General features: G+C 57.4%; 58 protein-coding genes and 3 pseudogenes (1 of these 61 cut by a window edge). 27 read left to right on the forward strand and 34 right to left on the reverse strand.

Annotated features, from left to right (window positions below):
- The 12 genes from DYL59_RS16660 to DYL59_RS16715 form a co-directional block, all read right to left on the reverse strand.
- On the reverse strand, positions 1–527 hold a 527-nt coding region (locus DYL59_RS16660; RefSeq protein ID WP_193557557.1), incomplete at its 3' end, for a cbb3-type cytochrome c oxidase subunit I.
- Entirely contained in the window at positions 524–1456 is a 933-nt protein-coding gene (gene coxB / locus DYL59_RS16665; protein WP_065946790.1) for a cytochrome c oxidase subunit II, read from the reverse strand. The genes DYL59_RS16660 and coxB, both read right to left, overlap by 4 nt.
- Complete coding sequence (locus tag DYL59_RS16670) at positions 1453–2253, reverse strand: SCO family protein (protein ID WP_135290140.1); 801 nt, start codon at positions 2251–2253, stop codon at positions 1453–1455. The genes coxB and DYL59_RS16670 overlap by 4 nt, the downstream gene beginning before the upstream one ends.
- On the reverse strand, positions 2243–2593 hold the full coding sequence (locus DYL59_RS16675; RefSeq protein WP_135290141.1) for a hypothetical protein: 351 nt from the start codon (positions 2591–2593) through the stop codon (positions 2243–2245). Before DYL59_RS16675 ends, DYL59_RS16670 begins: the two co-directional genes overlap by 11 nt.
- Positions 2583–3575 (reverse strand): hypothetical protein, encoded by a 993-nt coding sequence (locus DYL59_RS16680; RefSeq protein ID WP_135290142.1) that lies wholly within the window; start codon positions 3573–3575, stop codon positions 2583–2585. The genes DYL59_RS16675 and DYL59_RS16680 overlap by 11 nt, the downstream gene beginning before the upstream one ends.
- Complete coding sequence (locus tag DYL59_RS16685) at positions 3572–4105, reverse strand: c-type cytochrome (protein WP_135290143.1); 534 nt, start codon at positions 4103–4105, stop codon at positions 3572–3574. The genes DYL59_RS16680 and DYL59_RS16685 overlap by 4 nt, the downstream gene beginning before the upstream one ends.
- Positions 4102–4626: a DUF3341 domain-containing protein gene (locus DYL59_RS16690; RefSeq protein WP_033865883.1), complete on the reverse strand. Its 525-nt coding sequence runs from the start codon at positions 4624–4626 to the stop codon at positions 4102–4104. Before DYL59_RS16690 ends, DYL59_RS16685 begins: the two co-directional genes overlap by 4 nt.
- Entirely contained in the window at positions 4619–5983 is a 1365-nt protein-coding gene (nrfD, locus tag DYL59_RS16695) for an NrfD/PsrC family molybdoenzyme membrane anchor subunit (RefSeq protein WP_135290144.1), read from the reverse strand. The genes DYL59_RS16690 and nrfD overlap by 8 nt, the downstream gene beginning before the upstream one ends.
- The gene (locus DYL59_RS16700) at positions 5973–8846 is read right to left on the reverse strand and encodes a TAT-variant-translocated molybdopterin oxidoreductase (protein ID WP_135290145.1); all 2874 of its coding nucleotides are present in this window, start codon (positions 8844–8846) and stop codon (positions 5973–5975) included. The genes nrfD and DYL59_RS16700 overlap by 11 nt, the downstream gene beginning before the upstream one ends.
- Positions 8843–9499, reverse strand: a complete 657-nt coding sequence (locus DYL59_RS16705; RefSeq protein WP_135290146.1) for a cytochrome c3 family protein — start codon at positions 9497–9499, stop codon at positions 8843–8845. Before DYL59_RS16705 ends, DYL59_RS16700 begins: the two co-directional genes overlap by 4 nt.
- A 59-nt stretch (positions 9500–9558) precedes the next feature.
- Complete coding sequence (locus DYL59_RS16710) at positions 9559–11352, reverse strand: thiamine pyrophosphate-requiring protein (RefSeq protein WP_135290147.1); 1794 nt, start codon at positions 11350–11352, stop codon at positions 9559–9561.
- A gap of 17 nt (positions 11353–11369) precedes the next feature.
- Positions 11370–12227, reverse strand: coding sequence for an SDR family oxidoreductase (locus DYL59_RS16715; protein WP_135290148.1), 858 nt, complete (start codon positions 12225–12227; stop codon positions 11370–11372).
- 298 nt (positions 12228–12525) lie between these two features.
- Between DYL59_RS16715 and DYL59_RS16720 the strand changes: the two genes are divergently transcribed.
- From DYL59_RS16720 to DYL59_RS16755, 8 genes are all read left to right on the forward strand, one after another.
- On the forward strand, positions 12526–16671 hold the full coding sequence (locus tag DYL59_RS16720) for a CheR family methyltransferase (RefSeq protein WP_135290149.1): 4146 nt from the start codon (positions 12526–12528) through the stop codon (positions 16669–16671).
- Positions 16672–16862: 191 nt separating this feature from the next.
- Complete coding sequence (locus tag DYL59_RS16725; RefSeq protein WP_027616406.1) at positions 16863–17162, forward strand: hypothetical protein; 300 nt, start codon at positions 16863–16865, stop codon at positions 17160–17162.
- A complete protein-coding gene (locus DYL59_RS16730; RefSeq protein ID WP_034103399.1) occupies positions 17159–17401 on the forward strand; it encodes a hypothetical protein in 243 nt (80 codons plus the stop codon). The genes DYL59_RS16725 and DYL59_RS16730 overlap by 4 nt, the downstream gene beginning before the upstream one ends.
- A gap of 536 nt (positions 17402–17937) precedes the next feature.
- On the forward strand, positions 17938–18111 hold the full coding sequence (locus tag DYL59_RS16735) for a con-10 family general stress protein (protein ID WP_027616405.1): 174 nt from the start codon (positions 17938–17940) through the stop codon (positions 18109–18111).
- Between the two features lie 331 nt (positions 18112–18442).
- On the forward strand, positions 18443–18793 hold the full coding sequence (locus tag DYL59_RS16740) for a con-10 family general stress protein (RefSeq protein WP_027616404.1): 351 nt from the start codon (positions 18443–18445) through the stop codon (positions 18791–18793).
- 53 nt (positions 18794–18846) lie between these two features.
- The gene (locus tag DYL59_RS16745) at positions 18847–19398 is read left to right on the forward strand and encodes an ATP-dependent Clp protease proteolytic subunit (protein WP_027616403.1); all 552 of its coding nucleotides are present in this window, start codon (positions 18847–18849) and stop codon (positions 19396–19398) included.
- 29 nt (positions 19399–19427) lie between these two features.
- Positions 19428–19667, forward strand: coding sequence for a DUF2934 domain-containing protein (locus DYL59_RS16750; RefSeq protein WP_135290150.1), 240 nt, complete (start codon positions 19428–19430; stop codon positions 19665–19667).
- A gap of 196 nt (positions 19668–19863) precedes the next feature.
- The gene (locus DYL59_RS16755; protein ID WP_027616401.1) at positions 19864–20079 is read left to right on the forward strand and encodes a hypothetical protein; all 216 of its coding nucleotides are present in this window, start codon (positions 19864–19866) and stop codon (positions 20077–20079) included.
- 48 nt (positions 20080–20127) lie between these two features.
- On the opposite strand, the gene DYL59_RS31700 is transcribed toward DYL59_RS16755, so the two are convergent.
- The gene (locus DYL59_RS31700) at positions 20128–20397 is read right to left on the reverse strand and encodes a DUF6555 family protein (protein WP_073637676.1); all 270 of its coding nucleotides are present in this window, start codon (positions 20395–20397) and stop codon (positions 20128–20130) included.
- A gap of 508 nt (positions 20398–20905) precedes the next feature.
- Here DYL59_RS31700 and DYL59_RS16765 point away from each other — a divergent pair.
- Both DYL59_RS16765 and DYL59_RS16770 read left to right on the forward strand, forming a co-directional pair.
- On the forward strand, positions 20906–21679 hold the full coding sequence (locus DYL59_RS16765; RefSeq protein ID WP_238340700.1) for an SRPBCC family protein: 774 nt from the start codon (positions 20906–20908) through the stop codon (positions 21677–21679).
- Positions 21679–22848, forward strand: a complete 1170-nt coding sequence (locus tag DYL59_RS16770; protein ID WP_027616399.1) for a zinc-dependent alcohol dehydrogenase — start codon at positions 21679–21681, stop codon at positions 22846–22848. Before DYL59_RS16765 ends, DYL59_RS16770 begins: the two co-directional genes overlap by 1 nt.
- Before the next feature lie 90 nt (positions 22849–22938).
- Here DYL59_RS16770 and DYL59_RS16775 read toward each other — a convergent pair whose 3' ends face one another.
- Both DYL59_RS16775 and DYL59_RS16780 read right to left on the reverse strand, forming a co-directional pair.
- Positions 22939–24270 carry an APC family permease gene (locus DYL59_RS16775; RefSeq protein ID WP_027616398.1) on the reverse strand — a complete coding sequence of 444 codons (1332 nt, stop codon included), beginning with the start codon at positions 24268–24270 and terminating at the stop codon, positions 22939–22941.
- A gap of 133 nt (positions 24271–24403) precedes the next feature.
- Positions 24404–24718 carry a hypothetical protein gene (locus DYL59_RS16780; RefSeq protein WP_027616397.1) on the reverse strand — a complete coding sequence of 105 codons (315 nt, stop codon included), beginning with the start codon at positions 24716–24718 and terminating at the stop codon, positions 24404–24406.
- Positions 24719–25119: 401 nt separating this feature from the next.
- On the opposite strand from DYL59_RS16780, the gene cyoA reads away from it, so the two are divergent.
- From cyoA to cyoE, 5 genes are read left to right on the forward strand one after another with little or no spacing between them, the layout of a single operon-like run.
- Positions 25120–26043: a ubiquinol oxidase subunit II gene (cyoA, locus tag DYL59_RS16785; protein WP_135290151.1), complete on the forward strand. Its 924-nt coding sequence runs from the start codon at positions 25120–25122 to the stop codon at positions 26041–26043.
- Positions 26044–26045: 2 nt separating this feature from the next.
- A complete protein-coding gene (gene cyoB / locus DYL59_RS16790; RefSeq protein ID WP_034103402.1) occupies positions 26046–28019 on the forward strand; it encodes a cytochrome o ubiquinol oxidase subunit I in 1974 nt (657 codons plus the stop codon).
- A 3-nt stretch (positions 28020–28022) separates the two neighbouring features.
- Entirely contained in the window at positions 28023–28637 is a 615-nt protein-coding gene (cyoC, locus tag DYL59_RS16795; RefSeq protein WP_135290152.1) for a cytochrome o ubiquinol oxidase subunit III, read from the forward strand.
- A gap of 1 nt (position 28638) precedes the next feature.
- Positions 28639–28977 (forward strand): cytochrome o ubiquinol oxidase subunit IV, encoded by a 339-nt coding sequence (cyoD, locus tag DYL59_RS16800; RefSeq protein WP_045792174.1) that lies wholly within the window; start codon positions 28639–28641, stop codon positions 28975–28977.
- Entirely contained in the window at positions 28935–29954 is a 1020-nt protein-coding gene (cyoE, locus tag DYL59_RS16805) for a heme o synthase (RefSeq protein WP_337678422.1), read from the forward strand. The genes cyoD and cyoE overlap by 43 nt, the downstream gene beginning before the upstream one ends.
- Here the strand turns inward: cyoE and DYL59_RS16810 are convergent.
- The 3 genes and pseudogenes from DYL59_RS16810 to DYL59_RS16820 all read right to left on the reverse strand — a co-directional run.
- Positions 29887–31383, reverse strand: a pseudogene (locus tag DYL59_RS16810) (histidine kinase famiy protein); the annotation flags it as partial. The gene cyoE and the pseudogene DYL59_RS16810 overlap by 68 nt on opposite strands.
- 132 nt (positions 31384–31515) lie before the next feature.
- On the reverse strand, positions 31516–32025 hold the full coding sequence (locus DYL59_RS16815; protein ID WP_104993606.1) for a ferritin-like domain-containing protein: 510 nt from the start codon (positions 32023–32025) through the stop codon (positions 31516–31518).
- Between the two features lie 65 nt (positions 32026–32090).
- Positions 32091–32975, reverse strand: a complete 885-nt coding sequence (locus DYL59_RS16820; RefSeq protein ID WP_135290153.1) for a manganese catalase family protein — start codon at positions 32973–32975, stop codon at positions 32091–32093.
- A gap of 783 nt (positions 32976–33758) precedes the next feature.
- Here DYL59_RS16820 and DYL59_RS16830 point away from each other — a divergent pair.
- Both DYL59_RS16830 and DYL59_RS16835 read left to right on the forward strand, forming a co-directional pair.
- Positions 33759–33941 (forward strand): con-10 family general stress protein, encoded by a 183-nt coding sequence (locus tag DYL59_RS16830; protein WP_057428464.1) that lies wholly within the window; start codon positions 33759–33761, stop codon positions 33939–33941.
- 318 nt (positions 33942–34259) lie between these two features.
- Positions 34260–34514 carry a metallothionein family protein gene (locus DYL59_RS16835; RefSeq protein ID WP_078828208.1) on the forward strand — a complete coding sequence of 85 codons (255 nt, stop codon included), beginning with the start codon at positions 34260–34262 and terminating at the stop codon, positions 34512–34514.
- Positions 34515–34553: 39 nt separating this feature from the next.
- Here DYL59_RS16835 and DYL59_RS16840 read toward each other — a convergent pair whose 3' ends face one another.
- From DYL59_RS16840 to DYL59_RS16885, 10 genes are all read right to left on the reverse strand, one after another.
- Positions 34554–35672 carry a carboxylate-amine ligase gene (locus DYL59_RS16840; RefSeq protein WP_135290154.1) on the reverse strand — a complete coding sequence of 373 codons (1119 nt, stop codon included), beginning with the start codon at positions 35670–35672 and terminating at the stop codon, positions 34554–34556.
- A 6-nt stretch (positions 35673–35678) separates the two neighbouring features.
- Positions 35679–36656 carry a methyltransferase gene (locus tag DYL59_RS16845; protein WP_135290155.1) on the reverse strand — a complete coding sequence of 326 codons (978 nt, stop codon included), beginning with the start codon at positions 36654–36656 and terminating at the stop codon, positions 35679–35681.
- Between the two features lie 19 nt (positions 36657–36675).
- Positions 36676–38055 carry an iron-containing redox enzyme family protein gene (locus tag DYL59_RS16850; RefSeq protein ID WP_135290156.1) on the reverse strand — a complete coding sequence of 460 codons (1380 nt, stop codon included), beginning with the start codon at positions 38053–38055 and terminating at the stop codon, positions 36676–36678.
- Between the two features lie 944 nt (positions 38056–38999).
- A complete protein-coding gene (locus tag DYL59_RS16855) occupies positions 39000–40016 on the reverse strand; it encodes a zinc-binding metallopeptidase family protein (protein ID WP_238340704.1) in 1017 nt (338 codons plus the stop codon).
- A 157-nt stretch (positions 40017–40173) separates the two neighbouring features.
- Positions 40174–40674 (reverse strand): YciE/YciF ferroxidase family protein, encoded by a 501-nt coding sequence (locus DYL59_RS16860; RefSeq protein WP_135290158.1) that lies wholly within the window; start codon positions 40672–40674, stop codon positions 40174–40176.
- Between the two features lie 153 nt (positions 40675–40827).
- Entirely contained in the window at positions 40828–41757 is a 930-nt protein-coding gene (locus DYL59_RS16865; protein WP_135290159.1) for a ZIP family metal transporter, read from the reverse strand.
- A gap of 98 nt (positions 41758–41855) precedes the next feature.
- On the reverse strand, positions 41856–42083 hold the full coding sequence (locus DYL59_RS16870; RefSeq protein WP_027616381.1) for a PLD nuclease N-terminal domain-containing protein: 228 nt from the start codon (positions 42081–42083) through the stop codon (positions 41856–41858).
- Positions 42084–42178: 95 nt separating this feature from the next.
- Positions 42179–42625, reverse strand: coding sequence for a DUF421 domain-containing protein (locus DYL59_RS16875; protein WP_027616380.1), 447 nt, complete (start codon positions 42623–42625; stop codon positions 42179–42181).
- 7 nt (positions 42626–42632) lie between these two features.
- On the reverse strand, positions 42633–43151 hold the full coding sequence (locus tag DYL59_RS16880; protein ID WP_034103404.1) for a hypothetical protein: 519 nt from the start codon (positions 43149–43151) through the stop codon (positions 42633–42635).
- Complete coding sequence (locus tag DYL59_RS16885; RefSeq protein WP_135290160.1) at positions 43151–43657, reverse strand: CinA family protein; 507 nt, start codon at positions 43655–43657, stop codon at positions 43151–43153. Before DYL59_RS16885 ends, DYL59_RS16880 begins: the two co-directional genes overlap by 1 nt.
- Before the next feature lie 200 nt (positions 43658–43857).
- Between DYL59_RS16885 and DYL59_RS16890 the strand changes: the two genes are divergently transcribed.
- Together DYL59_RS16890 and DYL59_RS16895 are read left to right on the forward strand one after the other, a co-directional pair.
- Positions 43858–44283 (forward strand): low affinity iron permease family protein, encoded by a 426-nt coding sequence (locus tag DYL59_RS16890; protein WP_073637681.1) that lies wholly within the window; start codon positions 43858–43860, stop codon positions 44281–44283.
- 105 nt (positions 44284–44388) lie between these two features.
- A complete protein-coding gene (locus tag DYL59_RS16895) occupies positions 44389–45291 on the forward strand; it encodes a Gfo/Idh/MocA family protein (protein ID WP_238340701.1) in 903 nt (300 codons plus the stop codon).
- 284 nt (positions 45292–45575) lie between these two features.
- Here the strand turns inward: DYL59_RS16895 and DYL59_RS16900 are convergent, their stop codons facing one another.
- Positions 45576–46208 (reverse strand): LysE family translocator, encoded by a 633-nt coding sequence (locus DYL59_RS16900; RefSeq protein ID WP_135290161.1) that lies wholly within the window; start codon positions 46206–46208, stop codon positions 45576–45578.
- A gap of 232 nt (positions 46209–46440) precedes the next feature.
- Here DYL59_RS16900 and xth point away from each other — a divergent pair, with 232 nt between their 5' ends.
- From xth to DYL59_RS16935, 7 genes and pseudogenes are all read left to right on the forward strand, one after another.
- Positions 46441–47253 carry an exodeoxyribonuclease III gene (xth, locus tag DYL59_RS16905; protein WP_135290162.1) on the forward strand — a complete coding sequence of 271 codons (813 nt, stop codon included), beginning with the start codon at positions 46441–46443 and terminating at the stop codon, positions 47251–47253.
- Between the two features lie 24 nt (positions 47254–47277).
- A pseudogene (locus DYL59_RS16910) lies at positions 47278–47682 on the forward strand (DNA polymerase ligase N-terminal domain-containing protein); the annotation flags it as partial.
- 466 nt (positions 47683–48148) lie between these two features.
- Entirely contained in the window at positions 48149–48373 is a 225-nt protein-coding gene (locus tag DYL59_RS16915) for a hypothetical protein (protein WP_135290163.1), read from the forward strand.
- Positions 48374–48499: 126 nt separating this feature from the next.
- On the forward strand, positions 48500–48817 hold the full coding sequence (tnpA, locus tag DYL59_RS16920) for an IS66-like element accessory protein TnpA (protein ID WP_135290164.1): 318 nt from the start codon (positions 48500–48502) through the stop codon (positions 48815–48817).
- Positions 48814–49149 carry an IS66 family insertion sequence element accessory protein TnpB gene (tnpB, locus tag DYL59_RS31705; RefSeq protein ID WP_135290165.1) on the forward strand — a complete coding sequence of 112 codons (336 nt, stop codon included), beginning with the start codon at positions 48814–48816 and terminating at the stop codon, positions 49147–49149. Before tnpA ends, tnpB begins: the two co-directional genes overlap by 4 nt.
- A gap of 49 nt (positions 49150–49198) precedes the next feature.
- Positions 49199–50725 carry an IS66 family transposase gene (gene tnpC / locus DYL59_RS16930; protein ID WP_135290166.1) on the forward strand — a complete coding sequence of 509 codons (1527 nt, stop codon included), beginning with the start codon at positions 49199–49201 and terminating at the stop codon, positions 50723–50725.
- Positions 50710–51285, forward strand: a complete 576-nt coding sequence (locus DYL59_RS16935) for a bifunctional diaminohydroxyphosphoribosylaminopyrimidine deaminase/5-amino-6-(5-phosphoribosylamino)uracil reductase RibD (RefSeq protein WP_238340702.1) — start codon at positions 50710–50712, stop codon at positions 51283–51285. Before tnpC (DYL59_RS16930) ends, DYL59_RS16935 begins: the two co-directional genes overlap by 16 nt.
- A 39-nt stretch (positions 51286–51324) precedes the next feature.
- Here the strand turns inward: DYL59_RS16935 and DYL59_RS16940 are convergent, their stop codons facing one another.
- Both DYL59_RS16940 and tnpC (DYL59_RS16945) read right to left on the reverse strand, forming a co-directional pair.
- Positions 51325–51474, reverse strand: a complete 150-nt coding sequence (locus tag DYL59_RS16940; protein WP_135290167.1) for a DUF4304 domain-containing protein — start codon at positions 51472–51474, stop codon at positions 51325–51327.
- A 52-nt stretch (positions 51475–51526) separates the two neighbouring features.
- A pseudogene (gene tnpC, locus DYL59_RS16945) lies at positions 51527–52387 on the reverse strand (IS66 family transposase); the annotation flags it as partial.
- Between the two features lie 264 nt (positions 52388–52651).
- Here tnpC (DYL59_RS16945) and DYL59_RS16950 point away from each other — a divergent pair.
- Positions 52652–52930, forward strand: coding sequence for a hypothetical protein (locus DYL59_RS16950; protein WP_135290168.1), 279 nt, complete (start codon positions 52652–52654; stop codon positions 52928–52930).
- A gap of 323 nt (positions 52931–53253) precedes the next feature.
- Here DYL59_RS16950 and DYL59_RS16955 read toward each other — a convergent pair whose 3' ends face one another.
- From DYL59_RS16955 to DYL59_RS16965, 3 genes are all read right to left on the reverse strand, one after another.
- A complete protein-coding gene (locus DYL59_RS16955; RefSeq protein WP_135290169.1) occupies positions 53254–54252 on the reverse strand; it encodes a TniQ family protein in 999 nt (332 codons plus the stop codon).
- Entirely contained in the window at positions 54252–55043 is a 792-nt protein-coding gene (locus DYL59_RS16960; protein ID WP_238340703.1) for a TniB family NTP-binding protein, read from the reverse strand. The genes DYL59_RS16955 and DYL59_RS16960 overlap by 1 nt, the downstream gene beginning before the upstream one ends.
- Before the next feature lie 73 nt (positions 55044–55116).
- On the reverse strand, positions 55117–55762 hold the 3' end of the coding sequence (locus tag DYL59_RS16965; protein WP_135290171.1) for a Mu transposase C-terminal domain-containing protein. Its footprint extends 1163 nt past the window's final position; 646 of the gene's 1809 nt are visible here — the last part of the coding sequence; its start codon lies beyond the right edge, outside the window; the stop codon is at positions 55117–55119.

Raw genomic sequence — 55762 nt, forward strand, 5'->3', positions numbered from 1 at the left:
GTATGCACGGTGGCGATGATATTGACGCCGGTGAAGATCGACGAAAACCCCGCAATGAATACGCCGCAGATCACCGCCACCACATGGCCGTTGCTGAACATCGTCGACAACGGCGTGTAGAAGGTCCAGCCGGTGTCCACCCCGCCGAGCAGCAGCGCCAGCAAGGTGAACAGGCCGCCACCCAGCAGCAAGTACCAACTGAACAGGTTCAGGCGCGGAAAGGCCATGTCTTTGGCACCGATCATGATTGGCACCAGGAAATTACCGAACACGCTCGGAATCGACGGAATCAGGAAAAACCACACCATGATCACCCCGTGCAGGGTAAACGCGCGGTTGTAGCCATCGGCGGTGAGCAAATCCCCTTCCGGCGTGACCAGTTCAATGCGGATCAGGCTCGCCGCCAGCCCGCCGGTGAAGAAAAAGAAGGTCACGGTGAGCATGTACAGCACCGCAATACGTTTGTGATCGCGGGTCAGCAACCATGACCGCAGGCCCTGTGCATGCAAATAGCTGGGTTGGCTCATTGATGTTTCTCCGCAAGTTCGCGCAGGTAAGCGACAAGCCGCTGCACGGCCTCTTCATCCAACAGATTGCTGTAGGTCGGCATGATCGGCAGGTAGCCGGCTACCAACTGTTTTTGCGGCAACAGGATGCTGTCGCGCAGGTAGGCTTCATCCGCTTTTACCTGGCTGCCGTCGGCCAGTTGCACCGAACGGTTGAACACCCCGGCCAGCGGCGGCGCGTTGCCTGAGTCGTGGCAACTGGCGCAACCGTATTGGCGATACAGGGTCTCGCCCTGACGGGCAAGGTCGGCGCTGCTGCCGTTGTCTGCCAGCCAGTGCTCGTAATCGGCGGGGTTGAGCACCACCAGGCGCGCCAGCATTGCCGCGTGGTCGGTGCCGCAGTATTCGGCGCAATACACCTCGTAGGTGCCGCTGTGTTCGGCCTGGAACCACAACATGCTGTAGCGCCCCGGCAATACGTCTTGCTTGATACGCAGGCTGGGGAAAAACAGGCTGTGGATCACGTCTTCGGAAATCATGGTCAACTTCACCGGGCGCCGGGCCGGGACATGCAGGGTGTTGATCTCCCGCTGGCCGCCCTGGTGCTGGAATTTCCACATCCATTGGCGCGCGGTGACCTGCACTTCCAGCGCATCCTCCGGCGGCGTGCGGGCGATGAAAAACAGCCGCGCCGACAACAGGAAGACCACCAGCGAACCTATGAACGGCAAGATGATCCAGGCCAGCTCGATAGGCAGATTACTTTGCGGGCGATGGTCGCGGTCGGCGGGACGGCCGCGCCGATAGCGCCAGATAAACACCCACAGCGCGACGAACACCGGCACCACGAACAGCGCCATCATGGCGGTGAAGCCGATCACCAGCCAGTCGACCGATACCGCGTAATCCGAGGCTTGCGCCGGCCACAGGCGCAGAAAATGTTCGTTCATCGCGCCTCCCGACGTTCGCGCCGCACCGCCCGCAAAATCAGCAGGCCGAGCACCAGCACCGTCGACACACCTGCCACTTGCAGCAGCAAAATGATCCGGCTGCTGTAGGTGCCGCTCTGCGGGTCGTAGTGGTAGCACAGCAATAACAGTTGTTCCTTGATGGCCCCCAACTTGCCCTGCCCGGCCTCGGTCAATGCCAGGCGCAGGTCGCTGGGCTGATAGCCCAGGCCGTAGAGCCAGCGCGACAGGCGCCCGTCACCCGTTACCACCGCGACTGCCGAGCTGTGGGCGTATTGCTGCTGTTGCGGGTCGAAGCGATAGCCGAAGCCGATCGAGTCCGCCAAGGCCTGGCTGGCCGACGCATCGCCAGTCAGCAGGTGCACGCCAGGTTCGTCAGCCAGCGCTGGCCAATGCTGGCTGAGCTTGGCCAGCTCTTCCCGGGCGGCGCCCACGTCTTCGCGGGGGTCGAAACTGAAGGCGATCACCTGGAAGTCACGGCCCAGGCGATAAGGCTGGTTGGCCAGTTGGCTGAACAGGGTCGAGAGCGCCGCCCCGCAGACGTTCGGGCAACGGTAGTACAACGGCACCAGCAATGTGGGCTGGCCGTTGAGCAGCTCGCCCAGACGCACGGAGCGGCCCTGTTGGTCGGTGAAGCGACTGTCGAGCGCCAAGGAACGGCCGACGTGTGCCGTGTCGATTCCGGCGGCGGTAAAGGGGTCGAATGGCTGCGCGGCGCCCGCTTGCGGCAGCCAACAGCACACCAGTGCGACGACCAGCAGCAGGCGCTCAATGCTCATCAGGCCATCCTCGCTCCAGCAGCAATTGCCGGGCCTGTGCCAAGGGCAGGTGCACGATGTGATGCTCACGGTCGACCCAGCCATAACTGTCCAGGTGCAGACGCTGGCGGGCCAGTTGCCGCTCACCCTCCTGCCGGGGATCAGCTTGTAGACGCGGCTCAGGCGGCAATAGGCGCTGGCGTTCCAGTGTGCTCATCGGCGGTTGTTGCACCTGTTGACGGTATCCGCTCAACAACCAGGCCACGCCGCCCAGGCTCAGGGCTATGGCCACACCCAACAGCACCATTACCCGGGCGGCTTTTTTACCGTCAAAATCGTTGGCTTGGTATTCAGCGGTCATGACGCCTCCTTTGCCACTGCCGCCGCCACACGGCAAACAAGCCCGCGGCATACACCCCCTGGCACAGCACCGCGGTGAGGAGCATGCCAAGGGTCGCGTCGGGAAAAATCGACGGCAGGCTGATCCACATCGACTCGACAACCCCCAACAACAGGATCGCCCCACAGCCCCACGTCAACACATTCATTCGCCCGCCCCATGGCGACGCGAGCATCACCAGGCACACCAGTTGCCCGGCGATCACCAGCGCCGTCAGTGCGCCCCACGCACCCGTCTCGCGCACGCGGTACCAGGCTGTTTCATGTGCCAGGTTCACCGACCAGATAATCAGGTACTGCATGAACTGCACGTAGATCCAGAACGCCAAGGCGCTTACCAGCAGACCGCGCAACAGCACACACTGGCGTGCGGGCAGCAGCACCACGTTCCAGCACAAGACACACAACCCGGCAAAGGCCAGGCCGTCGAGCAGTTGCCGGGCGATCAACAACAGGCCGAACACGCTGGAGACAAACCCCGCCTGCAACGACATGAGCCAGTCCACGGCGGCCAGGCTCGCCACCAGAGCGTACAGGATCAGCCCCGCCGCACTGCGCTTGCCCACCCAGCCGTGCACCACCCAGGCAAGCCCGCCGTACACCAGAGTGCGTAGCACAAAAAACCACGGCGATAACCACAGGCCACGAAAGCCCGGGGCCGCCTGATCGAACCAGGGGTACACCCAGGGCATCGTGACGAGCACCGGCAACAGCATCGGGATGATCAGCAACACGGCGCTTGCACCCAAGCGACTGCCGGGATCCAGCAAAGGCTGCCAGCGACCGCTGACCAGAGGCGTCAGCAACGCAAGCAGCAGGCAACCCAGCGCGATATTGCTGCCATTGACCGCTGCCGCCAGGGTGCCCGCACCGACCCAGGCAGGCTGCCATACGCCGAGCACGGCAAGGCCGATGGCGGCAGCCAGCAACCACCACCGGCTCATTGGCCGGACTCCTCGAAGGCCTGGCGCACAGTCGGCGGCAGCGTTTGCAGGTCGGCGTGCTGGCTCAACTGCAGCACACGCAAGTGGGCGACAATCGCCCAGCGCTCATCGGGCTGAATGCGCGACGCGTAGCCGTACATCAAGCCTCGCCCGTCGGCAATCACCTGCATCAATTGGTCATCGGAGGCGTTCAGCAACCGCGGTTCGATAAACGACGGCGGCGCCGGAAAACCACGACCCACCACCAGCCCATCGCCGAGCCCGCCCAGGCCATGGCACGGCGTGCAGAATGTTTGATAGCCCGCCTCGCCACGTGCCAGCAAGTCCGCACTCAGGGCCGGCCGTTGGCGCGCCAGCGCTTCACGTTGCAGTTGCCCGCGCGCCACACTGCCGGCGGGAGGCTGGCGACTGCTGAGGCCATTGCCAAACAACGCGCCGGCGCGCTGTTCGAGTACCTTGGCCTGGCGTGACATGTCATCACAGCCGCTGCACAGCAGCACCAGGCTCAATGCCCATGGCCAGGCATTCATGGCGCCACTTGCTGCACGCTCTGCGCGCGTTCGGCCAGCCAGGCGTGGGTCTGGTGTGCGTCAAACAGCGGGTCGCGCGCATCGATAAACAAGAAGAACCCATCATCGCTGGCCCCTTCAAACCCCTCGACGCCGAACAACGGATGATGCAAGCGCGGCAGACGACTGCACAGCAACAACGTCAACACGGCTGCCATAGCTGCAAACACCACGGCAAACAGAAACGTCACCACGGCGAATGAAGGCAACGCCACCAAGGGTCGCCCGCCGATGTTCAAGGGATAGGCCCACACCGAACCGATCTGCATCACCAGCGCCAGGACGATGCCCAGTCCGGCGCCCAGGCAGGCCATGCGCCCTACTCGCCTGGCGTCGACCGCCAATACCGGCTCCAAGGCTTCCAGCGCAAACGGCGCGAAGGCATCCAGCCGCCGATAACCCAGGTCCCACGCGCACACGGCGGCATCCACCAGGGGCTGGGGCGCCGGGAACCGCGCGAGTAAACCCAGGCACTCAGCCATCGCCGCGCTCCTGATGCAGCGCCTGCTTGACCTCGAACGCGGAGACCATCGGCACATAGCGCAGAAACAGGCTATAGGGCACCAGAAACACCCCGAAGCTGCCGATAAACAGCGTCCAGTCCCACAGGGACGGCGTGAAATCGCCCCAGCTGGAAACCAGCAGATCACGCATCTGCGGCGGGATCAGCAGCATGAAACGCTCGGCCCACATCCCCACCAGTACGGCCAGCGCCACCAGTGCCAATCGCGGCGGGCTTTGGCGCACGTTTCGCCACCAGAGCGCCTGGAGCACCCCGACATTGCAGACGATCGCCAACCAGAAACTCCAGGCATGCGCGCCGCTGATGCGCGCAAGCAATACCTCGATTTCATGAGCGTCACCGCTGTAGAACGGCATGAACAGATCGGCCAGGTACCCATAGGTGGTCATCCAGCCGGTGGCCAGCAACAGGCGCCCGAGCATGTCCAGATGGCGTGGGGTGATCAGGCTTTGGATGCACAGCAACCAGCGCACGGCAATCGCCAGCAGCGCCACCAGGGCGAACCCGGAAAACACCGCCCCGGCCACAAAATAGGCGGGAAACAGGGTTGAATGCCAACCGCTCTGAGTGCCCATGGTCAGCAAAAACGAATAGCCGCTCGACACCGCAAACACCAGCGGTATCGCGAGGATCGCCAGCACCCGCGTGGTGCGCCGCCACAGCGCCCAATGCCGTTGCGACCCACGCCAGCCGAGCGCCAGCAAGCCATAGACCGTCTGGCGCAGCAGCGTGCTGGCCCGGTCACGGGCGCTAGCAAAATCCGGAATGGCGCCCACCATCAGGAACAGCACCGACACCGTGAGGTACGACAGGATCGCAAACATGTCCCAGGCCGTCGGGCTTTTGAATTGCGGCCATAAGCCCATTTCATTCGGGTAGGGCATGGTCCAGTAGAACAGCCAGGGACGGCCCAGGTGCAGGATCGGGTATAGCGCGGCGCAGATCACCGCCATCAGCGTCATCAGCTCCGCCAGCCGATTGAGGGTATGGCGCCAGGGCCGCTCGATCAGCAACAGCAAGGCCGAGATAAACGTGCCCGCGTGGCCGATCCCCAGCCACCAGATGTAGTTGAGGATGCCAAATCCCCAATGCACCGGCTGATTATTGCCCCACATGCCCACGCCATTGCCCAGCAGCACGACGACCGAGCCCAGGTACACCAGCAACAACACCAGGCCGACACCGAACATCCAGCGCCAGGCAACGCGCCGGGGGAACTGCTGCAATGGCCCGAACACCTGCCGCGACACCTGCTGGTCGCTCAAATCCTTTGGCAGGAAATGCCCGGTGGCGTGCAGCAGCGGCTCAGCCTTCATCGCCGGCGCCCTCCTCCTCGATGCGCGCCAGGTAACTGGTGCGCGGCCGGGTGCCGAGGGCTTCCAGCAAGCGGTAATGGCGGGGATCACGGCGTGCGAGGCTGACAGCGCTGGCGGGGGCGTTGATGTCGCCAAACTGGATGGCCTGGCTGGGGCAGGTTTGCTGGCAAGCGGTGATCACCGCAGAGGGGTCGAAATCGTCGCCGTGTTGCTTGTCGTCCGTGCGGGCGTTGCTGATGCGTTGGATGCAGTACGTGCATTTCTCCATCACGCCGCGGGAGCGTACCGTCACCTCGGGGTTGCGTTGGGCCTGAATCGACGGCGCGGCGTCGGCGCTCCAGTCCAGCCAATTGAAGCGTCGCACTTTGTACGGGCAGTAAGAGGCGCACGTGCGTGTGCCTATGCAGCGGTTGTAGACCATCTGGTTCAAGCCATCGCGGCTATGCACGGTGGCGTTGACCGGGCAGCCGGTTTCGCAGGGCGCCTGCTCGCAGTGCATGCAGGGCAATGGCTGGAAGCGCGAACGCGGGGCCTCCAACGGCCCCTGGTAATAATGGTCGATGCGCAGCCAGTGCATGCTGCGCCCCTGGCCGACCTGCTCGGCGCCGACCACAGCAATATTGTTCTCGGCCTGACAGGCCACCACACAGGCATTGCAGCCGGTGCACAGGTCCAGATCAATGACCATGCCCCACTGCGGGCCGCTGTCGGCCACCGGGCTGTAGAGCGACGCGGGAATGGCCTGGGTTGCGAGTTGTGGTTTGGCGCGTGAGACCACACGGATGGGCGGTTCCTGCGCTTCCGGCAACCGGTGATGTGACTGGGTGGCCGCCAAGAGAAAGTGCTCGCCGGTGCTTCGTAGGGAGGCACTGACGGAGAATTGCTCAGTGGGCCTCACCGCGTAACCCAGGCCATCACCGACGCGCCCGGCGTGGCTGCGACCGTAGCCGGTGTATAAGGCAATGACCTGGTCGGCCTGCCCGGGTTCAACCCAGGCCGGTCCGCGCACGGTCTGCTCCGCCAGTGTTACCTCTATACCGTCGCCGTTGCTCACGCCCAACTGTTCGGCCAGGTGTGGCGAAAGCCCGATCACATTGGTCCAAGTCAGGGTGCTGATGCGCTTGGGCAATTCCTGCAGCCAGCCGGAGTTGGCGAAACGCCCGTCCCACACGGTCGGGTCGGGGCGGATTACGGCCTCTAATCCTTCGCCGACGTCGGCCGCCGCGAGGGTAATTGGCGTCATTTCCTCCACCTTGACTGGCGCTGGGGCCGGTTCAATCCAGCCATTGGCCAATGCCTCGCGCCATTGTTGCTGCGCGATATGCGCCCAGGTTGCGCGCACCAGCGCCAAGGCATCGGCCTCGGTTGAGTGCATCAGCAACTCGAGGACCTGATGCAAGGTGCGCGTCGAATACATCGGTTCGATCAGCGGCTGGACGATGCAGACACTGCCGTCCGCCGCGCGGCCATCGCTCCAACCGTCCAGGGCGTGATTGAGCGGCAGGTGCCAATGGCACTGCGCGGCGCTTTCGTCGTAGTAGAGCCCTGCATGCAAGCGAAATGGCGCCTGGGGCAGCACATCTTGCATGTAGGCATTTAGCACTGGGTTGCAGTCGAGTATCAGCAAATGAGTCACTGCTTCCTGACTCAGTTGCGCAAGCGAACCCCACGATTGATTCGGCTCGTAACCCAATAACCACGGCACCTGCCAGTCCAACGCTCGGCCTGCGTGCCCCAAGCGCTGGTTAAGCTGCATGACCTGCGCCTGCAACGCCTCGGACGCCTGCTGGCTGATACCGATCAGGCCGCGCCCAGGGTGGGCCTTGAGCGCAGCGACGGCGTCCTGCACCCACTGCCGTTGCGCCGAGTTCAGGCGCGGCGTTCCGGGCAGGTCCTGGCCCAGCGCCTGGCCCAGCGCAAGCAGCAGGCCGGGCAACTGCGACGGCGCCGTGGGCAAGCGCGCGGTGGCGGCAGCGCCGGTGAGGCTCGGAACACTTTCAGCCACGAACACCAACGCGGCGCCCTCACCGTTCGCTGCCTGGCGGCGGCGTTCAGCCCAGCCGCGCTGGAGCACCGTCTGATACGGACCGCTGCCCAGCGGGTCATATTCCAGGCACACCAGAACCTCGGCCTGTTCCAGGTGAACCTGCGCGGCCAATGGCTGACCGAACGCGCGTTCGCTGGCTCGCAGGGCGGCCGTCTCGGCAAAGGCTTCGCCATGGTACAGGCGCGCCTCAGGCCAGCGTTGTTGCAACTGGTCGAGCTGGCGCTTGAGGGTCGGTGAACTGCTGGCCCCGCAGACGATGTGCAAGCCCTTGCCACGAGCGCTGTCCAACACCTGCTGCTCATGGGCCAACGCCGCGCGCACATCCGGCCAACTGGCTTCGCGGCCTTTGAAACGCGGCGCCTGGGAACGGTCCGGATCATAGAGTTGCAGGATCGCCGCTTGAGTAAAAGCATCGCAGGCGCCGCCCGAGACGGGATGGTCCGGGTTGCCTTCAAGCTTGATCGGTCTGCCTGCAACGGTCTTGCCCAACACGGGCTGGGCAACACCGCCAAACGGGATGGCGGTGGCGTACCAGGCCGGCACGCCTGGCGTCAGGTTGACCGGCTGACTGACCGCCGTCACCGCCTGTTCCGGGGTCTTGCCACAGGCGGCCAGCCCCGCCATGGCGATAGACGCCGCCATCAACTGCAGGAAACGCCGTCGATCCATCAGAGGCGCCACACCTGCAAATTCCGCTTCTATCAGTGCTTGAGCGTCAGGGGACTCGGCAAGCGCCTCAAGCCCGCGCCAATAAGCCTGCCCCTCAAGTCCGGCCAGTTGTTCACGCAAAACGGAGAAGTCCAGCGGCTTACTCATCGGTGGCACGTCCCGCAGTCGGTAAGGCCCCGGGTATCGATGTGCCGCGCGGTCATCAGGCGCTCACCCAACTGGCGACGGTCCTCGGAAGGCTTCCACTGCATATTGGTGACCTGCTCCAGGGGACGCAGATGGGGCGCCGGGTCACGGTGACAGGCCAGGCACTGGCCCATGTTCAGCGGTTGCGCCTTGAACATCAGTTGCATGCGGTCGACCTGACCGTGGCATTCACTGCAGCCGACGCCGGCGTTCACATGGACGCCGTGATGGAAATACACGTAGTCGGGCAGCTTGGCGACGCGTTGCCAATGCAGGGGCTCAAGTTCACGCAGGCTCTTGCGCAACGGCTCCAGCACATCGGTATGTGTCCATACCTGGGAATGACAACTCATGCAGGTTTCGGTGGGTTGCAGGCTGGCCATCGCGGAGGACTGCACCGCGCTGTGGCAATAACGGCAGTCGATCTTGAGTTCGCCCGCGTGGTGGGCATGGCTGAAGGGCAATGGCTGCTCGACCACCCAGTTACGGCCGGTGCGGTAGTCGGTGCTGTCCAGAGTCAACGCCACAAGCAAACCTCCCGAGAGCCCGGCGATCAGCAGCAACAGTCCTACGCGCATCCAGGTATCGGCGGAGCGCCTGAAGATCTGCGTCATTGCCGGATTCTCATGTCCATGTCCTTAACGCTTTGGCTGCGCGGGTGCGCAGGCGTTCGTTATTTTTTTGCGCCTCCTGGCAGAACGCTGGCCAGTACTTGCTTGGCGGTTTGCACAATCACCCCGGCTTCATCCGGGTCGCCTTTGAGCAACGTGGTGGCGAACTTTTTGGCCTGTTCCAGTTTGATATGCGGGGGAAGTGGCGGCACGTCGGGGTCGGTCTTGAACTCGATCAGCACCGGTACATCCGAGGCCAACGCCTGTCCCCAGGCCGCAGCCACATCCTCCTCGCGATCGACGAAAATCCCCTTCAGCCCCAGCGAAATAGCAAACAGGTGATACGGCACGTCAGGAATAGTTTGCGAAGCCTTAAACTTGGGGTCGCCTTCCATCACGCGCTGCTCCCAAGTGACCTGGTTCAGGTCTTCATTGTTGAACACCGCACAGATCCAGTTAGGGCTCTGCCACTGCCGCCAGTATTTGGCCACGGTGATAAGTTCGGCCATGTTGTTCATCTGCATCGCGCCGTCGCCCACCAGCGCGATCACGGTGTTCTGCGGCTGCGCAAACTTGGCGGCGATGGCGTACGGCACGGCAGCCCCCATGGACGCCAAGCCACCGGACAGGGAACATTGCATGCCACGGCGGATCTTCAAGTCGCGGGCATACCAGTTGGCACAGGACCCGGAATCGCTGGTGATGATGGCGTGGTCGGGCAGGCGTGGAGACAGCTCGTAGACCACGCGTTGCGGGTTGATCGGTTTGGCTTTTGCCAGGGCACGTTTCTCCAGGGTTTTCTCCCAGCTAGCACACCAACCCTCGACCTTTTTGCGCCATTTACGCTGAGTCTTGTGGGTGAGCAACGGCAACAACGCAGCCAGGGTCTCGGCGGCATCGCCCACCAGATTCACCTCCATGGGATAACGCAGGCTCAACATGTCGGGTTGCAGGTCAATCTGCACCCCACGGGCCTGGCCTTCCTTGGGCAGGAACTCTGAGTAAGGAAAACCCGAGCCGATCATCAACAAGGTGTCGCATTCGGTCATCAGCTTGTAGCTGGGCTCGGTGCCCAACAGGCCGATGCTGCCGGTAACCCAGGGCAAATCGTCAGGGACTGCAGCCTTGCCGAGTAACGCCTTGGCCACCCCGGCGCCAAGCGCTTCGGCGACGGCGATGACTTCATCGGTGGCCGCCAGCGCCCCTGCGCCGACGAGAATCGCAACTTTCTCACCGGCATTCAGCACGTCTGCGGCGCGCTGTAGATCCGCCTCATACGGCACCACTCGCGGTTTTGAATAACCCACCCCCGAGTGCACCGTGCCGTGGGCCCTGGCGGGCGGTTCGTAGGCCGCCTCCTGCAAATCGTTGGGCAGGATGATCGCCGTCACTCGGCGCTCACCGACCGCAGTGCGTACGGCCCGGTCCACCAAGTGACGCACCTGGGATGGCACCGTAGCCTGCTGCACAATTGCCCCTGCCACATCCTTGAACATCGACACCAGGTCCAGCTCCTGCTGGTAATGCCCCCCAAGCGCCGCCCGCGCCTGCTGCCCGACAATCGCCAGCACCGGCATATGGTCCATTCGCGCGTCATAGAGCCCGGTGATCAGGTGCGAGGCTCCTGGCCCTGAAGTCGCGATACAAACGCCCAGCTCTCCCGTAAATTTGGCGTGGGCCGACGCCATGAACGCGGCCATTTCCTCATGACGGGCCTGAATGAATTCGATCTTGGCCTGCGCCCGGCTTAACGCGCCGAATACGCCATTGATACCGTCACCCGGGTAACCGAAGATTCGGGTAACGCCCCATTGGCTGAGCCGGTCAACCAGAAAGTCGCCTACTGTCATCGTCATCGAATGCCTCGCTTCATTCAAAGAATGGGTTTGCCACCTGTTACGCCGTAGCGTTCACCGGAGATATAACTGCCCTCATCCGACGCCAACAGCACATAGATGGGCGAGACTTCGACTGGCTGGCCGGGGCGCCCGAGCGGTGTATTGCCACCAAAGTTCTTGACGGACTCCTCGGTCATCGTCGATACGATCAATGGCGTCCAGATTGGCCCGGGCGCCACACTGTTGACGCGAATACCGCGTTTGCCGAGCATCTGCGCCAGGCCCGCAGTGAAGTTGGCGATCGCGCCTTTGCTCGCCGCATAGGGCAACAGCGTGGGGTTGGGCGCATCGGAATTGACCGAGCTGGTGTTGATGATCGAACTGCCCTCGGCCATGTGCGGCAGCGCGGCCTTGCAGATGCGAAACATCGCGGTGACGTTAACGTTAAAGGTCTTTAGCCAATCCTCGTCGGGGATGTCTTCCAGGCTTTCGTAGGTCATCTGGAACGCCGCGTTGTTGACCAGCACATCGATGCGTCCGAACTTCTCCACGGTGTCAGCGACGATCGCCGTGCACTGATCCGCGTTGCCCAGGTCACCGGGTAGCAACAGGCATTGACGACCCGCCGCCTCGACCCACCGCGCGGTTTCCTTGGCGTCTTCATGCTCATCCAGATAGGAGACCGCCACGTCCGCGCCTTCGCGTGCGAAGGCGATGGCCACCGCACGCCCGATGCCGCTGTCGGCCCCGGTGATCAACGCTACTTTGTTGGCGAGGCGGCCCGAGCCTTTGTAGGTCTGCTCACCGCAATCGGGAATTGGATCCATCTTGCGCTGTTCACCGGGTACGGGCTGCTGTTGGGTCTTGAATGGCGGTTTTGGATAACTGTTCATGGGGCTCCCTCCTGGCTGTGATTACTTTTTGCGAGGGTCGGCCGGGAGGGTAAGTTCAGATGAATTTCGAAAAAATCAGATGACCGTTCAGGCGCGGCAGTGCCATTGGTCAGAATGAATAAACCTTCTGAAGGTGGCGTGCCTCAACCGCAAGGTAAGGTTTATAGGTTTAGCGATTCGAGGCATTCTTCTGAACCCAGGTTTTCCGCTATATTTCACTTTCGGTTCAAGCCTCGCCCTCGCTTAATTTTTTTTCCTCCACGCTCTTTGCGTGCGCAGTTAACCAAGGTTGGTACTTATGAAGTCTGCCCCCCTGCGGTCCCCTAACGTTCCGCAACGCAAGGATCTGATCCCCAGTGACTTGGACTTTCCGGTGGTTGGGATTGGCGCGTCCGCGGGCGGGCTGCAAGCAGTAAAAGCGTTTTTTGAGCATATGCCCAAAGACTGCGGCATGGCGTTCGTGGTGATTCTGCACCTGTCTCCTGATCATCAAAGCGTGGCGGACAAGATCATCCAGGAGTCGACCCGCTTACCGGTGTCACAGGTCAATAACACGACGCCCATCGAAAAAAATCAGGTGTACGTCATCTCGCCTGCTCACCATTTGAAGATGAATGATGGCTATTTAGCGGTATCCCCATCAACCCGCGAGGGCGGCTCGCACATAGCCATCGACCTGTTTTTTCGCGATTTGGCAGATGCGCATAAAGAACGGGCGTTTTGCGTGATCCTTTCAGGGACCGGAGCGGACGGCGCGGTCGGCCTGTCTCGGATCAAGGAGCAAGGCGGGATCACTTTGGTACAAAGCCCGGAAGATGCAGAGTTCGATGGTATGCCATTGGCTGCCATCGAAACGCAAATGGCCGATCTCGTGCTTCCCGTGGTGGAAATGCCCCAGAAGTTGCTGGAGCTGTGGCGCAACGCTCAGTCAATCATCCTGCCCACCGCCGACGATCCCGAAATCAAAACCACCCCGCCCGCAACCGAACGCGATGCAGCCGTGGCCGAGCAGTTACTGCTGGACATCCTGATTCAGCTACGCGCCATTACCGGGCACGACTTCAAGCATTACAAGCGTGCCACAGTGTTGCGCCGTATTGAGCGACGCTTGCAAGTAACCGCCCAGCCGGACCTCGCGGCCTATTATAATTTCCTCCAGGGGCATCCAGACGAAACCGAGGCCCTGCTCGGCGATATGCTGATCGGCGTGACCAACTTCTTCCGCGACCGCGAGGCTTTTGAAGCGCTTGAACGTGACGTGATACCCAACCTGGTGAAATCGCTAGAAGACAGCGTGCCGCACCGTGAACAAGTGCGCATCTGGTCGGCCGGCTGTTCCACCGGCGAAGAAGCCTACAGCCTCGCGATGCTGGTGGCCGAGCAACTGGCGCTGGATGCCAGCGGCGCCAAAATGCAGGTTTTTGCAACTGATATCGACGAGCGCGCAATCACCCACGGCCGCAACGGCGTGTACCCCGAGGCGATCATCACCGACGTACCGCCGCCGCGCTTGCGCCAGTATTTTGCTAAGGAAAAAAACCAGCACTATCGGGTACGTAAAGAAATCCGCGAGAAGGTTTTGTTCGCTAAACACAGCCTGCTGGCCGACCCGCCGTTCTCCCAGATCGACCTGATCGTGTGCCGCAACCTGTTGATCTATCTTGACCGCGAAGTGCAGCGCGACATCCTGCAGATGTTCCACTTTGCGCTGCGCCCCGGTGGCTATCTGTTCCTTGGATCCTCGGAGTCGGCCGACGGCTGCCTGGACCTGTTTGTGCCGGTCGACAAACGAAACCGCATTTTTCGGGTGCGTGCCGGATCCTCAGGCATTCGCCGCGCCCCGACCATTCCGCGAGGCGGCTACTTGCGCCCAAGCGCCCCGTCGATTGCGCTCGAAAATAAGGCCCCTAACAAAGTTTCATTCGCGGATATTCATCTGCGGGCTCTGGAGAAAGCCGCACCGCCAAGCGTTATAATCGACATCCACGCGCAGATCCTGCACATGAGCGAAGGTGCCGGGCGGTTCCTGCGTTATGTGGCTGGCGAGATAACGCATAACCTATTGGCATTGGTTCATCCCGACCTGCGCCTCGACATCCGCACCACACTCTTTCAGGTCCAGCAATCGAACATGCCTGTGACCTCCCGCAAGATCCGCGTTCAGCGCGAGCAGGCCCCCTTCATGGTGGACATTACCGCCCGCCCCTACCGCGATGACGCGACCGAAAGCGACTATGTGCTGGTGATCTTCCAGGAAAGCCCTTTCGACCCCCAACAGACCGATTCCACTGCCGTCAGCCATGCTGAAAACGCCATCATGGGCAACCTGGAGCAGGAGCTGCAACGCACCAAGCTGCACTTGCAGGACACCATCGAACAGTCGGAAGTCTCAAGCGAAGAACTCAAGGCCTCCAACGAAGAAATGCAGGCGGTCAACGAAGAATTGCGTTCGGCCACCGAAGAGCTGGAAACCAGCAAGGAAGAGCTGCAGTCGATCAATGAAGAGCTGTTGACCGTCAACTATGAACTTAAAACCAAGGTAGAAGAGACGGACAAGGTCAATGACTACCTGACCAACCTGATCGCCTCCACCGACATCGCCACCGTATTCGTCGACCGCAATATGCGCATCCGATGGTTCACGCCCCGCGCCACCGATATATTCAGCATGCTCCCGGTGGACACTGGACGCTCGTTGATGGACATCACCCACCGCCTGGATTACCCGGAAATCACCGAAGACGCTGCGACGGTGTTTGAATCGCTGAGTATGATCGAGCGGGAAATCAGCGGTAAGGACAACCGCTGGTACATCGCGCGGTTGTTGCCCTACCGCTCCAGCGAGGATCACATCGATGGTACGGTGCTGACCTTCATCGATATCACCAAGCGGCGCCAGGCCGAAGAGGAACTGCGCCTGGGCGAAGAGCGCATGCGACTGGTGGCCGAGAGTACCCATGACTTTGCAATCATCATCCTTGATGACCACGGCGCCATCACCGATTGGAACACGGGAGCAGAACTGATCTTCGGCTACACCAAGGACGAAGTCCTGGGCGCCTATTACGACTTGATATTTTCACCGGAGGACCGCTCCTCCGGTGTCCCGGAGAGCGAGCTGCGCGCGGCCCGCGAACATGGTCGCGGTGAAGATGAGCGCTGGCATGTGCGCAAGGATGGCAGTCGGTTCTACTGCAGCGGTGAGGTCACGCTGCTCAAGAGCGACAGCTTGCAGGGCTACGTCAAGATCGCCCGCGACCTCACCGGCCACAAACGCACCCAGGATGAGCAGAGCCAGCGCCTGATGGAGACCCAGACGAAGAGCCATCTCAAGGACGAGTTTTTCGCGGTGATGTCTCACGAACTCAAACATCCACTGAATCTGATCCAACTGAACGCGGAGTTACTGCGTCGCTTGCCCGCTACCAAGGCGGCGGGCTCGGCGATCAAAGCCGTGAATACGATCTGCGAGGCCGTGTCCAGCCAGGCGCGGATCATTGACGACCTGCTGGATGTCGCCCGGGTTCGCACGGGCAAGCTCAAGTTGAAAAAACAACAGGTTGATCTGATTCGTACCCTGCAGGATATCCATGGCGTAGTGCTCGCCGACGGGCATCGTCGTCAGGTGACGCTGCAAACGCCTTCGGATCATGCATCACTGATCGTTGATGTCGACCCGACGCGCATTGAGCAGGTGATCTGGAACCTGGTCAACAACGCGCTGAAATTCACCCCGGAGGGCGGTCAGGTGCAGTTGGTGCTGAGCCGCTCGGAGGGGCGCGCCCAGTTGGACGTAATCGACAGCGGCATCGGCCTGGCCGATGACAGCCTGGAGAAGATCTTTGACCTGTTCGGGCAGGCAGAAAACCAACATCTGACGCATCAGCGCGAGGGCCTGGGGATAGGCTTGTCCTTGGTACGCCAACTGGTTGAGGCTCACGAAGGCTCGGTCAGTGTCCATTCCAAGGGGCTGGGTTTTGGCTGCACCTTCTCGATATGGCTGCCGCTGTGCGAACAACAGGATCATCTGCCACTTTCTGACGCTGAACAGGACGCGGATGAACGCCTGCATGGCGTCAAGGTGTTGCTGGTGGATGACTCTGCCGAGGTGCTTGAAGTGCTGAATTTGCTGCTGGAGATGGAAGGCGCCCAGGTTAGCGCCTTCAATGACCCACAGACTGCGCTGGAAACGGCCCGCGATGCACAGTACGACTTGATCATTTCGGACATTGGCATGCCGAAAATGAATGGCCATGAGCTGATGCGCAAGCTGCGTACGATAGGTCATCTGCGTCAGGTTCCCGCGATCGCACTCACAGGCTATGGGGCCGGCAGTGATCAGAAAAAGGCGGCTGAGTCGGGCTTCACCAGTCATTTGAGCAAACCGGTCGTCCACGATTCGTTGATTGTTCTGATCGAAAAATTGTGTTGCTTACGTCGTTAGTTGAGACTTTCTCAGTAGAGATAAGACGGGCCCTTGGTGGTTAAACGCGTAGCTCCATCTAAAAAGACGATAATTTAAGGCAAACTGAATCGTTGAATTAATCGATATTTCAGAGAAAACCATTTTGATACACGGGCTTTGCAAGCGGGTCACACAGTTATACAGAGACCTGCTGATGAAGGATTCAAGCCATGCAACACAACGACATCGACGCAAAAATGATGGCCTGCCGCCAGTTGGCCATGGAGCAGAATCAGAAGCTTTTCAACGAGGCCAATGCCCTAAGCCGCAGCGCATTCGACCTGCTGGAACAGCCTGATTTTGATAGCGAAATGTTTGATGAATATCTGCGCCTTCGCGGCAAAGCCGAAGCGCTTTTCCGTGAAGCGATTGACCATCTTGGCGTGCTCAACAAGCATTTTCCATTGCCCACCGTAAGCGTGGTCGCCGACGGTGGAAAAGTTGCCAGGCGCGAAAAGGAGATTGCATGATGAAAAATTCTCAGCGCGCCTGGGACCTGGCGATGGTTCTGATTGCTAATGGTAAAATTCCTTTCGATCCCGCCAATTTGAGCGGATCGTTAAAAATACTTGCGCGGCATTTGGAGGCGCTGGAGACAGCACTTCGTGAAGAGGCGATTTTGGCCGAAACCTCGCTTGCCGAAAATCTGGGTCAGCGTTGCCTGCAAAAACAGGTAGGCCGCAGCCGTGCCTTGGTAGGTGCCGATTGACCATCGTCAAGGGACAGTATCGGGCCGCTGAAAAGAGCTCAACACGCGCTCGCGGAATGCTGCGCGTCGGCGGGTAGATGAGCTGACGGGGCGTTACTCTTTAATCAAATCCATTATTGGCGGTTCGAGGGGTTGGTGCGAGCTTCAGGTCATTTGCTAGCCTCCGCTTTCCTGGCCAGCCCCGCCCCACGATCAGTCTGTTTCATACCTATATATTTGGCATAAAGCGTCTAAACCTCCGTGATGTATTTTCGGTAGTCGACCCGTACAAGAGCCCTCAATTAAAAGCATTTTCGACACTAAGCGAAGCGGCAACCATTGCTATTAATTTAATATCACTCCCGCCCCACCTAAAGTAAAAACTTATACGAAGCGGCGCGAACATCGCGCATCTGTACAAGTTTCTCTCAATCAAAGACCGTTCATCGTCCTTTTTAAAAAATCTCGAAACATTTAGACGGTCGCCCTTATCGGAAACTATGTCCGTTGCAATAAACGGGCGTAAGCGAAACCTCAATTACAGTTGGAGTAGCATTATGACGACCAGTAATAAAAACCCAGGTAATTTCGCCAACGATCACGAAAAAGCCTCCGAGGCGGGAAAGAAAGGCGGCCAGGCATCTGGCGGCAACTTTGCCAATGACCGCGAAAAGGCTTCGGAAGCTGGCCGTAAAGGTGGCCAGAATAGCCATGGCGGCGGCCGCAAGTAGTAAGCGTGGTCACAAGGGGGCAGCAATGCTGCCCCTTCTGTTAATAGCAAAGGAGAACTAAGCATGCGTGCATTACCAGGCTATCAGCGAAGCGTTTTGCCTCACCAGCCGAGCACGCAAGTGCGAACTGACGCGGGGGAAAGCCAACGCGCGAACACATTGCCCTGTTACGAACATCAGCGCGTCGTGGAACTGGCTGAAGCGACTGTCGATGCGTCGCAAACACTACCGCTGTGCGAAAGGCATTTATAACCTGAGCGACCATCAGTATTTAGGTGCCTGTAGATCGAGATGAAATATATATCAACGACATAACGATGAGATTACTGAAATGACTACTAACGACAAGCAAAATCAAATGAGCGTCAACGAAGCCGGTAAAAAAGGCGGCGATGCAACTTCGGCTTCCCATGACAAAGAGTTCTATCAAGAGATCGGAAGCAAGGGTGGCCAAAACAGCGGCGGCAATTTCAAAAATGATCCCGAGCGCGCCGCCGAGGCCGGTAGCAAAGGCGGCCAGAACAGCGGGGGCAATTTCAAGAATGATCCCGAGCGCGCCGCCGAAGCAGGTAGCAAAGGCGGCCAGAACAGTGGCGGCAACTTTGCCAACGACCGTGAGAAAGCCGCGGAAGCTGGTCGTAAAGGCGGCCAGAACAGCCATGGTGGCGGACGCAATGGTTAATGTGCTTGATTCAGGGGAGCCGTGCTCCCCTGCCTTGATGGACGGAGGACACCATGCCTTTACACGTCATTAACTTTACCGGGCCGGTCACCGCCTCTACCTGCAGCCAACTTATCGAAAAAGCCTCGTTGGCCGTTCAGCAAGAGGCTTCGGGCCTGGTAGTGAACATCGCCACTATGGGCGGCGAATGCAGCTACGGTTTTACCATGTACAACTTCCTGCTGGCGCTGCCGATCGCGGTGCACACCCACAATCTGGGCACCGTGGAGTCGATGGGCAATATCATCTTTCTGGCCGGTGAGCGCAGGACGGCGTGCAAGCACAGTAAATTTCTGTTTCATCCGTTTCATTGGCATGTGCAAGGCGCCGTCGACCATTCGCGCATGTCCGAATACGCCATGAGCCTTGACTACGACTTGCAGTTGTATGCGCGCATCGTCGAAGAGCGTACCCGGGATGCAAGGGAAAAACTCGAAACAGAAAAGTACCTGATCGCGGCGCCGCGCATTCTCGACCCGCAACAAGCCATGACAGCCGGCTTGATCCATGGGATCGAACTACCGGTCATCAAGGCTGAGTTTGTAAGCAGCTTCATTCACTCCTAGCGTTTTTAAACTGGAACAGGAGCACCACGATGGACGAAGAAACGATTCGACTCACCGCCTACCGTATTTGGGAACAACAAGGTAAGCCTGACGGTCAGGATTTTTTGCATTGGCTGCAAGCCAGAGACGAACTGACGCCCGGGCAAATAGATAGCTCTTCGGGCACGATCGAAAGCAGTGTTACGCAGCCTGTACCGGTCCAATCAAAGCGCCAGGCGGCGCCCCCCTCCACAACGCGAAAAGCACGCAGCAAAAAGCTCGAAGCCTGAGCGGGCCAGATCAGGCGTGCGGACGCGTCTGTCGTAACACCTGCCGACAGTCATGCGCACGCCTTCCCTTTGAAACTCGAATATTGGCACTTTAATATCAATTAATCGCTTGTTTGAAACTCCTCCTTTTTTTTGTTGAAATCATTCACCTCATCATGGATCGTGAGTGAGCTTTTAATTCAGGGAGGAATCGAAGATGTCTGGTCTACAAGCGAACGGCCAGTGCGCCCAATGTAAACAGCCCTTCGAGCCGACGACGGACGAACCCTCCTATCTGGTGTCCACCGCCGCCGAGATGCTCTGCCCGCAATGCAGGCAACAGTATCTGGCGGACTTGATGATGGATGCACTTCAACGCAGCGCCCTCAAGTTATGCATGCTGCAGGAACGTCGAAAAAACAATAAGGCTTGACTCAAACCAACACCCTATTCAAATGTGCGTATTTGTTAAAAGTTACGCTCATTCAGGGGGTGGTGGTACATAGGGCTGCGCAATAAACGGAATACTTCCAGAAGGACGCCACCTGACGTTCTCCAGGCCGTAGCGTTCTGCAAGGGGTCTGCTGACCCGTTTGATCTTTTCATGGCGTGACCGAGGAATTATACCGATCCCAGCATCGCAAGATGCCCAATGCCACGCCTCTGCATTATTCATGACATCCGCTCTTATAATGAAAGATCTCGGCTTATGATGGTATTCGTACTCGATAATATATAAAGAATTTTTCATATGCCCTCCTTCTGATTTTTGTTATTGGAGCAGCGCGAAGGTTCAGATTTTCCCTCTTGATGTGTATTTTTAGTTGCGCCAACTTGCGGCACTATCGGGATATGACCATTCGTCGGCGCCTTCTGAAAAAAACCAAACCGTTATCGCTTTATCGCTTCTTACTATTGAGCCTGTTCCCTCCAGGCTCTGGTAAAACTCCTGTCTTGCCCGTACTCCGTGCGGGCTTTTTTTGAGCAGTTCATAGAGCCGTTACGCTGTTCGGCGAGCCGGTGACTAGTGCGCCGCACTTATATACACAACGTCGGCTTGTTTCGCCGCGCCCCAATGCGCTGCTATGAGTAACTTGAACTTCAAGGGCGCGAAACCTTTCATCTCTAATCGTGAAATGCGGTGGAACTCAAGCTGCGCAGGTTTTTCTATCGCAGAGACATCCATCGGAGGATTGACCATGACTGACCAGCCACTAATATCCACCCACACCCCTCCTGACGCGCACCGAAGCGGCACAATGACCAAGGCTGAGCGCACACTTTCGCTGGCCGCTGGCGCTGCCCTATTACTGCATGGCTGTCGCAAGGGTGGGTTGAGTGGTGCACTCCAGGTTGCGGCGGGCGCCTACGGTGTGATTCGCGGTGCAGCCGGGCACTGCGCACTGAAGCGGGTGTTGACACCAACCCCCTACGAAACACAATTCAGCCGCGAACATCAGTGGCCGATCAGCGAGGCAATCACGCGCAGTATCACGATCTTGCGCCCATCGGATGAGGTGTCTGCCTTCATCGCCAGGCCCGAGAACATCCGCCCGTTGCTGCGCTGGGTCGACAGTGTCGAGCAACTGACTCCGGACACCGCGCTCTGGAAGCTCCGCGCACCGGCCGGCCGGCGCCTGCAGTGCGCGCTTGTGCAGATCGATACACAGGATCGCCATGTACTGCATTGGAAAACACCAGGCGACGCGCGATGGGCTCACGACATTACCGTCTCGCTGAGCCCCGCCCCGGCCGGCCGTGGAACCCAGGTCAAGGCGGTGGTGGTGTGCAAGCCGGCAATGTCCAAGTTGGGCTATGGCTTGGCGCGTGCGATCAGCCTGTTCAGCGACAAAGCCTTGCTCAACGCCCTGCAGGCAGTGAAGCAGCAACTGGAGACCGGCGAGGTCAGCAACAACCGCTCCAGGCCGGAACAGGACGACGATTTTTTTTACGTACACGCCGGCGCTGACCAGGTCGCAACCGATCATCCGTCAGCCAAAACCGGCGTTGTTATCGAAGGAGGACCCCACTGATGCGCGCACTCACTTGGCAAGCACCTAATCTACTGCGAGTCGACCATGTCGCCGACCCTGCGATCCTCAACCCACGGGACGCGATCATTCGCGTCACCCTCTCCTCTGTCTGCGGTTCGGACCTGCACCTGCTCGGCGGCTACGTACCGGCCATGAAGCCCGGCGATATCATTGGCCACGAATTCATGGGCGAAGTGGTCGAGGTCGGCAAAGGCGTCACCGACCTGCGCAAGGGTGACAAAGTGATCACCATCTCAATCATCGGCTGCGGCAACTGCGAGCCGTGCCAGCGCAGCGATTTCTCCTGCTGCGACAACTCCAACCCAAACCCGTCGGCGACGGACCTGATGTATGGCCAGCCATGCTGCGGCATCATCGGCTACAGCCACGCTTTTGGCGGTTACCCGGGCAGTCACGCGACCTACGTGCGGGTGCCGTTCGCCGACGTCAACCTGTTCAAGGTGCCCGAAGGCGTGAGCGATGAGCAGGCGCTGTTTGTCTCGGATGCGGCGCCCACCGGTTACTTCGCGGCGGACAATGCCGATATCCAGCCCGGCGACACCGTGGCAGTGTGGGGCTGCGGCGGCGTTGGCCAGATGGCGATCTGCAGTGCTTACCTGTTGGGCGCCGAGCGGGTGATCGCGATTGATCGTTACCCCGACCGGCTGCGCCTTGCCGAAGAACGCGGCAAGGCGATCCCTATCAACTACGAGAAAACCAACGTGCACGAAGCCTTGCTGGAGTTGACTGGCGGACGCGGCCCGGATCGCTGCATTGATTGTGTGGGCATGGAGGCGCATGGCACCGAGATCGACTATGCCTATGACAAGGCCAAGCAGTTGCTCAGGCTGCACACCGAACGCGGCAGCGTGCTAAGGCAGGCCATACGTGCCTGCCGTAAAGGCGGCACGGTATCGGTGGTCGGCGTGTACGGTGGGTTGCTCGACAAGTTCCCGATGGGCGCGATCGTCAACAAGGCGTTGACGCTAAGATCCGGACAGCAACCGGGGCAGCGTTACGCACCGACCCTGTTCGAGCATATTCGCAAAGGCGAGCTTGACCCTGCCTACTTGCTGACCCATCCCATGAGCCTGGAAGACGGGGCGCAAGGCTACAAGCTGTTCAAGGAAAAAACCGATAATTGCCTGCGGGTGGTGTTTAAGCCCTGAGGGTCGTGCGTGTGGTTTCAATGCCTGGCACGCCGAACAGCGGGGGATGTGTGAGCCGTAGATGCCGATACCCATGCTCCGATGAGCGGTTTAGCCAGGCTCCGCGACCGGCGTCGCCAGGCGATTGCACGCGTACAGCGCACTACCCAGCAGCATCAACGCGCCGCCTCGCAACCAAGTGTCGAGGCCTTGCTGGCTGAGCAGGATCAGGCAGGAAACAATCGCCAGCACTGGCACCCAGGTCGGCACACGAAAATGGTGTTCTGCGACGAGGTCGCGGCGCAATACCAGCACCGCCAGGTTGGTGCTGAGGAACACGAAAAGCAGCAACAGCACGACCGTCTCGGCCAACGCTGCGAGCGTGCCGGTCAACGTCAAGGAGATGGCCACCAGGGTGCTGGCGATGATCGCGACCCAAGGCGTACGCCGCTTGGGCAGCACACGCGAAAGCGGCCCCGGCAACAGGCTCATGCGGGCCATGCCATAGGCCAGGCGGCTGGCCATGACCATGGTCAACAGCGCACCGTTGGCGACCGCCACCAGTGCAATGAAGGCGAAGAGCTGGGGCGGGATACTCAAGCCCGAGGCGCGTACCACCTCGAGCAACGGCGCCGAGGTGGCCGTCAGTTTGTCCATCGGCAGCACCACTGAAGCAGCGACACCGACCGCCGTATACACGATGCCGGCCGTCACCAACGCGGCAAACAGCGCACGCGGATACACCTTGCGCACCCCGCGTATTTCTTCGCCCAGGTTAGCCGACGTTTCAAAACCGACAAACGAATAGAACGCCAGCAATGCAGCGCCCAGCACCGCAGGCATAGGGTTGACGCCGGCCTTGAACTCCAGCGCGCGGCCGAGGTTGGCTTCGCCCGACTGGATGCACCAGGCCGCGGCCACCACCACCAATAGCAGCCCGGACAGTTCGATGCAGGTCATGACCATGTTGGCGCCCAACGACTCCTTGATACCGCGAGCATTGAGCAGCGCTATCACCATCAGGAATATCAGCGCGGCCAGGTGCGGTGATACGTCGACGAACGCCGCCAGGTAGTCGCCGGCAAATGCCAGGGACAGCCCGGCCGCGCTGGTGACGGCGGCCGCCAGCATGCAAAAGCCGACCAGGAACGAAATCAGCGGTGACTTGAATGCCTTCTCGGCGAACACCGAAGCAGCGCCGGCATAGGGGTACTTGGTCACCAGCTCCGCGTACGAACCTGCCGTGAGCATGGCGAAGAACAACGCCACCAGCAGCGGCACCCAGATCGCCCCACCCACCTCGCCAGCGATGGTGCCGGCCAGCGCGTACACGCCGGCACCGAGTACATCGCCGAGAATGAACAGAAACAACATCGGGCCCGTCACGGCGCGGCGCAAGGACGGTTTTGTGGGTGCGGCTTGGCTGAAGCTGAACTCGGACATGGGCGGCTCGGGCGGCGGGGTTGTTATCAGCAATCAGCGGGCGCGGGCCGGCTGACGCGGGGCTCTCTACAATGGAAAATCCACGCGCCGCCAAAGTTCCGTTTTCCGCTGCAACCCCGGCGCAGGCGCCCCGTCAATCGTCCTCGTGCAGGTGCGCGTCAGCGCAGGGCAAACGCCCCGATTCGCCGCCCGCAATCCGTTCCGCCTGATCAATGCCGCGCTTGAGCGCGTCGTGCACGGTCCATTCGGCGCCCGGCAACTGGCTGGTGCGTTCAATCACGCATTGCCCCATCGCGGTATAGACGCTGACCAGCACTTCGATATCGGCGTCTTCGCGCTCCCGGGCCCTGACTTCGATATGGCACCCGTTTTCCACTTCCTGAGTAAAGCACTCTTCTTCCAATGCCTTTTGGGCCCATGCCTTATAAGTATTACCACGAATAAACATAACTGTTCTCCCGGACCGTTAGTGGGTTGACCTTCAAGTAAGACCTGAATGCCTTAAGAGGGATTCCGTCTTTTTTACAAGGGAAATTGCATCATGCGCCTATAAAGCTCTAGTGCCGTTTCGCTTGTTAAGCCGTTCGTCAGGCGAAGTAACAAATTGTTAAACCAACCCCGTGACGTCTATTCAAAATATTCGGCAGCGCGGTGAAAAACGCACCGCAGAGCAGCAGCGAAAGCCAACAGATCCGGGCAGCTGATGGGTTTTATCCATTGATGGCGCCGTATTGCCTGGCGTCAGGAACTAACAAGCGCAGCGCCAGCGTTTCGCTTAAGTAATTTACGAACACTGTCGCCGGACTTTCGGCGCCGTAACAACGGACGTTTTCCATACAGGAGCAAGGCATGAAACGAGCGATTGGCTATTACCTGGCATATCTCGCCAGCGTCTTCTTGTTGAGCGGTTGCAACTTAGTGGTGTTCAACCCCAAGGGGCAGATTTCAACCGATGAGCGCGACCTGATTATCCTCGCCACGGGCCTGATGCTGTTGGTGGTGGTGCCGGTGATCGTGCTGACGTTTGTGTTTGCCTACCGCTACCGCGCCACCAATAAAAAGGCTCGTTACTCACCGCGCTGGGCCAGTTCCCACAAAATCGAAGCAGTAGTGTGGGGCGTGCCGCTGCTGATCATCATCGCCTTGGGCTGGGTGACGTGGAAAACCACCCACGCCCTCGACCCCTATCGCCCGCTCGACTCGGACACGCCACCGATCAACGTCCAAGTGGTGGCCATCGACTGGAAGTGGCTGTTCATCTACCCCGACCTGGGTATCGCCAGCGTCAACGAACTGGCCTTGCCGGTGCACACGCCTGTGAGTTTCACCATCACCTCCGACGCGGCCATGACGTCCTTCTTCATCCCGGCGCTGGGAGGGCAGATCTATGCGATGGCAGGCATGCAGACCAAGCTGCACCTGATCGCCAACGAAACCGGCGAGTTCAAGGGAATCGCCGCCAACTACAACGGCCCCGGTTTTTCCGACATGCATTTCACCACGCTGTCATTGAGCCCCACCGACTTCCAGACCTGGGCGAACAAGGTCAAGGGCGCCTCCACAGTCCTTGACCAAACGAGCTATGCGCACTTGGCCAAGCCCACCATCAAGCACCCCGTGACCTATTACTCGGCAGTGCAGGAGCGGCTGTTCCTGGACATCGTCGATAAATACGAAGGCATGAACAAGGCCAATAAAACCAGGCGAGCGCCATTGAGCGGTACTGAAAAGCGCGTCGATAAACACCCCAGTTTACTGGCCGAGGAGCAATAACAATGTTCGGAAAACTGTCATGGGATGCGATTCCAACCACTGAACCGATTGTGATGTACACGCTGGCCTTCATCGGGCTGATCGGCGCGGCGATGGTGGGCACCATTACCTGGAAACGCAAATGGGGCTATTTGTGGCGCGAGTGGTTCACGTCGGTGGACCACAAAAAGATCGGATGTATGTACATCATCGTCGCGCTGGTGATGCTGCTACGCGGTTTTTCCGACGCAATCATGATGCGCACCCAGCAAGCCATGGCCGCCAGTGGCGGGCCGGGTTATCTGCCGCCGGAACACTACGACCAGATCTTCACTGCCCATGGCGTGATCATGATTTTCTTCGTGGCCATGCCCTTCGTGGTCGGCCTGATGAACGTAGTGGTGCCGTTGCAGATAGGCGCACGCGACGTGGCCTACCCGTTTCTCAACGCGCTGAGCTTCTGGCTGTTCGTGGCCGGTGCCGCGCTGGTCAACGTCTCACTGGGGATCGGTGAGTTTGCGCGAACCGGTTGGGTCGCCTATCCGCCGTTATCCGGGTTGGCATACAGCCCCGGGGTCGGGGTGGACTACTACATATGGTCACTGCAGATATCCGGCGTCGGCACGTTACTGACGGGGCTGAATTTCTTCGTCACGATTTTGAAGATGCGCACCGAAGGCATGACGTTGTTCAAAATGCCGGTGTTCACCTGGAATGCGCTGTGCACCTCGGTGCTGATCCTGGCGTCGTTTCCAATTCTTACCGCCACCCTGCTGATGCTGTCCCTGGACCGTTACCTGGGCATGCATTTCTTTACCAACGAAGCCGGCGGCAACCCGATGATGTACGTGAACTTGATCTGGGCCTGGGGGCATCCGGAGGTGTACATCCTGATCCTGCCGGCGTTCGGAGTGTTTTCCGAGATTGCCGCGACCTTCAGCAGTAAGCGGCTCTTCGGTTACGTGTCGCTGGTATGGGCGACGATTGCGATTACCGTGTTGTCGTTCATCGTGTGGCTGCACCACTTCTTCACCATGGGCGCAGGGGGTAACGTCAACGCGTTCTTCGGCATCATGACCATGATTATCGCGGTGCCGACCGGGGTGAAAATCTTCACCTGGCTGTTCACCATGTACCGTGGCCGGGTGCGCTTCGAGACCCCCATGCTGTGGACCCTGGGCTTTATCGTGACCTTCAGCATCGGCGGGATGACCGGGGTATTGCTGGCAGTGCCGGGCGCTGACTTCATGCTGCACAACAGCCTGTTCCTGATCGCGCATTTTCACAACGTGATCATCGGCGGCGCGGTGTTCGGCTACATGGCCGGCCTGACCTACTGGTTCCCCAAGGCCTTTGGCTTCCGCTTGAACGACAAGCTGGGCCGCATCGCCTTCTGGTGCTGGCTGATCGGCTTTTATTTCGCGTTCATGCCGTCGTATGTACTGGGCTTTATGGGCATGACCCGGCGCCTCAACCATTTCGACAACCCGGAATGGCGGCCGTGGCTGCTGCTGGAAGTGCTGGGCGTGCTCATCATCCTCTGCGGCGTAATTTCCCAGGCTCTGCAGCTGTTCGTCAGCATCCGTAACCGCCACCAATACCGCGACCTTACTGGCGACCCGTGGGACGGGCGCACCCTGGAATGGGCCACCGCCTCTCCGCCACCGCTGTACAACTTCGCCGAGCAACCCAAGGTCAATGACCTGGACGCTTATTGGGGCATGAAGGAGCGCGGCGTGAGCACCCTCAGCCACACCGACTACCGAAGCATTCACATGCCGCGCAACACCGCCTCGGGCCTGGTGATCAGCCTGTTCGCGCTGATCTGCAGCTTCGCCCTGGTCTGGCACATCTGGTGGCTGGCGGCGTTCGGCCTGGTGGCTTCGGTGGTCGCGTTCGTGGTGCGCAGCTACGACGAAGACACTGATTACTTCGTGTCCGCGCAAGAGGTGGCGCGCATCGAAACGGCACGTCTCAAAGACCTGGCAGAGGCTTGATCCATGTCCAATATCGTGATTGAAAAAGACATCGCTCATACTCAGGAACACGGACATGAAGACGCGGGTTCGCTGAGCGTCTTCGGGTTCTGGATTTACCTGATGACCGACTGCATCCTGTTCGCGAGCTTGTTCGCCGGCTATGCGGTGTTGCGCGACAGCGTGGCCGGCGGTCCTTCGAGCGTGGATATTTTCGAACTGCCCTATGTGCTCGCTGAAACCATGCTGCTGCTGTTGAGCAGCATCACCTACGGCTACGCGATGCTGGCGATGAACCGTGGCCAGCAAAGCCAGGTGCTGCGTTGGCTGGGACTCACGTTCGTGCTCGGCGCCGGCTTCATTGCCATGGAAATCAACGAGTTCCGCCATTTGATCGCAGAAGGCTACGGACCGGACCGCAGCGCGTTTCTGACCGCTTTTTTCACTCTTGTCGGCACCCACGGCGCGCACGTGTTGACGGGGTTGATCTGGATGGCTGTGCTGATGGTGCAGATTCGCCAGAAAGGCCTGACCAAAACCACCGCCACCCGGCTCAGTTGCCTGAGCCTGTTCTGGCACTTCCTGGACGTGGTGTGGATCTGCGTGTTTACCGTGATCTATCTGTTGGGAGTGGTGTGACATGTACAAGCAAAGTTCGATTCACAGCAGCGCCGGTACCAGCCATGGCAGCAGCCGTTCCTACCTGGTCGGGTTCCTGCTGTCGGTGCTGCTGACCCTGATCCCTTTCGCCCTGGTGATGTTCCCTTCGCTGCCGCGCACCATCACCGCCTGGCTGGTGGTGGCGCTGGGGGTTATCCAGATCGTGGTCCACCTCAAGTTCTTCCTGCATCTGGATACGGCCGAGGAACAACGCTGGAACCTGATTGCACTGATTTTTTCGGCGGTCATCATTCTTTTGCTGGTAGGGCTCTCGCTATGGATCATGGACAGTATTCACAACAACATGCTGGCGCACTGAGGTACTGGCTGGGGCTGCTCAATGCAGGAATTCAACTGACCAAGCCAGGGATCATTTTTGGCAATCTCACGTCGGTGCTGGGGGGTTATTTCCTCGCTGGCGGCGGGCGCCTGGCAGACCCTGCGCACCTAGTTGCCACCCTGCTCGGCACTGCATTGGTTATCGGTTGCGGTTGTGTCATTAACAACTGCGCCGATCGAGACATTGATCGGCGCATGGTGCGAACCTGCCATCGCGCACTGGCGCTGCGAACCATCGCGGTGCCCACCGCCGCCAGCTATGCCATCGCACTGGGCGTCAGTGGTTTCGGCCTGCTCTGCGCGGGCAGCAACCTGCTGGCGTGCTGCCTGGCGCTGGTCGGGCTGGTGATCTATGCGGGGGTCTACACCTTCTGGCTCAAGCGCCGTTCCCACTGGGGCACCTTGGTCGGCGGCCTCTCCGGGGCAATGCCGCCGGTGATCGGCTATTGCGCGGTCACCGCAAGGTTCGACGCCACGGCGATGATGTTAGTGCTGGTGTTCTGCTGCTGGCAGATGCCCCATTCACACGCCATCACCGTGATGCGCCGCGAAGACTTCCGCGCAGCGCGCCTGCCGCTGCTGACCCTGTCCCAAGCCCACCGGCAAATACAGGCGTACACCCTGGCTTTCTTCGCCAGCACCCTGCTGCTGGGAGTGGTAGCCCAGATGGGCATGCTGTATTTCGCCGTGATCAGCGCCTTGGGCGGTTACTGGCTGGCGCTGGCCAACAGCAGCGTGCGCCGGGTCGATCCAGCGCGCTGGGCGCGCTCGATCTTCGGCTTCTCGATTCTGTTGGTGATGATCCTCAACCTGATGCTGGCGCTGTCCACGCTGTGTCGAGCAAGCTGCGAATCTTCCTGGGCAGATCAGCGGGCTGGTAGGGTTTGGCAATCAACTCGAATTCATGCACCTGTATATCCGCGCGCTCCAGCGAGTCTTTCGCATAGCCCGTCGTAAGCAGCACCCTGGTATGCGGATACAAGTGCGCTATCTCGCGCGCGAGTTCCGCGCCATTCATCTGGCCGGGCATGATCAAGTCACTGAACACCAGGTCATAGGTCGCGCCGGCGAGCCGATCCAGCGCCTCGGCGGCAGTGTGTGCAATGTCGGTGCTATAACCGTAGTCAGACAGAACCTCCTGCGCGAGCTCGGCCACTTCGGGCCGGTCCTCCACAATCAAGATGTGCTCGTCGCCTTGAAGCGAAGTAGTCGCGGGCGTTTGCTCGACCCAGAGCTGGCTGTCGTTCGCCGGAAAATACAGGCATACCGTCGTGCCAACGCCTGGGTAGGAATGGATGCGTGCAGTACCGCCCGATTGCTTGACGAAGCCATACACCATCGACAATCCCAGACCTGAACCCTTGCCCTCTTCCTTGGTGGTGAAGAACGGCTGCATGATTTTCTCCTGGACGCTCTCATCGATGCCGTTGCCGTTATCGCTGATCGAGAGGCCCACGTAGCGGCCTTCGGCCAACCCGTCGCGTTGCGCATTGGCATCGCCCGGAACCTGAACGTTGCACGTCTTGATTGTCACGGTCGGCTCGCCATGTCCTCCTAGCGCATCCTGGGCGTTGGATAACAAATGCTGCACCGCCAGCTCCGCCTGCGCAGGGTCAATACGACAGTTCCACAGGTCCTCAGCCAGATTCACATGCAGCTGGACATCCTGCAGTGTCTGCGCCAAAAAATCGGTGCGGCTCAGCAAGGTGTTCAGGTTGATTACGCGACTGTCGAGACGTTGCTTGCGCGAGAACGCGAGTAGCTGTTGGGTCAAGGTTTGAGCTTTTTCGGCGGCGGCCCTGGCGCGGCTGGCGCTGTTGAGAATGCGCTGCGGGTCGGTACCGGGGCGCTTGGCGCTCTGCTGGATCAGTTCGAGATAACCGACCATCACCTGCAGCAGGTTATTGAAGTCATGGGCGATGCCGCCGGTCAGTTGCCCTAGGGCCTCCAGGTCCTGAACGCGGCGCACGCGCAGTTCTGCGTCGTGGCGCCGGCTCACGTCAAGCTGAGAGGCAAAAAAGTACACCAATTGGCCGCTCTCATTGAACAACGGCGAAATGAACAGTTCATTCCAGAACGTCGAGCCGTCCTTGCGGTAGTTGATTACTTCCACACATACCTCATGGCGGCATGTCATCGCATGCTGCACTTGCCGCAACGCACGCTTATCGGTTTCAGGTCCTTGCAGAAGCCTGCAATTGCGCCCGATCACTTCATCCTGTTCATACCCCGTCAGCCTCAGGAACGCCTGATTGGCGAAGATGATCGGGTTGTCGGCTTGTGCCGGGTCGCAAACGATCATTGCGCTTTGGCTGGTTTCCATCGCCGCGAAAAACAGGTCTTTGCGGCTGGAAGAGAGCCGCGCCGGATCGATACGGTCGACCACGGGCTTTTTCTTGCTTGCCAAGGTTCACCTCCAGTTACGTGGTGCGTGTTCCATGGACCGTGAAAACGTCGCGCAGTGCCACCCTGCGCTGAACAGGCGCCCGCCGCAGGCGGTCGGGCGCCGCGCATTACGTCAGCGCTTGGCTGCTTTGTCGGGGTCGGCTGAGCGACGCAGGAACGCTTGCGTCAGTTCCGGTAAGTGCTCTAGCAGCCACTCGGCCATGGCGATTTCCTGCGGCAGGATCTTTTCGCAGGCCGCTAGAGTTTCCGAATCACCGGCCTCTTTCGCAGCGGCGATAAGCGCCGTGTAGCTGGCAATTTCCATGTTTTCGAAGACGTAACCGGCCATCGCGCCCTTGATGACTTCGTCACTCATCAGTGAGCCACCGACTGCCTGGCCGAACGCCATCAGCTTGCCCCCCATGTCTTTCAGGGTCGATGAGCTGCCGCCCAGACGCGCCAGGCACTGGTCAATAAGTTGCTGCTGGCCGAGAGTTTCCTCAATGTGCTGGTCGATCCGTGCCTTGAGCTGGGGGTAATGTTCCAGGCGCTCGGATTGCGCCTTGAGCATTTTTTCGGCCTGCTGCTCCATCGCATGGGCATCACGTAGCCAATCAAGCAGGTTTTCCTGTGGAGTCGCCATGTCGTTAGTCCTCTTGATAAAAAATGGCAGGCGCCGCACGCCCGAAAGCGTGCGGCTGCCAAGCTTCAAATTTCGGGTTTTGGTTGCATTCCCGAGCCCAGGTCAGCGCCGGTAACGGGGTCGCTCGTCGCGTCCGAGGCGGTGCGGATTTTCATCGCGCTCAATGTCGCTTCGTCATCGGCATTCAGTTGCACAGTGGCCAAGCCATCACCACCGTCGACCGCCGGTTGCGGGCTTTCCACGAACTCCCACTCTTCGCCCTGGTTCCACGGGCCACGCATACTTTCCGCGCCTTGGGACATGTTGTAATAAACCTGCGTGAATTCCTGCATGCCCGGCAGCTTGCCTTGAGGGAAGTTCGGCTGGATCGAATGCAGCGCCTTTTCAAAAGACAATTGATGCGCGATTTCCCGCGTCATCAAAAAGCCCAGCGCCTCTTTTACGCCCGGTTCATCCGTGACATTCATCAGCCGCTCGTAGACGATTTTGGCGCGGGCTTCGGCCGCGATATTGGAGCGCATGTCCGCGGTGGGCTCACCGATAGTGTCGATATAGGCCGCTGTCCAGGGCACTCCCGCGGAGTTGGTTAATGGAGCACCGGCACCGTACAGCAGGCTGGTGATGTGAGAGTCATTGCCGGCGCCGTTAAGGGAGCGATACAACTCGCCCTCCTCTTCCACACCTTCGGCTATTCGCCCCTTGGCGCCCTTGTTGAGCATCACGATGATGGACCCGACGATCTCCAGATGGCTGAGCTCTTCGGTGGCGATGTCCATCAGCAGATCCTTGCGGCCCGGATCGTCTTCAGCCAAGGCCTGGGTGAAGTAGCGGGACGCTGCCGCCAGCTCCCCTTGAGCGCCGCCAAACTGTTCCAGCAACAGGTTGGCCAGGCCCGGATTAGGCTCGGCCACACGTACGGTGTATTGAAGTCGCTTGTTATGTAGAAACATGAACAAATCTCCTCAGGCTTAAGAAGGGGCAGCGCCCGGTTGGAGCGCTGCCTACCTTTCTGTGAGGCGCCTCCCTGTTGATAAATTTCAAAATAAACCTTTGCTGCGCGACCAGCGGTCGAGTGCTGCGCATCAAGCGAAACCGTGGCCCAGAGCATTTGTAGGCTCACTTCCCGTCGTCGTTCTGCGGGCAAGGAACGGTGTCTATCCCAGGGGTGCCGTTGGGCGGAAGCGTGACACCCTGATTTTTTCCACCGTCTGGCTCCTCAGGCGCCCGTTCAGGTGATGTGTCATCGGGGTGGTCCCAGTCAGTTGTTGCGTTCGGATCTTCGTTGCGCCCGGCCGTTCCCAGGACGCAACCATCCTCATTCGGCTCAGGCGACTTTTCCGGCGGCAGGTCTTGACCATTGGATGAGTCATGGTTCATAGCAAGCTTCTCCTGTGTACACGTATGAAACCATTTGGTATCGCCCAGCAGTTTGCGGTGCCATGTAAAAGACGAACGGCCAGGTATTCCCGACGTGCCGACTTAAAAGTGCAAGCTTCAGCGAAAAGTATGGGTGAGGCCAACTAAGCGAAGCGGAGCGATCGGTGGCTGCCATCAAATTAATATCTAGCGCCCTCTCAGAATCGGCACTCTATGAGATACGTATTATTAACTACCGCCTGTCGCCTTCCGGTAAAATTCTTAAAACATTTTTTCGCCGAGCGACATCCCAGTAAATGCCCATTGCAGAAAATGGGAAACTAACGAAGCGCTACCTTAGTAAATGGAGAACTCTCATGACTACAGGCAACAAAAATCCAGGTAACTTTGCTAACGACCGCGAAAAAGCTTCCGAAGCCGGGAAAAAAGGCGGCCAATCATCGGGCGGAAACTTTGCCAATGACCGCGAGAAAGCGTCTGAAGCAGGACGCAAGGGCGGTCAACACAGCCATGGCGGCGGCCGAAAGTCGGGATCTTAGCGCTCAAACAGAGGGCGGCCTCGCCGCCCTTTGAGGCTCGTTTCGGCGTGCTCATAACCGCGGCGTAACCGGATATACCGGCGCCGTCGATAGCTCCTTATCGATCGCTTGACCGAAACAAACCGGGTGACTGTCGGCGAGAAGCAGCACTTCTGTACTATTCGGAGCACCGTTGCCCCCTGCTCGGCAGCCTATTTTGACGTAAACTCAAGGCCAATAATATAACCACGCCTACGGCCCCATCTTTATATTAAAACTTCCTTGGCGCTGATGAAAATCAGGCAACTTAAACCAGGAGATCGGCAGTAAGGAGATACCATGTCAAACACTACCCATCTCGGTCAATGCGCTTGCGCTACTTGTCAGTGCGACGCCTTGGCAGACCATCAACGGGACGGAAAGCGCTACTGCAGTCAAGCGTGTGCCAACCTGCACCCACACGGGCAACCTTGCCCGGCCGCTGACTGCCATTGCGAATCGAGCGTCACCCTCCATGAGCGTGCCATAAGCGACAGCCAGCTCGATGAAGCTATCGAAGAAACGTTCCCCGCCAGTGATCCTATTTCCCCTTAGCTTTTTTTAGCGCAGATTTCAATCTGCCGGACAGCACTTTCACGGGTTCTCCCGGCTTTCTTCCAACAACAGGTCAACCACTGCTTGCCCGCCTTGCAGTCCGGGCGAAGACTGTGCACTAAAGACGCGCAGTTGACGCTCGGCGCTGCTGCCGTCGCGCAGCATTTGCCGTGCGTGGTCGAACACGACGTCTTCTCCCAACACACGGGCGGTTTCGCCGAATTGCTGCTCAGCCAGAATCAGCCACTGTTCAAGTGATATTGCCTCGGTGTCCGGAGCCAGCGTGAAGCACCCATGATGTCCGCAACGACGAGCGCGAATGCGATTTTCCTTAAGCAGCCAAAGACGTTCAAGGCTGTATTGGCTGCCGGGTGCCGGCATCTGGCAGGCGTGTTTGATCATGATCCGGAACAGTCCCGCCAGGACCAACGCGTCGCTCAAACGCGGGCACGCGTCGGTCATGCGCAACTCGAGCGTCCGGTAGCTCAACGAGGGCCGGCAACCCCACCAGACATTTGCATCCTTTGCCAGCGCCCCGCTACGTTTCAATAAGCCCAGGTACTGCTCGAAGCTCTGCTCATCCGATAGAAACTCAGGGATACCCATGCGCGGCCACTCATCGCAGACTACTTGCCGATAACTGCAATACCCACTGGGCTGACCCTGCCACAACGGCGATGAAACGCTAAGAGCCAGCAGCATCGGCAACCAGGGCAACACCTCGTTCAGCACTGCGATTCGATCAACACCCGTCGGGATCTCTGCGTGAACATGCAGACCACTGAGCACGCTGCGCTGCGCGACGATCTGGAACTCCTCGAACAAGCGCTGAAAATGGACCTGAGGCGTAGCACGTTGCGCCCGCCAATCGGCCAATGGGTGTACGCCGCTGCATATAAACCCCAGTCCATATCCGGCCAACGCCTGGCTCAACTCGCGGCGCACCCGGCCCAGGTAAGTGGCCGCTTCTGCGGCGTCGTCAAACACTGGAGACGCCACTTCGACCTGGCCCTGGAACATCTCATAAGAGAAGCCATCGCCGATGACCTCGCGGCACGCCGCAAGCACGTGAGCTGGCGGCTCGGCGAGCATTCGCCGACTGCGCAGATCTGTAATGAAATATTCTTCTTCAATGCCAAAGCGCTGAGTGCGATCCATACGCAGTCAACTCACTCGAGTAACGGAAAGCGCCACCGCTGCGATGCGTTCGACGCGCTCGTACCCTGGTTTTTCCAGCTCTTCGCCAAACACGTCCGGGTCAAGCTCATGGTAGGTCCAGCCAAAAGCATCGCTACTCAACAAGGCGCGAGCGGATTCAAGGAACAAATCGCGGCCATCGACCATTGCCACCCCGGTGTAGAGCAATAAAGTGCCATCGCGTTCCAAACGGGGCAGCGCTTCGCGCAAAATGCGCAGCGACAACGCTTCGCCCAATTCACCACCACCGTGGCGGTAGGACCGCTGCTGACTGTCCTTCATGTAGGGCGGATTGGCGAGGATCAGGTCAAAGCGACCATCAACGCCGTCGAGCACATCACTGTGGTATACGCTGACGTTCGGTGCGTTGGCGAGTTCGGCGTTGACCGCACTCATGCGCAACGCCTTTGGGTTGATGTCCACCGCGAGCACCTCTGCGTCAGGCCGGGCGCGCGCCACCAGCAAGGCACCGGCGCCCGAACCGCAGCCGATGTCCACGGCGCGGCGGATCGGCGCGAAGCGTTGGCGCAAGCTCTCTTCGATTACGCTGGCGAAGCGGTAAGTGTCGGGGCCGAAAAAAACCGCATCAGCGGCTTCTGTCGGAAACGCCGAATGCGCCAACAGCAACGGGCCCAGATTCGACCACCGCACCCGGCTCCGCCAGTTGCCATGCGTCTTGACGATAATTTCAGCCTGTTGCAGTTCCTGTCGTTCGGCAGCCTCGAAAACCTCAGCATCGAAGGGCCGCGACCAACCGAATATCCCGCGCGTATCGCTAGCCGGTGCATTATCCCAACGCGCCATGACCCGTTGATGGGTCAGCGGTGTGGGCGTTATAAAGCGATAGCCCTGCGCCTGCAGGCGGCGGCCCAGATTGAGCAGTACCCGATCAGCATGCGATTGGGCCGATGACCCGGAGGGCGTTGGGCACAGTGAGTCGACCATTGGCAGGGCTCCTTGTCAGTCAGCGCAGAGCTGCGCGTAATTCGATAAAACGGCGGGTGGCAAACAAGCCGGCGGGCCGATGATGGCGGTCAGGGCCCAGCCACGGTAATAAAAGGGAAAGCAGTTGCTCGCCGTCGGGCTCCTGCAGTGCCTTACGGAGTGCCTGAGTTTCAGGGTCATCCAACATTTGCGTGTTTGCGTCCAGCGATACGGGCCGCGCCGGGCGCGCGTGCGCAGTACTTTTTTCATCACGCCAGTCACCGGCGATCCAGTCCCGCAGCAATTGTTTTTCATAACCGCTGAACACGCCGAACATGGCGGCACCCGCGCCTTCGATCAATTGCCAGAAACGACTGTCTTCAGGGGCGCGGTTGCGCTTGATCCAGCCTTTGTCCTGAAGGGCCTGCAAGAAGCCGCGAACCTGCCCGGGGTGCGCCAGCCATTGGTTGACACTCTTACCTTCAAAGCGGCAGTAATCCGAATGCATGTGCTGGCCGAACAGTCGCTTGCGCTCAAGCATTGCTACCAACTCGTTTTCCAAGTCAAACGCCTGGATCACCGCCGTAGAGCCCAGTCCAAGGTCGTTCAGTTGATAACCCCGCCGTACCCGTTGCCAATATTCCTGCGCGTCCATCCCGCGCGGCATCAATGCCAGGACCGCTTGCACGGCCCGGCGAGCATGGCCACTGCTGGCGTTGTCGATGGTCACATGCAAACTGAAGTAATAGGGGTCGATGCTCAGTTCCTTGAGCTCGTAGGCGCAGATGAGCAAGTGCAACGGCAGTTGCTCATAACCCAGGTTATACCCGAGGATCTCCGGCAAGTGCGACTCGGCGCTTTGACCCAATGCCAGCTGGATGGCGCCTTGGTGAAAGTGCTGGTCTTGCCATGCGAAATCGCCGTCGCAGCCTTGCTCGGCCAGCAGACGCTGGTATATCGCGACATGATTTTGCATTGGTTCACCATCGCCGAGCTCTTCCAAATAAGTGGTCAAAAGCCCGTCGTAGCGGTAGTCCCGCCAGTGCGCAAGTACACCGTATAGCCAGGCACCGTCCACTTGTTTGGTGGGTGCCACGCATTGCAAAAAGTACAAGGCATGAGCTTTGTTTAGAAAATACCGGCGGCCGCCTCCTTGCATCCGACCATGCAAGTAACGCGCGTATTCCTGAGCAACGCTAGAGCAGTTGAGCACCACCCAATCCATAAGTTGGTCGGGCGACGTAGGCAGCGGATTGTCTTCAACGGGACCGAGGCAGTCCAACTGCGCTTGCAAAAACTCGGCCGCCCATTGGGAAGATTCCGTGTTCCAATCTGTGAGGAGACGCTGGTACTGGCTGCGCAATGGGCCTTCCCGTAGCCCCTGGTCAGAACTACTAAGCAGGGATTGAAAGACAGTCATGAGAGACTCCTTTGGTGGCGTGCAAGGCATATCCGCCAACGGCCACCGGTAGACAAATACACCCCGAGAGCAACGGGACAAAACAGAAAAACTAAGTAACCGGGCAACGCACGCATGACTGGCTCCATCCGCTTGTTTTTTTCAAGCGCCAGCGACTGCCGGCACCTATTACGGGGGGCGCTTTTTTGCGCGTCCTATTCAGAAAGAGCCGCACACGACGCAATAATTCCATCGGCATGCGCTAAGTTCTGACAAAGTGATGGGTTAACCCTTGGCGGCTAATTTTGGAAGGCTTCAAGCGGTGGCTGAAGCGTGCGCCACCAGTTGCTGAATCGGTTTGCCCTCATCTACTCAGGGGTACGCGATCATCGTCATTGAGCCAAGGCTGACGCTGTCAAACGCTGGCAGGCTATGCCGGCATCGTTGCGCAGTTGACCATCACAGAACGATCAAATACAGGGTCCGGCCAGCGAAAGCTTATTATCGCTCCACATCATTAAGCATTCCTGTAGGTGGCCGACGTCGGTGCTCAAAATTGTCCCATTGCTCAGGTTTTCGTTGCTCTGCGCAATACATACACACATAAACATCTGGGCTTAAGCCAAGATAATAACCTTTACGTATATAAGGGTGGCTACAACCGCTCGATGGGCGCTCGCCATTAGCTGGTAACTCTTTAGCCATATAAACCCATAGAAAAAAAGCCCGCACTGAGTACGGGCAAAAAGGAGTTATACCTAGAGGCTGTCTGAGTGAACAGGCTCAGTATTAAGAAGCCAAAAACTATTCAGCGGTTTATTTTTTTTCAACGAAAGGCGACGAAAGGCGCGATTAACAAGCGAAGCGTAAAATCATATGGTAAGTCGATGCTTTAAGATAAACGCATGGAAGTTGGGTAGATAAACCAAATCTATCGAAGCGCACACCGGGTTCATTTCCTGCCTTTAGCAAGTCATCAGGTACTCGCAAAGCGTCGCCGAACAAGCCCGAACTGCGCCATCTAAAATCAGCTCATAACCATGAGTGTTTTCGGTAGGTATTGCTACGCACCCCGCTCTAGCCGACGAGCCATTGCTTAATACGGCGCTCGCATCTGAGGCAAAATCGACGAGTAACGCATATTGAGGGCTGTAACCACAGCGCTCTGCTGCTGCGGCTAAGGCCATCACGATGTCGCGTGTGTAATAACCCTTTTCGTCGCCGGTATTGATGATTGGATCGACGCTCAGCTTCGTTCCATACTCATCCATCACTGGCCCGACCTCTACAGCGATGGTGGTTTCACCTGGTAGGGACGCGGATGCGAACATCGCCCCTGCATTGGATTCTTCTTCCGACGTCGTAAATACAAAATATACATCACATGCCAGCTCATCTCGGCGATGGCTCAATTGATGCGCGGCATCAATTATGGCCGCCAAGGGTGCACGGTCATCCAGAAAATGCGCCGCGATGGCGTCACCCACTCGAAACGGTTCACGCCAATGACGACTCAACACGACCCGCGTACCTGGACGTACGCCTTGAGTGCGCAGGATCGGGGGTGAAGATCGCGTAATCACATGAACGTCATTCCAATGCACATCTCCCGATAACACATCAGCGCCTTGAGGCGCATTCTGCGTCGCATGCATTGAGCCGAAAGACAAAACGCCTGGGATAATTTCGTTATCACCCAGAATATCAACCGGACACATACCGAAATTCACCGGGTTCGCGCCTCCGAGGGCGATAACTCTCAATGTGCCATCTTCATTGACGCTCTTAACCACCATCGCGATTTCATCCATGTGCGCCATGACCCTTACAGCTCCGCGCGATTCGGTAGCCTTCCGCTTACCCTTAATAAGTCCTATGACGTTACCTGCGGCATCAACCCATGTTTCGTCGCAGAGAGGAGTAATGGTTTGCAAGCATATTTCGCGAACCTCATCTTCCTGCCAACCTGGCCCGCGAGCCATCAGGAGTTGAGCTAACAACTCGGAAAGCGTGTTTTGCGGGTTTGAGGCTCTGGAAATAGCTCCACGTTGTGCATCAGACATTTTTGGTCTCTCGCGCAGGCACTTATAAGTGGCAAGCGGCGCCATTGCGGCGCCGCCTGGTTTCAAATCACTGCTGTCACTTGGATTCCAACGTTGCAGCCTGATTGCCACCCTGCTCAGCAATCTTTGTCAGCTTTTCATCGGCGCCTTTTTCCTCAGCGAGCGTCGCAGCCAACAACTTTGCAGCGTCGTCATATTTGAGGTGTTTGGCCATCGCTATCAGGGTGCCATAGGCGGCTATTTCATAGTGTTCCACCTTCTGCACCGCGCCAATCAACGCTGCATCAAGAACGGCGCCCTTCTCGATCTCTTCCAAGAGCTCTTTCGACTCTTCAACCAACCCCTCCATCGCCACGCATTTCATGCGCTTCAATTTTATCCCGGTCAGTTCCACCAATTGATCAATGCGCTCGATCTGGCCCTGGGTTTCTTCCAGGTGTGAGGTAAAGGCCTCCGCCAACAGCGGGTTGGTCGCCGCTTTCGCCAAGCGCGGCAAGGCTTTGGTGATTTGCTTTTCCGCGCTGTAAACATCAGAGAGTTCGTGGATAAACAAATCTTCGACAGTTTTTCTAGCCATTTCGAGACTTCCTTCTGGTCAGTCGGGCGTCGCCTAATCGCGGCGTCCGTATGGAATTCACCGGCAAGCAATATTTGCCGTGCATGAAAACTGACCTGCTCAATTTAAGAGGTGTTCCGAAAATTTTCGGGGTGACTGATAAAAGGTTCAGAGCTAGCCCAGGGCTGTATCAAGAAACATCATGACGCCGAAACCCAGCATCAGGCCTAAGGTCGCTGGTGTCTCATGACCATTGCGATGTGTCTCGGGAATGACCTCATGGGACACTACAAAAATCATGGCGCCAGCTGCCAAGCCGAGAGCGATGGGATACCCCAAGGCAAAGCTACTGGAAATCCCTAAACCAACAATTGCCCCCAAGGGTTCCATCAGCCCCGAACCAACCGCAATCAGCGCGGCTCGAAGCGCGCTGATGCCTGTCACTCGTAATGCCAGGGCGACTGCTAACCCTTCCGGAATGTCCTGTATGGCAATTGCGGTTGTCAGAGGCAGCCCCACCTTCATATCGCCGTTGGCGAAGCTCACCCCAATAGCCATGCCTTCTGGCAGGTTATGCAGCGTGATTGCCAAGACGAACAACCAAACCCGATTGATACGCTGCGCACCCGGTCCCCTGCGTCCGCTTTTCTCGTGTTCGTGAGGGACGAAACGATCAAGGCCGACCATCAGCGCTACGCCCAATCCCAATCCCGCAACAACAACGCATGCTGCGAGCAATTGGTTTGCGCAAAGGGCCTGTGCTGCTTCAATACCAGGGAGAATGAGCGAGAAGGAACTGGCGGCCAGCATCATGCCGGCGGCAAAGCCAAGCATGATGTCTTGCGTACGGGCGGCGATATCTCGCAATGCTATGGCTGCGGCTGCGCCGATAGCTGTCGCAGCGAAACCGGAAAGTCCGCCCAGAAAAGCAAGGTGGAGATTCGCCTTATTGACACCGATGAATGCGCCATAACCGCAGACGATCAGGAAAACAGCCACACACAACAAGAGTATCCAGAAGGACAATCCTCCCCTCCCCGAGCGGGAAATGTGTACGAACCAAGCGCGCAAAGGCGCTCCAAACGATGGAGAGGGCTCTGACATTTTTCCTCCACAGCTTTCTGCGTTATGAGCATGAAACGCAGCAATGGGAAACCACCTTTCGCGTTAAATGCAGAGGCTCTGATTCGCAAAGATTGCAGTCAGCCTTTGCTGTGCTCGGGCGAAGATGGCCCCTCCTTGATCCCCCGTGGTCCGGCGACTCCCCAGACGACCAAACCCAATACCGGGAAAATGATCAGACCGAGCGCCCACGCGGCTTTTATCCCTACGGTTTTGTCGCTCCGAAACACGCTGACAATGGCCCATAGATCGACAAGCAGAATGAACACGGCGACAGCAATCGCAAAATAGCTGGTGGCTTCAGACATGATTTAGCCCTCCTTAGGGTGTTAACGCTTAGGCCCCGATCGAATACGGTCGTTCCAAGAAAATCACAAGCCTCCAGCAAGCACGGGTCTGGGTTTTAATTTTCTTTGGCAATGATGGAGATTTTTCCGTTGCGCTCAATTATCGCGAACTTGATCTCTTCCAGCCGCTCGATACCTTGGCTGGAGCGCGCAGCCTCCATTACATCAGCTTCGACTAATCGAGCGTGCCGCAGGCGTCTGTGCAGGAGCTTGCCATTCTCGACGATGATCGTTGGCTCGCCATCGATCAGCCTTGATACCCAGCCAGAACGCTGTTTAAGCAGCGACAGACCAACATCAATGGCGATCAGCGTCACGATGACGAGTATGCCGTTGGTAATGGAAAAATCATCGCCCAGCAGCGCTTGCTGGGTGGCTTCGCCGATCATCATCAGCAAGACGAAATCGAAGGTCGTCAGCTCTGCCAATGAGCGACGCCCAGCAATCTTGAAGAGCACCATAAGGGCTAAATACATTGCTCCGGCACGTAAGACAGAGTCCATAGGCCACCTAAGGAAAAATGAATTGAACAAGCCTTACGCTGCGAGTGCCAGATGAGGTGATTTGGCTGCGGAAGAGACCGACCGCGTCGCCGCGCAAAGTGATGTACAGCGTCGCCTGTCCGTCAGCATCAGTTTGCATCCAGAGTTTCATGCCTTGAGAAGAGCTTCGTGAGCGCAACGGTTGAGGTTGTAATGTTTCAATGCTGAAGCCCTCTAGCAACTGCCCAGCCAGCTCCAGCTCAACGGGTGAGTTTGGCCTTTCTGTTAGCGTGATTTTCATTGAGTTGGTAGAGCCGTTTCGATGAAACATTTCATATTCGACCCTCACCTTCCCATCGTCGCTACGCACATCTCTCGAACTGAGCAGACCTCTGGAAAACACGCCCCCGAGCGCCATCACCAAAATTAGAACCAACACGTACCAGCCGACCCGCTCGAAACGCCAAACTTTCAATTGATAGGCCATGTCCTCACGAAGGGGACGGTTTCGGCTTTTCAAGTCTGGATGATCGGCGTCTTCGCTCATCAGGCTTCACCTGTATCGCCGAGCCGTGCGCGGCAATGAAAGTGAGGAAGCTGGCGTAATGCGTATTCCGTGGCTTCCTCTTGAACCCGACAACGTCCGCCGGAGAATCGGTGCTCGTGACTGAAGAGATAGCACTTTTCATCGGACTGAAACGCCCAGGCAAAACAAATTGTGCCCGCAGGAATTCCATCCACATCGTCGGGGCCGAGTATCCCCGTAGTCGCGATGGCGGCATTTGCAGTGCTGTCTCGTAAAGCCCCCTTCGCCATTTCCTTAGCGACCTCGACGCTCGTCAGGTTGAACGTCTCGATAGTCTGGGGGCTGACATGGAGCAATCGTTGCTTGGCCTGTGGCGAATAGACCACATAACCACATTCGATGAATTCGCCGCTGCCTTCCACTCCAGACAACAGCGTCACGATTTTACCTGCGGTGCAGGACTCTGCAGTGGTCACGACCAAGGCGTGCTCACGCAAGTATTGGACTATTTCATTTGCGATGGGCATGAGCTGAACTCAACGGGCGTTGTTCGATCGACCACTACAGAAGCGGAACATTCCAAAGATTTCCAACGAATAAAATTTAGAGCGCCATGGGACGCCCACCTCTTATGCGGTAACTTCGGTAGCCGACGAACGGTTAAAATGTAAGAAAGAATTTCAAGCTTTTGGGCGGTCTATTTGTACACACAACAGGAGTCCACATCATGAAATTCGCACGGTTCTGCCAAGCACTTTCCAACTGGGCAGGCAGCTCAAAAACCTTTCTTTTGGCTATCGTTTTGATAGGCGTCTGGGGGATCACAGGGCCGTACTTCCATTACAACGACACGTGGCAACTCATCATCAACACGTCGACGACCATCATCACGTTCCTGATGGTATTTCTTATCCAAAATACGCAAAACCGCGACAATGACATTTTGCATCTCAAAATTGACGAGCTGATTCGAGCCACCAAGGAGGCACAAAACGCGAGTCTCTGCTTAGAAAGCATGAGTTCAAAAGAGCTCAGAAAGCTTCGTGACCAGTACAGTTCTCTAGGTAAAAGTGATCAGGGCAATCTCGAGCCGTCCGATACCGATGCCCCACATGAGCTTGAGGTTCGCCCTCATTCTGAACTGAGCGGATGAGATTCTTGCCCGCTTTCGCCTCTATCTAAATGGAACTCTTTGGTGATCGACATGGACGACATCTAGCAGGCGACACGTTGATTGCCTAAGCACAAGGAGGCTCACATGCCCGATTTGAACGGCAAAATTCGTTACGCAGTGGTCGGGGGCGGATCGATATCCCAAGGCGCCTTTATGCCAGGGGTTGGACAGACCGAGAATTCCATCCTGACAGCCCTGGTAACGAGCGATCCAATCAAGGCAGACAAGCTAGCCAAACGCTACGCCCTGAAAAGCTACAGCTACACGCCATACGGCGAATTGTTGGCGTCCGGTGAGATCGATGCCGTCTATGTCGCAACGCCCAACTTCATGCACCGCGAATTTGTAGTGCCCGCCCTGGAAGCAGGCATACATGTGCTGTTGGAAAAGCCCATGGCCTCCAATGAGGATGATTGCAAGGCAATGCAGGCAGCGGCGCATCGCTCGAATGCAAAGTTCATGATTGCTTACCGCCTGCATTTTGAGCCAGGCACCCTCGAAATGATCGAGCGCGTGCATGCCGGAGACTTCGGGCAACCCCGCCTGTTCACGTCGACATTCACACAGACGGTCAAACCAACCAACCATCGGATGCAGAACGGCTTTGCAGCAGGCCCTGTACTCGATATGGGGCCGTACCCGCTGAATATGGTGCGACAGCTATTGGGTGAGGAGCCCATCGAGGTCAGCGCGGTGGGCACGACCGCACCCGACAGCACACTGGGAACCCCCGATACGGTAAGCGTGTGCCTTAGGTTTCCGGAGATCGCATGGCACAGTTCACCATCAGCTACACCCTTCCAAGCAGCGAGCGTTTCCAGCTCATTGGCACCAAGGGCGAAATCGAAGCCTCTCCCTGTTTCGGTTACGGCGAGGGTGTGGGCATTACCTACCGCGCTACTGTCGGTGACCAGACTAAAGAGCACTCGCATCCTGTTCTCGATCAGTTTGCAGGCGAGACGGCGTACTTCTCAGATTGCATTTTGAGCGACTCAATGCCAGAACCAGGCGGGGAAGAAGGCTTCAGGGACGTTCGAGTGCTGCTCGCCGTAGAACGAGCGTTGGCGACTGGTCAACCTCAAAAACCGGATGCACTACCCGCAACGGCGGTGCCAGGCGCAAACCAAACACGCCGCTACGCGCTCGCTAAAGTTCCCGATTACATAGCTACAGAGTCGCCGACCGAATAAGGGCATGCCCTCTTCTGCCGGTGAGGCGAAAGAGGGTGCCCAAACGAATAGCCGCTCAGGCGAGCTGTTGGAAGACCAGCGCTAAGTGCGTCTGGCGGTTGCTAATATCACCGGCGCTCCCAACAGGATGACACCCGTTATGTGATTGCAGATCGCGAGCTGCCTGGCCGTAGCGTGAAGGGATCGGACAATGCTGCCCGCCAGCGCCCAACCGGTGGCAGCCATGAGTTCAACGGATATGTAGATAGCACTGAGAATAAGCAGTTGGTTGGTTATCGAGACACTTGAATCAGCCACGACAAACTGAGGGACGAATGCTGTGAAGAGAAGGATGGCCTTCGGGTTCATCATCGCCGTGATGAACTCACGACGCCCCAAGCTATAGATTCCGGCGAGGCCGACGGTACTTGGCTCCTTACTTTCGGATCTTTCGCCACCCATCATCATTTTCATACCGAGAAAGGCGAGGTAAAGAACCCCTGCCCACTTGATGATCTGGAAAGCAATTTCGGATGCTTCGAGTACCGCCCCTAACCCGCTAATGACTATTCCGACTAGGAGCACGAACGCTAAACACCGACCTACCAAGGCGAGGATTGCGGGCCTCAACCCTTCCCTGCTCCCATTGGCGAATGCCAATAGATTGTTCGCCTCAGGCGACGAGGCAACGATCAAGGCAGAGGGGAGAAACAATAGGAGCTGGTTCAGGGTCATGACTATGCCTCCAGCTAGCATTGGCGATACTTCCCATCAATTGTTCACAGCTACATTTCTTGAACGTTCAGTCACCCAGCCAGTTCCAAAAGAACGAGATCAAAAAATCTACTGAGCTGCAGCGATGTTTTGTACAACCGCGTCCTACTGCAGTGCTTTCAGAATGAATTTAGCATTCATCCCCCTTAACTAATCGGATGAGACGACTCAGGTACATAGAAGGATAGAGGTAATGCAAAACCTCAAGATCGCCACATTTAACGTCAACGGCATAGGCGCGCGCCTGCCCAACCTTCTGCATTGGCTTGAAAAAGAGCGCCCGGACATCGTATGCCTTCAGGAGTTGAAGGCACAGGACAAAGCTTTTCCCGCAGGCGATCTAGAGGTGGCCGGCTACGGCTCACTGCACCATGGTCAAGCCGCCTGGAACGGAGTGGCCATTCTTGCGCGCGATTCCGAACCGCTCCTGATTCATAAAGGCCTGCCTGGTATTGAAGACGACACGCAGTCTCGATACCTGGAAGCTGCTGTCCATGGTGTGATCGTCGGGTGCCTGTATCTTCCAAATGGAAATCCGCAACCCGGGCCTAAATTTGATTACAAGCTCAAGTGGTTTGAGCATCTAATAGCGCATGCCGAAACACTACAAGCCAGCGAACACCCGGTTGTCCTCGCGGGTGACTACAACGTTGTGCCCACCGACTTTGATATCTACAACACCCGCTCGTGGCTCAAGGATGCACTCCTTGAGCCTGAGAGCCGCGAGTGCTTTCAAAGGTTGTTGAGCCAAGGTTGGATTGACTCGGTGAGGCACCTGTATCCGAAAGAGCGTGTGTACACGTTCTGGGACTATTTCCGTCAGCACTGGCAGAAGAACTCTGGCTTGCGCATCGACCATCTTCTGCTGAACCCGGCGCTTGCTCCCCACCTGAAAGACGCCGGCGTCGACGCATGGGTTCGGGGCGAAGAGCACGCCAGTGATCACGCCCCGACATGGATTGAGATCTCACCCCGACAAACCAAGTCAAAAAGGAAGTCAAAGTGAAACGCAAGCGACGCGCAAGCAGCAATACACACCACTAACACCCTTGATCAGTACAATCGTAAGCGTGATTTCGACGCGACCTCAGAGCCATCGGGCGCCGCAATAAAGTCCAAGGCAGCAAAGAATAAAACCGTTGAACCGGTTGCGCTGCAGTTTTGCATCCAAAAGCACGACGCAACACGGCTGCACTACGACTTTCGCCTAGAGCTCGACGGTACCCTCAAAAGCTGGGCGGTGCCCAAGGGGCCGTCGCTCGATCCAAAATCCAAACGCCTGGCCGTGCATGTCGAAGACCACCCTCTCGACTACGCAACCTTTGAAGGCACGATACCGGAAGGGCAGTACGGTGCTGGCGACGTCATTGTGTGGGACCGTGGTATCTGGAAACCCATATCGGATCCAGCTGAGGCTTACGCTAAAGGTCGATTAGATGTGTCGCCACGTTACAGCTAATAACAAATTTAAATAACCGTATCTAGATGGCGCGGGCCAGTAAATCAAGAGGGTGAAGCAAAACCATTTGCAGAGAGCATAGATGGTGGTACGAAGACCGAGGCGATGGTGTGCAAACCGTTCATCAAGTCAAAGGAACAACCTTCCTCTAAGGTCGTCACTCTTTTGAGGCACAGCTTGGCAGCTAGCTCGAAAATCACGTACACACGGTGAATGCATGTCTGAAAAAAAACACAATCGTTCTGTTCAGCCCTTGGACGTCCCTCCGGATGAACAGCTACATACCGTAGACGAAGGCATCGGCTTGACGGACGACCAGCGGGTAAGTCGAGAAGATTCCGATAGTCAGATCGGAGCGCGCGTTACGCCTGGGCCTGCAGATCAAAAACGTCAAACAAAGCGGCGATAGTTCGCTTATTAACGACTTCAAAAGGAAGCTCCCATGTTTGATAAACCACGATTCATCATCAGTTTCATTCTCGGCAATCAGCCACAAAGCCGGACGCTGGAGCATGACAGCGAAACCCTTGCGCCCGTTGAAGCAGAAGCGCTGGTCAAACAAACCTTTCCTGAACTGAAGGGCGCCTCCATGACTGATGTACAGGTTCAAAAAAGAATCAAACCTGACGAAAGCGACAATGTTCCAAGGCATTATCAACAGCCCTGAATTTCGTGCGGAGAGGACGTTGAGAAGTAAGCGCCCGGCGAACACACCTTCAGAATCCCAGTATTAAGGGCGATGGTGTCCGCGTATTTTTAAGCGGACGCGATCACCCTTATCGCCAGGATATCCATGCGCCAACGAAGCTCTTACCCCAAACCATTCAAAGCCCAAGTCGTCCAGGAATGCCTGCAACCCGGAGCGACGATTTCCAGCGTAGCCATCCATCACGGCATCAACGCCAACGTGATCCGCAAGTGGCTACCGACTTACCGGGATCAATCACCTGCAACCTTGCCGGCTTTCGTTCCGGTAAAAACGGCACCAAGGCGAGCATCAGAAGAGATGGTGACCATCTCGCTGCCTCTGGGCGATAAATCTATCACCGTAAAGTGGCCAGCCTCGGATCCGGACGGCTGCGCGTGTTTCATTCGTGGCTTGGCCCAATGATTCGCGTCGATGCCATTTGGCTCGCCACCGAGCCCATGGACATGCGCGCCGGCACTGAGACTGCATTGGCCAGAGTGGTCGCGGTGTTCGGTGCGGCGAAGCCGCACTGCGCTTACCTCTTTGCCAATCGCCGGGCCAACCGCATGAAAGTCCTGGTGCACGACGGCGTCGGTATCTGGCTGGCGGCACGGCGTTTGAACCAAGGAAAATTTCATTGGCCGGGCATCCATCGTGGGTTGGAGATCAAACTCGACCCCGAACAACTCCAGGCGTTGGTACTTGGATTACCCTGGCAACGAGTCGGTGCGGGCGGCGCAATTACATTGCTTTAAACGCTCCTTTCAGCTGTAGCACTCGGGCTGCTTTGGTAAAATCCACGGCATGACTTCCTTGCCCGATCTCGACCAAATGACTCCTGAACAACTGCGCGCACTGGCTGCGCAGTTGATGTCCAAGATCGACACCCAGGACAGAAAGATTCATCGTGATGAGACGATCATCGAGCAACTCACTCACGAAATCGCCATTCTCAAACGCCACAAGTTTGCCAAGCGCAGCGAGCAGATCAGCCCGGCGCAAGGCAGCTTGCTCGATGACCTGCTCAATACCGACCTCGAAGCCATCGAGGCCGAGTTAAAAGCACTTCATCCCGCTCCCTCACAGGCACAACCACGTCAGCAACCCAGGCGTGCGCCATTGCCGCCGCAGTTCCCTCGTACCGTGATCCATCACGAGCCGGACAACACTCAGTGTACTTGCGGCTGCCAGCTTCAGCGTATCGGCGAAGACGTCAGCGAGAAGCTGGACTACACGCCGGGCGTGTTCACCGTCGAACAGCACGTGCGTGGGAAATGGGCCTGCCGGCAGTGCGAAACACTGATCCAGGCGCCGGTGCCCCCTCAGGTAATCGACAAGGGCATCCCCACGGCGGGCCTGCTTGCCCACGTGATGGTGGCCAAGTTCGCCGATCACCTGCCGCTGTATCGACAGGAAAAGATCTTCGGCCGTGCCGGCCTGGCCATCCCGCGTTCGACACTGGCGCAATGGGTGGGTCAAACCGGTGTGCAGCTTCAGCCCCTGGTCGATGCGCTGCGCGAAGTGGTGCTGGCCCAGCGCGTGGTTCACGCCGATGAAACGCCGGTACAAATGCTGGCGCCCGGCGAGAAGAAAACCCACCGTGCTTACGTCTGGGCCTACAGCTCTACGCCGTTTTCGGCACTCAAAGCTGTGGTCTACGACTTCAGCCCCAGCCGTGCCGGCGATCATGCGCGTAACTTCCTGGGCACCTGGAACGGCAAGCTGGTCTGTGACGACTTCGCCGGCTACAAGGCCAGCTTCGAACAAGGCATCACAGAAATCGGCTACATGGCCCGTGCGCGCCGCAAGTTCTTCGACTTGCATATCGCCAATAAAAGCCAGTTGGCGGAGCAGGCGCTTCACTCGATTGGCGGGCTGTACGAAGTCGAGCGACATGCCAAGGAAATGAGCGACGAAGGCCGTTGGCGATTACGCCAAGAAACGGCGGTGCCCATCGCTGAAAAACTGCATGAGTGGATGTTGGCTCAGCGTGAACTTGTGCCCGAGGGTTCGGCCACGGCCAAGGCTCTGGATTACAGCCTCAAACGCTGGGTAGCGCTGACGCGCTACTTGGAAGATGGTGCTGTGCCCATCGACAACAATCAAATCGAGAACCTGATCCGGCCATGGGCGCTTGGGAGGTCGAACTGGTTGTTTGCTGGGTCGCTGCGAAGCGGCAAACGGGCGGCGGCGATCATGAGCCTGATCCAGTCTGCAAGACTCAATGGGCATGATCCGTACGCCTACATGAAAGATGTTCTCGTGCGTCTGCCGAGGCAAAGAGCAAGTGCAATTTCGGAGCTGCTGCCGCATAAATGGGTGCCCATGTAGTATCGCTGCAAGTAGATAGTTTCAGGGGTACAGCGATACGTAATTCAATGTGCCAAGATTCGGCCACCAAGGATGAGTACCAATCGAATATGCCTAGTCTTACCTCCGATGCCGATTTCATGCAGCTTGCTCTTGCCCAAGGTCGCTTGGCCTTACCTGACTGCCTTCCAAACCCGCCAGTAGGTTGCGTGCTGGTAAAAGACAACGTGGTGATCAGCCAAGGTCATACACAGGCACCTGGGCTCTATCACGCGGAAGCGATGGCGTTAAGCCGATTAGCGAATGACTGCTCCGGGGTGACTGCATTTGTCACGCTTGAGCCATGCTCTTTTCATGGCCGAACTCCGTCATGCGCTCGGGCACTGATACACAGCGGGGTTGATAAAGTTTTTGTTGGGTTGCTTGATCCCGATCCGAGAAACTCGGGAGCGGGCATAAGAATGCTACGAGATGCAGGCATTACAGTTGTTGTCGGCTTGCTGGCGGAGGAAGCTGCTGAAGACTTAGCTGGTTTTTTGGTAAGCGATACCGGTGAATCGTCGGATCGCGACGATCAGTAAATCGTTAGCACCTCAGCGCAAGGTGGGATGCCCGGACGGTTACCCATGTCTATCAAATTGAAACGTGATCAGATCAATTTGCTGTCCTGTATTGCGGCGAAAATGGGGAGGCGATCCCTTAAACCCCATGCTGCGAAGGATCGGGATGACATATTCCTTTAACGCTGCATCGATTTTTTCGCGTTCCATTGCATTACTCTATTTGGCAAAAGAGGAAGGTGTTCGGTAACACGTTTAGCGATTAGATGGACGTCCACTTATGCGGCAGAAGCTCAGTAATCTCGCTCGCCCGCTGCGTAGGCAGGCGTGTAAGAACATCCTTCAAGTAGGCATACGGATCATGCCCGTTGAGCCGCGCCGATTGGATCAAACTCATGATCGCCGCCGCACGTTTACCGCTGCGTAGCGAGCCAGCGAACAGCCAGTTCGAGCGCCCAAGAGCCCACGGTCGGATTTGATTGTCGCACCAGTTGTTATCAATGGGTACAGCACCGTCATCGAGATAGCGCGTCAGCGCTATCCAGCGTTTTAGGCTGTAATCCAACGCCTTGGCGATGGCCGATCCCTCTGGCACAAGCTGCCTCTGGGCGATCATCCAGGTATGAAGTGCGTCGATGAGCGGCGCTGCCTTTTCCTGCCGTATTCGCTGCCGGATACCCGGTTCCAGCTCGCGTGCCTCTCGTTCAACTTCATACAAGGCCGCGATGTCGTGCAGCGCTTTTTCGGCGATCTGGCTCTTGTTGGTCGCGTGCAAGTCGAAGAACTTTCGGCGTGCATGGGCCATGCAGCCGATTGCTGTAACGCCCAGTTCAAAGCCTGCCTTGTAGCCAGCGAAGTCATCGCAGACCAGCTTCCCGCTCCAGGGGCCGAGGAAATTTCGAGCATGTTCGCCGGCACGGCTCGGGCTGAAGTCGTAAACGACCGCCGCCAGATCGGAGAACTGACTGGTGGCATAGGCCCAGACGTAAGCGCGATGAGTTTTCTTCGCGCCAGGCGTCAGCATTTGTACCGGCGTTTCGTCAGCGTGGACGACGCCGTGCATCAGCACGGCTTCGCGTAGCGCATCAACCAGCGGTTGAAGTTGCACGCCGCAGTTGCCCATCTAACGCCCGCTGCCCCCTTGCAGGTACCGAAATGATTCTGCTGAATCAACCTGTGATCTATCACCCGATTCGCTGGATCTGATCATTTGAGATGTGGGGTGTACTGATGCGAATTGACCAGCCTTATTCCCCACCGGAGAGTAGTGCTCAAAACACATTCCGGTGCTGGAAACTGCCTCGCCAAGGCTCGCTGTTAGAATTGCACTGGTTTAGTGATCAAGCCCTTGAGATGCAGCACAAACGAAGAATGGACCGAAGAAGAGATGCGCCAAGCGTTGTTCGGCAACGCTGAAATATCTGCGCCGGTGAGCACCGCCTCCGTGGAAGAAATCCAGCCAGACGTAGCTGCCGTGCCCTTATCAACAGTCGCGAAAAAGAAGGTCCCCAAAGCCTTTACCCCGAGGCTTCTGGTGACTCTCCGTATGAGCAATGAGTTTGAAGGAGGAACGCTTGAGATCGTCCGTGAAGCCGATACTCTGAGTACGCTGCTGGCAGCGCAGGAAGCCACCAAAGCAGCTAGGAAAAAACTCCGGTATGTATAAGAAGTATCGGTCAAGTCGATGTAAATCATGTTTCCCAGCAGGCGCCAAGCCAGTATGCTGCTGGCCGGTTATGACTGAGCACCGCAGTGTCAATACGGTGATGGGTTATTTTCAAGCAGGGTCAGTGACAACCAGCAGAACGAGTAACTTATTCGTGGAGCTAACCACAAGACCGAAGGATGAAGAGTAAACCTCTGCGCTCAGTAAGACACTTAAACAACAAGCGTTGATATTAATTTGACTTGCCTTGACTATGCTTTCAAACGTTGAGGATATAAAAAACTACTACTAGGCTCTCTGCGACTACGATATTGCAAGACGGCTTAATACCCAGACAGATAATCGTCAACTGCGCGTATAAGCCGGATATAACCTAGATCTCTATAGCCCGCCAGATGTGACTCGAGCAATCTATAGTCTGCAGCACTCGCGCACCCAAATTTTATCGCCCGAATTATTTCTGGGTTGTAGCTCCGCCATATTTTAAGCTCAGCGCTTTTGTTTTCCGCAAACTCAAAGTCTTGCTCACCTATCACCCCCATTAAATATCCAGCTAGCATCAAACTGGCGAATCGGGCCTTGCAACCGGCCAGTTCAGCGCCATACAAGATACCATTATGATAATTAGACATCTTGTTGCGCACGAACGGTATGGTCTTACCAAACATATCTAGCGCCATGCCTTGGTTGCCGTTGTATACTGGAGCAAGCAAAAAAATATCATACAAGCTGTCAAAGACATCAATAACAACGACGCTTTGTTTACGCTTCCAATTGGCCAACCTGCTAACAATACTAATCCGAAATCTTAAGTGGTACTTGCACGACCAGCTCTCGTCCAATCTTCCGGACTTTAGACTCTGTAAAAAGGCATCCCATGCGCGACTTAATTGAGGTGTAATAAGCAGCCTTTGTAGATCGACTCCATGAATCGTACAAATGATTGAGTTACGATAGCACCAATTTTTTCGCCACCCGGGGGTATGTCCTTTGGCAATGTCCGCTCGCAGACAAAGTGCGCAGAACCACCAACGTCTATTCCAACCAACAATCTTTTCTCTTTTTTTGAAAAACACATTATAGGCATGAGCAGGATTAATACTTAGCTTTTCAATGACCGTCTCGGACAGTCCAGTGTTCGGGTCGAAATCCCAATCCTCGCACTCCAAAAGATGGCTTCCCCAAGAGACCGGCGGCGGGTTGGCGAGAAACTGATCGGTTTCGACCTGCAGCTTGGATCGAGATTTTAGGGTAGATCTAAATAACCATGAGGATATTGTTTCATCGTAAAGTATATGTGGCATGCTTCTGGCAAAGTTCATCAGTAGCCCCAGGGATCCTTAGATGCTAACGCAAAGTGCTCAACCGTAATGGACTCCTCTCCATCCTTGAGCGCGTAACAGCCAGCAGCACGAATTAGGTTCATTACATTGTCCATTCTTCCGCCAGTTATTGCCAGAATAGCGGAAACTTTATCGCGATCATACAACCTTGATGGTTTTCTGAGTGGCAATAACTCTTCAACCCCCAACAAGAATGTTCTAAACCTCTCATCTTCTCGCCAATCCTCGAGCGCTATCAGCGCAAAGCGCCGTTGAGTTTCGGCTATAGCTGAAATAAAGCTACTAGCTTTGGGTGTTCCAAACGCGAATAAGCTGATCCCATATGCTTCTCCCAAGAATGCTTTGAGCATTGAGCTGTTCACTCGCTGCTCCAATTTCCCACATAATAGCAAGTCGTGAATTTCGTCTATGACTATACCCCAGATATTTCGTAGCTTTAGGATTTCTGATAGATCTCTGGTCACCAGCTCAGATGTTGATGACTTGTTATTAACAGCAGGACAAGGAAGCTCCAATGATTTGTAAATTTCCGATCTAAACTCCTTCTTCTTTAAAAGGTCCGGATCAGACGCCATGCTGATAAATAGAAGTCCATCACTGCGTGTTATCCGACGTCTAATTTCCTTCACTATAGCGGTTTTCCCAGAACCTCCCGTTCCAGTTACTAATAAAGCAGGGGCTGTTATTCGCCTTGGTACATTCGCCATATTATTCATCACGCGAAACACATGCTCCCCAGGCGAAATATCGACCCAAATATCATTAAGCATAAGAGAAACTCTCTCGCACCCATCAAGGTCTAACAGCTCTCTTCGATCTGGGCGGACGTGGGAATACTCCATATCACACACCCCCTTTGAATGGCTTTGGTGGAGACGTGTAGTCGGGTTTGACGTTCGAAACTTCCTGCACCTCAATCGCCGGTGGGTATTGCTTTTGGTACTCTGCTTGTGCAGCAAACTGTTTTTTGGCAGCGCGTGTAAGCTTTATACTGGCCTCCTCTATTTGTTGCGCCGTGTTGTACGCCTCTGCACCTTGAGAATCAGCAAAAGATCCAGGCTCAACAGTATTACTATAGAAAAGTGATGCTCTATGTTCCTCATATGAAATATCGGGCAAAGTCATGTCTGCAAAGGGGATCGGAATAAATTGCCCCTCGAGCCTAATCCAAATTTGCTTAAGCGAAAAGGGATCATACTTTAGAAGCACTTTCTTCTCGCCTACAAACGGTTCAAGCACTGGATCCCAGTATAGTCTTGTTTTAAACTCGACCCCCGCAGGACGTATGCTCCGATACTCTTCCGGCATAAAATTTAACCGAAACTGATGCGCGTCGGAAACTTGCGGCGGGAAGGGACTAACTCCGTGCGGACCGTAATACTCTTCCCAGGCTTGCAACGGAGACTTTTTAATTCCACTGTGGACTGTCGAATGATATTCGATAACCTCAAGCGCAAACCATCGAGCAAACTCTGAGAATGTTTGCGTC

The organism is Pseudomonas kairouanensis, from assembly GCF_004682055.1.
Taxonomy (GTDB): Bacteria; Pseudomonadota; Gammaproteobacteria; order Pseudomonadales; family Pseudomonadaceae; genus Aquipseudomonas; species Aquipseudomonas kairouanensis.

What these genes read in the sequence shown, in the direction of transcription:
- coxB (WP_065946790.1), bottom strand. Translation starts at nt 1,456, where the DNA reads ATGAACGAACATTTTCTGCGCCTGTGGCCGGCGCAAGCCTCGGATTAC.
- DYL59_RS16670 (WP_135290140.1), bottom strand. Translation starts at nt 2,253, where the DNA reads ATGAGCATTGAGCGCCTGCTGCTGGTCGTCGCACTGGTGTGCTGTTGG.
- DYL59_RS16675 (WP_135290141.1), bottom strand. Translation starts at nt 2,593, where the DNA reads ATGACCGCTGAATACCAAGCCAACGATTTTGACGGTAAAAAAGCCGCC.
- DYL59_RS16680 (WP_135290142.1), bottom strand. Translation starts at nt 3,575, where the DNA reads ATGAGCCGGTGGTGGTTGCTGGCTGCCGCCATCGGCCTTGCCGTGCTC.
- DYL59_RS16685 (WP_135290143.1), bottom strand. Translation starts at nt 4,105, where the DNA reads ATGAATGCCTGGCCATGGGCATTGAGCCTGGTGCTGCTGTGCAGCGGC.
- DYL59_RS16690 (WP_033865883.1), bottom strand. Translation starts at nt 4,626, where the DNA reads ATGGCTGAGTGCCTGGGTTTACTCGCGCGGTTCCCGGCGCCCCAGCCC.
- nrfD (WP_135290144.1), bottom strand. Translation starts at nt 5,983, where the DNA reads ATGAAGGCTGAGCCGCTGCTGCACGCCACCGGGCATTTCCTGCCAAAG.
- DYL59_RS16700 (WP_135290145.1), bottom strand. Translation starts at nt 8,846, where the DNA reads ATGAGTAAGCCGCTGGACTTCTCCGTTTTGCGTGAACAACTGGCCGGA.
- DYL59_RS16705 (WP_135290146.1), bottom strand. Translation starts at nt 9,499, where the DNA reads ATGACGCAGATCTTCAGGCGCTCCGCCGATACCTGGATGCGCGTAGGA.
- DYL59_RS16710 (WP_135290147.1), bottom strand. Translation starts at nt 11,352, where the DNA reads ATGACGATGACAGTAGGCGACTTTCTGGTTGACCGGCTCAGCCAATGG.
- DYL59_RS16715 (WP_135290148.1), bottom strand. Translation starts at nt 12,227, where the DNA reads ATGAACAGTTATCCAAAACCGCCATTCAAGACCCAACAGCAGCCCGTA.
- DYL59_RS16720 (WP_135290149.1), top strand. Translation starts at nt 12,526, where the DNA reads ATGAAGTCTGCCCCCCTGCGGTCCCCTAACGTTCCGCAACGCAAGGAT.
- DYL59_RS16725 (WP_027616406.1), top strand. Translation starts at nt 16,863, where the DNA reads ATGCAACACAACGACATCGACGCAAAAATGATGGCCTGCCGCCAGTTG.
- DYL59_RS16730 (WP_034103399.1), top strand. Translation starts at nt 17,159, where the DNA reads ATGATGAAAAATTCTCAGCGCGCCTGGGACCTGGCGATGGTTCTGATT.
- DYL59_RS16735 (WP_027616405.1), top strand. Translation starts at nt 17,938, where the DNA reads ATGACGACCAGTAATAAAAACCCAGGTAATTTCGCCAACGATCACGAA.
- DYL59_RS16740 (WP_027616404.1), top strand. Translation starts at nt 18,443, where the DNA reads ATGACTACTAACGACAAGCAAAATCAAATGAGCGTCAACGAAGCCGGT.
- DYL59_RS16745 (WP_027616403.1), top strand. Translation starts at nt 18,847, where the DNA reads ATGCCTTTACACGTCATTAACTTTACCGGGCCGGTCACCGCCTCTACC.
- DYL59_RS16750 (WP_135290150.1), top strand. Translation starts at nt 19,428, where the DNA reads ATGGACGAAGAAACGATTCGACTCACCGCCTACCGTATTTGGGAACAA.
- DYL59_RS16755 (WP_027616401.1), top strand. Translation starts at nt 19,864, where the DNA reads ATGTCTGGTCTACAAGCGAACGGCCAGTGCGCCCAATGTAAACAGCCC.
- DYL59_RS31700 (WP_073637676.1), bottom strand. Translation starts at nt 20,397, where the DNA reads ATGAAAAATTCTTTATATATTATCGAGTACGAATACCATCATAAGCCG.
- DYL59_RS16765 (WP_238340700.1), top strand. Translation starts at nt 20,906, where the DNA reads ATGACCAAGGCTGAGCGCACACTTTCGCTGGCCGCTGGCGCTGCCCTA.
- DYL59_RS16770 (WP_027616399.1), top strand. Translation starts at nt 21,679, where the DNA reads ATGCGCGCACTCACTTGGCAAGCACCTAATCTACTGCGAGTCGACCAT.
- DYL59_RS16775 (WP_027616398.1), bottom strand. Translation starts at nt 24,270, where the DNA reads ATGTCCGAGTTCAGCTTCAGCCAAGCCGCACCCACAAAACCGTCCTTG.
- DYL59_RS16780 (WP_027616397.1), bottom strand. Translation starts at nt 24,718, where the DNA reads ATGTTTATTCGTGGTAATACTTATAAGGCATGGGCCCAAAAGGCATTG.
- cyoA (WP_135290151.1), top strand. Translation starts at nt 25,120, where the DNA reads ATGAAACGAGCGATTGGCTATTACCTGGCATATCTCGCCAGCGTCTTC.
- cyoB (WP_034103402.1), top strand. Translation starts at nt 26,046, where the DNA reads ATGTTCGGAAAACTGTCATGGGATGCGATTCCAACCACTGAACCGATT.
- cyoC (WP_135290152.1), top strand. Translation starts at nt 28,023, where the DNA reads ATGTCCAATATCGTGATTGAAAAAGACATCGCTCATACTCAGGAACAC.
- cyoD (WP_045792174.1), top strand. Translation starts at nt 28,639, where the DNA reads ATGTACAAGCAAAGTTCGATTCACAGCAGCGCCGGTACCAGCCATGGC.
- cyoE (WP_337678422.1), top strand. Translation starts at nt 28,935, where the DNA reads ATGGATCATGGACAGTATTCACAACAACATGCTGGCGCACTGAGGTAC.
- DYL59_RS16815 (WP_104993606.1), bottom strand. Translation starts at nt 32,025, where the DNA reads ATGGCGACTCCACAGGAAAACCTGCTTGATTGGCTACGTGATGCCCAT.
- DYL59_RS16820 (WP_135290153.1), bottom strand. Translation starts at nt 32,975, where the DNA reads ATGTTTCTACATAACAAGCGACTTCAATACACCGTACGTGTGGCCGAG.
- DYL59_RS16830 (WP_057428464.1), top strand. Translation starts at nt 33,759, where the DNA reads ATGACTACAGGCAACAAAAATCCAGGTAACTTTGCTAACGACCGCGAA.
- DYL59_RS16835 (WP_078828208.1), top strand. Translation starts at nt 34,260, where the DNA reads ATGTCAAACACTACCCATCTCGGTCAATGCGCTTGCGCTACTTGTCAG.
- DYL59_RS16840 (WP_135290154.1), bottom strand. Translation starts at nt 35,672, where the DNA reads ATGGATCGCACTCAGCGCTTTGGCATTGAAGAAGAATATTTCATTACA.
- DYL59_RS16845 (WP_135290155.1), bottom strand. Translation starts at nt 36,656, where the DNA reads ATGGTCGACTCACTGTGCCCAACGCCCTCCGGGTCATCGGCCCAATCG.
- DYL59_RS16850 (WP_135290156.1), bottom strand. Translation starts at nt 38,055, where the DNA reads ATGACTGTCTTTCAATCCCTGCTTAGTAGTTCTGACCAGGGGCTACGG.
- DYL59_RS16855 (WP_238340704.1), bottom strand. Translation starts at nt 40,016, where the DNA reads ATGGCTCGCGGGCCAGGTTGGCAGGAAGATGAGGTTCGCGAAATATGC.
- DYL59_RS16860 (WP_135290158.1), bottom strand. Translation starts at nt 40,674, where the DNA reads ATGGCTAGAAAAACTGTCGAAGATTTGTTTATCCACGAACTCTCTGAT.
- DYL59_RS16865 (WP_135290159.1), bottom strand. Translation starts at nt 41,757, where the DNA reads ATGTCAGAGCCCTCTCCATCGTTTGGAGCGCCTTTGCGCGCTTGGTTC.
- DYL59_RS16870 (WP_027616381.1), bottom strand. Translation starts at nt 42,083, where the DNA reads ATGTCTGAAGCCACCAGCTATTTTGCGATTGCTGTCGCCGTGTTCATT.
- DYL59_RS16875 (WP_027616380.1), bottom strand. Translation starts at nt 42,625, where the DNA reads ATGGACTCTGTCTTACGTGCCGGAGCAATGTATTTAGCCCTTATGGTG.
- DYL59_RS16880 (WP_034103404.1), bottom strand. Translation starts at nt 43,151, where the DNA reads ATGAGCGAAGACGCCGATCATCCAGACTTGAAAAGCCGAAACCGTCCC.
- DYL59_RS16885 (WP_135290160.1), bottom strand. Translation starts at nt 43,657, where the DNA reads ATGCCCATCGCAAATGAAATAGTCCAATACTTGCGTGAGCACGCCTTG.
- DYL59_RS16890 (WP_073637681.1), top strand. Translation starts at nt 43,858, where the DNA reads ATGAAATTCGCACGGTTCTGCCAAGCACTTTCCAACTGGGCAGGCAGC.
- DYL59_RS16895 (WP_238340701.1), top strand. Translation starts at nt 44,389, where the DNA reads ATGCCCGATTTGAACGGCAAAATTCGTTACGCAGTGGTCGGGGGCGGA.
- DYL59_RS16900 (WP_135290161.1), bottom strand. Translation starts at nt 46,208, where the DNA reads ATGACCCTGAACCAGCTCCTATTGTTTCTCCCCTCTGCCTTGATCGTT.
- xth (WP_135290162.1), top strand. Translation starts at nt 46,441, where the DNA reads ATGCAAAACCTCAAGATCGCCACATTTAACGTCAACGGCATAGGCGCG.
- DYL59_RS16915 (WP_135290163.1), top strand. Translation starts at nt 48,149, where the DNA reads ATGTTTGATAAACCACGATTCATCATCAGTTTCATTCTCGGCAATCAG.
- tnpA (WP_135290164.1), top strand. Translation starts at nt 48,500, where the DNA reads ATGCGCCAACGAAGCTCTTACCCCAAACCATTCAAAGCCCAAGTCGTC.
- tnpB (WP_135290165.1), top strand. Translation starts at nt 48,814, where the DNA reads ATGATTCGCGTCGATGCCATTTGGCTCGCCACCGAGCCCATGGACATG.
- tnpC (WP_135290166.1), top strand. Translation starts at nt 49,199, where the DNA reads ATGACTTCCTTGCCCGATCTCGACCAAATGACTCCTGAACAACTGCGC.
- DYL59_RS16935 (WP_238340702.1), top strand. Translation starts at nt 50,710, where the DNA reads ATGGGTGCCCATGTAGTATCGCTGCAAGTAGATAGTTTCAGGGGTACA.
- DYL59_RS16940 (WP_135290167.1), bottom strand. Translation starts at nt 51,474, where the DNA reads ATGGAACGCGAAAAAATCGATGCAGCGTTAAAGGAATATGTCATCCCG.
- DYL59_RS16950 (WP_135290168.1), top strand. Translation starts at nt 52,652, where the DNA reads ATGCGCCAAGCGTTGTTCGGCAACGCTGAAATATCTGCGCCGGTGAGC.
- DYL59_RS16955 (WP_135290169.1), bottom strand. Translation starts at nt 54,252, where the DNA reads ATGAACTTTGCCAGAAGCATGCCACATATACTTTACGATGAAACAATA.
- DYL59_RS16960 (WP_238340703.1), bottom strand. Translation starts at nt 55,043, where the DNA reads ATGCTTAATGATATTTGGGTCGATATTTCGCCTGGGGAGCATGTGTTT.